This window comes from Alkalimonas cellulosilytica, from assembly GCF_036325985.1.
GTDB classification, from domain to species: Bacteria; Pseudomonadota; Gammaproteobacteria; order Enterobacterales; family Alteromonadaceae; genus Alkalimonas; species Alkalimonas cellulosilytica.
Window position 1 is genome coordinate 1 of record NZ_JAUHLI010000013.1, and the last position, 57,671, is coordinate 57,671.

The following is a 57,671-nucleotide window of genomic DNA, read 5'->3' on the forward strand; positions in this document are numbered from 1 at the left end:
GGGCCACAAAAGCGGGGCCGTGGTTGTTACTGGCTTATGTGATGGCAGTATAAAAGTTGCTAAAGGGGGCTTGTTATGAAAATTAAGCCTGTCTGCAATTCATACGCAGCGCAGCGGGGCCGCCTGCTGCAATACCTTCAAGAAAAAGGAGCAATAACAACACTGCAAGCCCGGCACGAATTGGCAGTAATGCACCCCGCAGGCAGAGTTAAAGAGTTGCGCGACAGCGGCCACCCCATTTTAACTTATTGGGCGTTTGATGTTGATTCAGCGGGGGTTCGCCACCGTCAAGGGCTTTACGTGTTGCAGGTAGGGGGTAAGCATGACTAATACAGCAAAACAAAACCCCGCAACCGGGCAAGTTAACGGGGCTTTGCAATCAACTATCACAACAAATAATAGCACAAAACTTAACCTATCCAGAACACTAAGCGGGGGTGTGAGCAATACTCAGTTGCAGCCGTTTAATGTGTCGCTGTCTGAATTGGTTGCGATGTTTCAGCCTGAACAGGTAAAGGCAGGCCCGAAGGATGGCCCCTATTTTGTGCGCGGCAGCTGTAACGGTGGCCGCAGTGATACGGCAATGGCTCAGGCTGAAAACCTGCTTATCATTATTGATGGTGATAGCTCAATCAGTGACGGTGGCGAAATTGTAGAGGGTGCGCCCGATCCTAAGCTGGCGCATGAAGCTATGAAACAGGCAGGCATTGAACACTTGATTTACACCAGCCACAGCCACCAGAAGCACGGCCAGGATTTTAACAAGTGGCGTTTATTAGTGCCGAGCGATGCAGCAGCACAAACCTTAACCAGTGGCGTTGATGCCATACTTGATGTTTTGTATTTAGCAGGGGTTAGAGTTGCCCCGGTGAGCGAGAATAACAAGCTATCACAGCCTTGGTTTTTTCCAAGGTTAGACGCTGGCCGGGCTGCTGCTTACTATTGCGCGAGCTATGAAACAGGGCAGCCGTTTAAGGTGCGTGAAAGCCTACCAGAGCCAGTGCAAGCGTCAGCCAGTGCAAAGCCTAAGCTGCAAGGTGAAAGCGTGGTACAGGCTTACTGTGACCGTTACCCCCTACGCCAGAAAGTTGCAGAAATGGGTTTTAAACTCATTCGGGAAAATCGTTATTTACCGCCTGAAAGTAAAAGCGGGGTAGCTGGTGCAAAGGTACTAACCGGGGAGCGAGACGGGCGCGAAAGGCTATACATTCACAACACCAGCCACCCGCTACATGGCAGGGGGTTAGATTCCTTTGATCTGTACTGTGAAGAAGAACACAACGGCGATTTTAAAGCCGCTGTAAAGGCCGCTGCTGAGTTACTGGGGCTTGCTGCTACTGATGATGCTTTTGCGCTGTTTATTGCGTCAGAAGATCATACAGAGACCGCAGAGCCAGACCCGCTGCCCGTTGATGTTTCTTGCGTGAGCATCGAAAACCCGCCGGGTTAGCTGGTGAAATTTGCCAGCATCTAAACAAAACAGCAAACCGACCAATACCGCTTATTTATCCGATTGTTGCCTTGCAAATGCTTTCACTAGCCGCAGGCAGCCGCAAAGGATTAGACGGTATTAAGCTGAATTTGCTAACGCTAGCTATTGCCCCCAGTGCAGCAGGGAAGGAGCACGGCCAAAGCTGGTTAGCTAAAACTGCTGCACAGCTAAAGATAGGCCGTCATGTTGTCGGTGGCATTTCTTCAGACGTTGATATGATCCGCAACCTGATAGACGGTGACGGGCGTTGCTGTTATCGCATTGATGAAATTCAGGGTTTGTTTAACGCCATCAAAAGTAAAAATGCCAACACCTATGAAAGCAAGATAGGTGATTTAATTCTGACGCTGGCAACATCAAGAGTTTATCTTTTTGCAGGTAATCACCGCCGCCAGTTTTTAGACGAAATAGATCGAGATATTGAGCGGTTAAAAAAACGAATAGCCAAGGCAGAAGAATCGCCAGCTGATGATAGCGAAGAAAGCACCGAAGCGGCAGAGGTGCAAGACGTTGATAAGCTAAACCGGGCTTTGCGCTGGCTGTTTAAAAAGCGCGACTTTATAGAGAATGGATGGCCTGATCCTGTGGTATCAATTATGGGCCACAGTACCCCCAGTGGGCTTGATAGCCTGATCACTGAGGAAAACATAGGCAGCGGCTTAATTGGGCGCTGTCTGGTGATACGGTGCGCGGAAGAACGCGAGAAGCTGCAAAAGATTGAGGAAACCCCCTTCTTTGGTGAAGTGAATATGCTGAACCGATTGCACCTTATAAACAACGGCAGCCTGCAACCACTAGCAGTTAGTGAAGAAGCCCGGCAAATGCTGGACGCAATACAGCGTTACTATGACCAAGACCAGCGACTAAATGCCCCGGTAATGGGCGCGATTTATGCGCGGGTAATGGAGCAAGTAAACAAGGTGGCAAGCCTGCTGGCGCTCGAAGCCGATCAAGTACAGCCAGAGCACGTTAGCTACGCTTTTGCTTTGGTTGCCCGGTGTATTGATGATGTTGGCTATTTACTGCAAAAGGACGCAGCACAAAGAGCTGATGCCACCATTGCCGATATTGCATTACACACCAGAGCGGAAATAAAGCGCAGGTTAGCTGCTGGCAAGGTTAAAGTTGAAGGTATTGCACCAAGCTCATTAAAGCAGACTGTTTTAAAGTGCTTTGCTAAGTTAAAGCAACTTACTGTTCAGCATGGCAAGAACCCTAAAGCCATTGGTAAACCTGACCTTTACGACCAGATAGTTAACCGCATGGTTGAAGTGGGGGACATTCAGCTAAAGCAGACTGGAAAAAAGACCCGCTATTTTTTGACGGAGGGCCGATAAATGGCCCTTTTCTATTGCTGGCCGGGCTTATCTTTATCTGCTTTATACCTTCTTTATACCATAGGGGGTATAACGCAGAGCCCTTTATCTATAAGGCTTAGAGGTAACTTTATACCTTTATACCATTATTTCTTCTTTTTTATTAATCATCTGATTTCATACCTGAAAAACTGAATATCTGTATTTATAAGATTTTCGGTATAAAGGTATAAACCAGCCTAAAACCCAAGCCCGGCAAGGGTTTTGCCTTATACCGTACAAAGTATAACGAAGGTATAAACATATAAAGTTGAGGTAACAGCATGACCAGATTAGAGCGCCAGCAAACCCTTGATGCAGTAAAGGATATTGTAAAGAATTATGGACGGTTTAGCCCGCCAAGCTACAAGAGAGCAGCGGCCATGCTCAATGCTCAGAATTTGAAAACAGCATGGGGTAATGATTGGACACCGCAACGCTTGTTAAGGTTTTTACAGCGGCAAGGTTACTCAGGCTTGCATGGTGTTCAAGCTGAATTGAATGGACGACCAAAAAAGCTGGGGCAAGGTTTTCTGGAAGTCACTACGCGACAGAAAAAGGGTGTTCTGCTACCAGTACGCGCGGTGCGAAATAAGTATTTTTGAGTAGCCAACTATTTCAGTATTACGAGCCCTAAAATCGTTTGTTAAAATGTCAAAATACGACAATTTGCCCGTTGGCTTTGTTTATCAACAATCCCCATATTAACATCCTTAAATGAGTAAACTTGATCCGGCTCTATGTACACTCTAAATATATGGCTGACTCGGTTTAAAGCTGAATTTGTCTGCCCGTAGGTTGTACAACGAACCATAACATCAGCAGCCCGGGTAGGATTTTTATTCTCAATTGTTCCGCTTAACATAAAGACATTCCCAAATCCATTGAGTCTCCAAGATGATTCAAGCTTTAAGTTTTCTTGGAAAATCTCTGATGCTGACTTTTCTCTGGGTTCTACTGGTGAGCTAGACGAATGGTTTTGATCTGGTGAGAACTTGTTGTAAATAATATATGTAATAATAATAGCGATAACATAGAAAAGTATTTTCTTCATTTTGAAATGATTTCTTCTGTTCTCTGTAAAAACTGAATTTAGCGCGCTGAAGAAGCCATGTCCATACTCATAGTCAGAAATAAAGATTTTTGCCGGGTCACTACGCGAGCCAAGCGGGTGTTTTCGGACATTGTTACGCGCGTGAGCTACCCTTAGTGAAACCTTAGTACCCTTAGGGTTATCTTAGGGGAGTTTCCCGACTATAAAAATGGGTGTTTTCAGTACCCGTAAAAAGGGCGATTTTCGGCACGTTAGACGGTGGGCAGAGACATTTTAGCTAAATTCCGATCCGCTACCGATCCGCAACATTGAAAAAGAATTTTAAAATGTCAGAAGTAAACCATAAGTGCTTGATTTGAATGGTGGCCCCAGCTGGACTCGAACCAGCGACCGATCGATTATGAGTCGAGCGCTCTAACCAACTGAGCTATAGGGCCATGGGTGTGGACATTTTTGCTAAGCAAAAACGGCTTGCAGTATAGAAAGTTTTGCTGCTGTTGTCATCTGGCTTTGTGGGCTTCTTGCCATCAAGCGGTTATTTTTTCTGCAAAAAGTAAAAGGCGCCGGGTAGGCGCCTTTTGGTATTTACTCGTCGAGGAAGCTTTTCAGTACTTCCGAGCGCGATGGGTGGCGCAGTTTGCGCAACGCCTTGGCTTCGATCTGCCGGATCCGTTCCCGGGTGACGTCGAACTGCTTGCCGACTTCTTCCAGGGTGTGATCGGTGTTCATATCGATACCAAACCGCATCCGCAGTACTTTGGCTTCGCGGGCGGTCAGGCCAGCCAGTACTTCGTTGGTGGCGTTTTTCAGGCTTTCCATGGTGGCTGAGTCCAGTGGCGATTCGCCGCTGGTGTCCTCGATAAAGTCGCCCAGATGCGAGTCTTCATCATCACCAATCGGGGTTTCCATCGAAATCGGCTCTTTGGCGATTTTCAGCACCTTGCGGATTTTGTCTTCCGGCATTTGCATGCGCTCAGACAACTCTTCCGGGGTTGGCTCGCGCCCCATCTCCTGCAGCATTTGCCGTGAGATCCGGTTCAGCTTATTGATGGTCTCAATCATGTGCACCGGAATACGGATGGTGCGGGCCTGATCGGCAATCGAACGGGTAATGGCCTGACGGATCCACCAGGTAGCGTAAGTTGAAAACTTATAACCACGGCGGTATTCAAATTTATCCACCGCTTTCATCAGGCCGATGTTGCCTTCCTGGATCAAATCCAGGAATTGCAAACCACGGTTGGTGTATTTCTTGGCAATCGAAATAACCAGACGCAGGTTGGCCTCGACCATCTCTTTCTTGGCACGGCGTGCTTTGGCTTCGCCGATCGACATCCGGCGGTTGATGTCTTTGATTTTGGCGATGCTAAGGCCCGTTTCTTCTTCGACTTTTTTCAGCTTTTCAATGCAGCGGTACAAATCATCTTTGAAGTCAGTCAGCTTGTCAGAGTGCGCTTTCTTGGCCGCAATTTCAGCGTCAATCCAGGCGGTCGAGGTTTCATTGCCGGTAAAAGCTTTCACGAAGGCCTTCTTGGGCATCTTGGCGTGCTCGACGCTGTGCTTCATGATCAGGCGTTCTTGCACCCGCACCCGATCCATCATTTCGCGCATGTTTTTCACCAGGCGATCGAATTGCTTCGGTACCAGGCGGAAACAGCGGAACACTTCGCTCAGTTTAAGAATTTCTTCTTTGGTGGTGTCGTGCTCACGGCCATTGCTGACAATTGAGTTGCGGGTGACATCGTACTGGTCGCGCAGTTCAGCAAATTTGACGCGGGCAACTTCCGGATCCGGGCCGCTATCGCCATCATCGGCATCGTCGCTGTCGTCGTCATCGTCGTCATCATCGTCATCGTTATCATTCGACTCTGGCACATCCGAGCCAATGTTGGTGCCGATAACCGGCGCTTCATCCAGCTCATTCGGATCGACGAAGGCGGTGACGATATCACTCAGTCGCATCTGGTCGGCTTCGTACTTATCCCACAGTTCGAGCAGATAAGTAATGGCTTCCGGGTATTCAGCGACCGAAGTCTGTACCTGATTGATGCCATCTTCAATGCGTTTGGCGATTTCAATCTCGCCATCCCGGGTCAGCAGCTCGACGGTGCCCATTTCCCGCATGTACATCCGCACCGGATCGGTGGTGCGACCTAATTCTTTATCGACACTGACCAGAGCCTGTGCGGCTTCTTCCGCGGCGTCATCATCGGCGGCGGCATCGGTCATGATCAAATCATCGGCATCGGGGGCAGATTCAAACACCTGGATCCCCATGTCATTGATCATGCGGATGATATCTTCAATTTGCTCCGAGTCGATAATGTCTTGTGGAAGGTGGTCATTGACTTCGGCAAAGGTGAGGTACCCTTGCTCTTTACCTTTCAAGATCAGGAGTTTGAGTTGCGACTGAGGACTTTGCTCCATAGAGGCTGTTCTTCCACTCAAGTTAATTAATAAACGAATTGCGAACTGGCAATTATAACAAACTGCGGCATTTCTAGCCAGCAATTAGCTGGGTGCCGATCGCGGTTTTCTGCTTTTTAGTGCTGTTAGCAGCAATACGTATTCCTGTTGTTCGACAGGGGTTAATTTTTGCAGCTTGGCGGTGCGCTCCAGTGCTTCCAGCCGTTGTTGCAGGTATTGATCTTCAATCGCCGCAAAGGTATCGACAAACTCTGGCTCGATTTGCTCCGGTTCCAGCTGCGGATCCCACATGGCCAACTTATTCAGTATTGAATACTCCTGGCTATCGCGCCAATGCTCCAGCAATTGCGCGGTGCGGATGCCTGGTGCTGCCAGGATTTTCTGTTGCAAGGCAAGCAATAACGGCATGCCAGCTAAGTCTGCACCAGCCAGTTCTTTAGCCTGTGGAATGCTGTTGGCCAATGTTGGGTACTGCAGCAGCAAAGCAATGGCCCGGCGCATCGGCGTCATGCTTTGCGCTTTGGGCATAAAGCGGGCGGCTGTACCTTTGCCTGGGGTTGGCTTTTCAGCCCTTGGCTTGCCAACCAGGCTGTGCAGCTTGTCGCTCAGTTGTTCGCGGTAAAATTCGCTGGGGATCTGGCCGATTAAAGCTTTGCCTTCAGCCAGCAGGGCTGATTTACCGGCATCTGTACCGGCATTGTGTTGCGCCAGCAGGTACTCAAAGAAATAATGCTGCAGGCTATCAGCGCTGGCAATGCGTTGTAAAAAGGCGTCTTTGCCTTCTTGTTGCACCATGCTGTCCGGGTCTTCGCCATCCGGCAAAAAGACGAATTTCAGTTCCACTCCATCTTTTAACTGCGGCAAGGCATTTTGCAAAGCACGCCAGGCTGCATCGCGACCAGCCCGGTCGCCATCGTAACAACAAACCACAGAGCGGCAATAACGAAACAGGGTTTGCATGTGATCACTGGTGGTGGCAGTACCAAGGCTGGCCACGGCAAAATCAATGCCTTGTTCAGACAGCGCAACCACATCCATGTAGCCTTCGACCACCAGCACCTGCTCCAGTCGCTCCTGTTGCTGGCGTGCCTCATACAACCCATACAGTTCCCGGCCTTTGTGAAACAGTCGGGTCTCCGGTGAGTTCAGATACTTGGGGGTGCCATCGTCAAACACCCTGCCACCAAAAGCAATCACCCTGCCACGACGATCGCGGATAGGAAACATTAAGCGGTTGCGGAAAAAGTCGTACTCGCGGCCCTGCTCATTGCGATTGGTCAGTTTTAGTTCAAACAACTGATCGCGCACTTTTTTATCTGAGCCGAGCTGACGTAGCACAAAATCCCAGCTATCCGGTGCGACCCCAATGCCAAACTTTTGCACGGTGGCAGCACTTAAACCACGGTGCTTGATGTAGGCCTGTGCCAGTTCGCTGGCTGGGCCTTGCTGCAACTGCTGTTGCCACAAGGTGCTGGCTTTTTGCATTAAGGTGTAATCATCGGCCTGGCCGGTGGGCCGGGCCGGGCCACCGCCTTCCCGTGGTACTTCCAGGTGATGCATGGCAGCCAGCTCTTCGATGGCTTCCGGAAACTCCAGTTGCTCATACTCCATTAAGAACGTAATCGCATTGCCATGGGCACCACAGCCGAAGCAGTGATAAAACTGTTTATCCTGACTGACGGTAAAAGAGGGCGTTTTTTCGCTATGAAAAGGGCAGCAAGCCGAATGATTCCGGCCTTTTTTCTTTAAAGGCACACGCTGATCGATCAACTCGACAATGTCGGTTCGAGCCAGTAAATCATCAATGAACTGTCGCGGGATCTGTCCGGCCACTGGATAGTTTCACTTTGCTCAGAAAAAGACAAACCGTGCCTGAAAGCACGGTGTGGTCAGCATATGCTGGTTCCTGGCTCTGCTGCTTGGTTGCAGCCAGGGCGCAGGTAGCGTTTCATTGCAATCAAAAGCTGTGTTAAAACAGCTGCTGCCTGTCAGGCAATGAAACGCGGCTGTCGCTGTAGCGTCTTGAGTACGGATTAGTACAGACGGATGCGACGTGCGTTTTCGCGAGAAAGCTTTTTCGCGTGGCGTTTTACCGCAGCGGCTTTCTTACGCTTACGAATCCAGGTAGGCTTTTCGTAGAATTCTTTCGCGCGCACATCAGCCAGGATACCGGCTTTTTCACAAGAGCGCTTGAAACGACGCAAAGCTACGTCAAAGGGTTCGTTTTCTTTTACTTTAACAACAGGCATTAAATTCTCACCTCGGTTTATCTGGTCAGTCAGCGACCAATACGATTAAAAATGGTGCCGCATTTTACTCAAAAGCCAGGGGGCTTGTAAAGGGATTCTGTGGATCGCTGGTGATTTATCCTGGATCCCAGTACAATTCGAGGGTTTTAGGGCTGGAGGAAACGATGCGGGTACTGGGAATTGAGACATCCTGTGACGAAACAGGCATAGCGATTTACGACAGCAAGCTCGGCTTACTCAGTCATCAGCTGTACAGTCAGGTGAAGCTACATGCCGATTACGGCGGTGTGGTGCCAGAGCTGGCATCGCGTGATCATGTCCGCAAAACGCTGCCGCTGATTCGGGCAGCGCTAAAAGAAGCCAACTGCAGTGCTGCTGATATTGATGGCGTGGCCTATACCGCAGGGCCTGGCCTGGCCGGTGCTTTGCTGGTAGGCGCCTCCATTGGCCGTAGCCTGGCTTTTGCTTGGCAAAAACCAGCCATTGGTGTGCATCATATGGAAGGCCATTTGCTGGCACCGATGCTGGAGGCAGAGCCTCCGCCGTTCCCTTTTCTGGCACTACTGGTGTCTGGTGGTCATACCCAACTGGTGGCTGTGGCGGGTATTGGCCAGTACCAGTTGTTGGGCGAGTCCATTGACGATGCCGCTGGTGAAGCCTTTGATAAAACCGCCAAATTGATGGGACTGGATTACCCGGGCGGGCCTTTGCTGGCGAAGATGGCCGCAGCAGGCAATCCGGCAGCACACCGTTTTCCACGGCCGATGCTGGACCGGCCTGGTCTGGACTTTAGCTTTAGCGGCCTGAAAACCGCTGCTGCTAATGTGATTGCTAAGGCTGGCTCGGATGATAGCGCCCGGGCCGATATTGCCGCTTCGTTTCAACAAGCAGTGGTGGATACCCTGGTCGCCAAGTGCGAGCGGGCGCTGGAGCAAACCGGTCTGAGCCGTTTGGTGGTGGCTGGTGGGGTCAGTGCCAACAGTTCTTTGCGTGAACAGCTGGCAGCTTTGCTAAAAAAGCGGGGCGGTGCGGTTTATTACCCACGCAAAGAGTTTTGCACCGACAATGGCGCCATGATTGCCTTTGCTGGTCATCAACGCCTGGTGGCGGGGCAGCAGCAGGATCTGGCGATTGCGGTGCAGCCACGCTGGCCGATGGAGCAGCTGTCAGCTATCTGACAATTATTCCTTGAGATTTTTATCTTTATCCCAGACCCGGCTCTCGGTACCACGCAGCAGCCGGGTGATGTTCTGATGGTGGCGGGCAATGATCAGCACGCTGAGCATCAACACGGGCAGGGTATACATTGGCTTGATAAACCAGGTAAAAACCGGCGCCAAGCCCACCGTAATAATGGCAGCAAGGGACGAATAACCACTGATTGCCAGCACCAGCACCCAGGTTGCCAGCAGCAGGCCAGTCAGATCCAGGCCAATCGGCATCATGGTACCAAGCGCGGTTGCGACCGCTTTGCCACCTTTAAAGCCAAAGAACAGCGGGTAAATATGGCCAAGGCAGGCACAAATGCCAATCAGGCCCAGGTAAAAAGGTTCTATACCTAAAAAGTAGGAGCCCCAGACCGGAATAGTCCCTTTCAGAATATCAAACAGTAATACCAGCGCTGCAGGCAGTTTGCCGCCGCTGCGCAGCACATTAGTAGCGCCAGGGTTGTTGGAGCCGGTGGTTCTGGGATCAGGCAGCCGGAACAGCTTGCTAATCAGCACCGCCGATGAGATGGATCCCAGCAGATATGCCAGCAACATAAGTGTCAGGATCATAGGTGTCATCAATGCGGTTCCTCAGCCTGGCTTTTTACGTTAAGATCGGCCTCGCCTGATCTTAAGGTGGCGGCAATCTACCCAATTGGCTTCTGTCTTCATCTTACCCTGAACCTGCTGCGGAATGAACTGATGGATACTGTTTTTATTAAAAAGTTGTGCATCGATACGGTGATAGGTGTGTACGAATGGGAAAAATCCATTCAACAGCGGCTGGAGCTGGATTTGGAGCTGCAGTGCGATACGCGCCAGGCTGCCGCCAGCGATGATATCCGTCAGGCGCTGGATTACAGTGTGATTGCGACCCAGGTGACCGAGCTGGTGCAGCGCGAACCCCTAGAGCTGATAGAAACCGTGGCAGAGCGGGTGGCTGCTTTGTTGTTACAAAATTTTGTCACCAACCGTGTTCAGGTAACTGTCAGCAAGCCGGGGGCTGTGCCGACCGCAGAAACCGTGGGTGTGCGTATTGTGCGGGAGGCTGGCTGATGGCTTTTATTCTAATCAGCATTGGCAGCAATATTGAGCGTGAGAAGCATGTTCGGGTCGCTATTCGTGAGTTAAAGCAGGCGTTTGGCTCCCTGCAAATTTCCTCTGTATACGAAAGTGAGGCGGTCGGCTTTGACGGCGAGCCTTTTTACAACCTGGTGGTCGGGGCCAACACCGACTTATCGATTGAGGCCTGCGTTGAGCTTTTTAAAGGCATTGAAGATCGTCATGGCCGTAAGCGCAATGTGGCTCGTTTTTCCGGTCGGACGCTGGATTTGGATTTGCTGACCTACGATCAGATAATGTGCCAACAGCCGATTGAACTTCCGCGTGATGAAATCACCAAAAATGCTTTTGTGCTGTTGCCGTTGGCTGAGCTGGTGCCGGAGCAGATCCATCCACCCAGTGGCCTGACGTATCGCCAATTATGGCAAGACTACCCGAAGCAGCAAAAGTTGTGGACGGTGCCTTTTTCATGGAGTGAAGACTAAGTGAGTACCATCGAAATCCTTATTTTATCCATTATTCAGGGCATTACTGAATTTCTTCCTATTTCTTCTTCGGCCCATTTGATCTTGCCCTCGGCCATTTTAGGCTGGGAGGATCAGGGCGTCGCCTTTGATGTGGCGGTGCATGTCGGTACTCTGGCCGCAGTGATGCTGTATTTTCGTCGCGATGTTGGGCAGATTTTAGTTGGCTGGATGCATTCTTTGCGCGGCCAGCAAAGCACCCACGGTACTCTGGGGTGGATGCTGATTGTCGCCACTATACCAGCGGGTTTGGCCGGTTTGCTGTTTTCCGGTCTGATTGAAACTGTGCTGCGCTCGCCTTGGGTGATTGCCTGTACCACACTGATTTTTGGTAGCTTGCTTTGGTACGCCGATCGCACCGCCAAACAGCACACCGATGTGATGCATTTAAGCTGGCGTCAGGTGCTGGTGATTGGGGTGGCGCAGGCTGTGTCGCTCATACCGGGCACCTCACGCTCTGGCATTACCATGACGGCCGGCCTGATAATGGGACTGGATCGTGCCAGTGCCGCCCGCTTTTCATTTTTAATGTCGATTCCTATCATTGTGCTGATTGGGCTCTACCAAACCAGCAAATTGATTAAGAACCCGGAAATTTACGATATTCCAGCGCTTGGCATGGGCATGCTGCTGTCGTTTTTCAGTGCCCTGGTGTGCATCCACTTGTTCTTAAAAATCATCAGCCGGATGGGCATGTTGCCCTTTGTGATGTACCGGCTGGCACTGGGCATTGGCCTGGTGATTTTCTTAACCTGGTTCGCCGGTTAAGACCCCATGTACGACCCCTTGCTGGATACAACACCCGGCTGCAATGCCCCTTACCCAGCCTCTTATTGGGCGCAGCAGGGGCAAGCCGGGACTGGCTATCCGGCCTTGCAGCGCGACTGTACTGCTGATCTGGTGGTGATAGGGGCTGGTTATACTGGCCTGAATGCTGCCCGGGTATTGGCAGAGCGCTTTTCGCAGCAGGTGGTGGTGCTCGAAGCGCACCAGCCCGGCTGGGGCTGCAGCGGTCGTAACGCAGGTTTTGTACTAAAAGGCACCGGTCGGTTGGGAGCGATGCAGCTAGCAGAGCGCTTTGGCCTTGAAACCGCTCAGGCCTGTTACCGTGAGTACCGGCTGGCTTTTGAGCAAGTGGCGGCACTTTGCCAACAGGGCGGTATCGACTGTCAGGCTCAGTCGCCTGGTTATTACAAACTGGCGCATCAGCCGCGCTTTTTAGCTGTATTTGAACAGCAGCAACAGCTACTCAATCAGCATTTTGGGGAACAGCTGCAATGCCTGAGCCAGGCCGAGTTGCAGCAGGAACACTTGGCCGATCAGCAGGCCTGTGGTGCTTTGCTGGATCCGGATTGCTTTGGGGTCAACCCGCTGCAACTGGCGCTGGGTTACAGCCGGCTGGCTGAGCAAGCAGGTGTGACCCTCTATGGTGGCTCACCCGTGCTGGGTTGGCAGCAGCTTCAAGGCCAGCATCGCCTGCTAACCCCTCAAGGCTCGATCACGACCAAAAAAGTGCTGATCGCCACCAATGGTTATACGCCAAAAGATTTTCATCCACTGCTCAATGGGCGCATCCTGCCGGTACTAAGCAGCATCATTGTCACCCGGCCGCTGACGCAGGCGGAGCAACACGCTTGTGGTTTTCGTGGCCAGCCGATTGTGATGGATACCCGTGCGCTGAAATACTACTACCGTTTATTGCCCGATGGCCGTTTGTTGTTTGGTGGCCGCGGTGCTATTCAAGGCCGTCACGCCGATAAGCCCCGCTATACCGAGGCTTTGCTAAGCGCGTTGCAGCACAGTTTTCCGGGGCTGGCAGGTATCGACATTGCTTATCGGTGGAGTGGCTGGGTGGCGGTATCGCTGGATGATTTACCGCATCTGTATCAAGCGCCAAAGGACAGCCGCTATGCCGGCGTGAGCTATGCTGGCGGCTATTGTGGCAGTGGTTTGTCGTTTTCGGCGCTGGCCGGGCAGCGACTGGCTGAGCTTACGATGGGGCAAGCCATCCCGGATTTGCCGTGCTACCGGCAGCCTCTGCGACGCTTTCCTTTAGCCCGCTGGCGTCGGCTTGGCCAGTGGCTTTATTATCAATGGGGGCGCTGGCAGGATCAGCGTGACTAGTTGCTTGGTTGTTCGACGTTAAGGAGTTTTGAATGAACAAAAGTATACTGACCAATGGACTGGCTTTGGCAATTACCATCGCCGGTTTTGGTCTGGCGCAGCCCTGGTTGCTCACCACCGGCCTGTTTGCCTTGTCCGGCGGCCTGACCAACTGGCTGGCGGTGCATATGCTGTTTGAGAAAGTACCCGGCCTATATGGTTCCGGCGTGATCCCAGCCCGTTTTGAGCAGCTCAAACAAAGCCTGCAGCAGCTGTTGATGACACAGTTTTTTAGCAGCGATAACATCGACCGCTTTTTGCATCAGCACAATGAATACGGCGAGCCGATGAAGCTGGAGCTTGGTCCGATCATCGAGCAGGTGGAGCTGGATCCAGCTTTTGATGCGCTGCTGAAGGTGGTGGAGGAGTCCTCTTTTGGCTCGATGCTGATGATGGTGGGTGGCAAAAAAGTATTACTGCCGCTGCGAGAGCCCTTTATTGAGGAACTGAAAACTGCCCTGACCGAGATTGCCGACTCCGATGCGTTCCAGCAGCAAATTTTGCAGCAGCTGGAGCGGCCAGAGCAAATGCAGCAAATTCAACAGCACATTGAAACCATCGTCGAGGCCAGGCTGGATGAACTTACGCCTGAGCTGGTGAAGCAGATGCTGCAGCAGATGATCAAGGAACATCTGGGCTGGCTGGTGGTATGGGGCGGGTTCTTTGGCGGCCTGCTGGGCTTGCTGGCCGCTTTGGTACTGAATGGTTTGTAATCAGCAGGCGCAGGCCTGCTGATTATTTTTATCCCCTTTAGCCCGGATGCTGGTGCTCGGCTGCCGTTTCCTGGTGATGCCCCGGTGTGGCCATCGGTTTGTTTTCATGGCGCCATAACAACAGCGCGAACACCAGGCCGGTGACGGTCAGGCCAGTGTAAAACCACATACCAGGCGCATAACCGGCAACATTGTCGGCACTGGCCTGATTCAGATCATTCAGATAACCAATCACCGGCGGTACGATGGACCAGCCGATTTGCTGGCACAAGGTCATGGTGGCATAAGCGGTGCCTAAGCGGCGTTGATCGACGGTGTAAGCCACTGAAGGCCACATCGCTGCAGGTACCAGCGAAAACACGCAGCCAAGCAGCAACATCACCAGCAGCAAGGTCAGTGGAATGCTGCTGCCAAACACCATCACCGGCGCGCCTGCAGGCAGGTAGGTAACCGCCAAAAACAGTGGTAGCATCAACAGACAGCCAATAGTCATAAAGAGTCCACGTTTGCCGACTTTATCGATCAGCAAACCAAACAGTGGGGTGGCGATAATGGCCGATACCATCATCATGCTGTTGAGCATTCCGGCTGCTTCCCGCGCCAGGCCATGCGCCTCCTGAAAGTACATAATGGCAAAGGTGCGGAACGGAAAAATGGTGGAGTAAAACACCACACAAAGCGCCACAATAAACCAGTAGCGCTGACCGAATAAGAACAACTCTTTGAATTTCAGCTTATCAGTCTGGCCGGTAGCGCCCAGATCAAAGCGCCCTTCGCAGCGTTTTTCCTGCAGCCAGTACAGCATGGCGGCCGTCACCGAAATACCGGCAAAGGCGGTCGCCAGCCACAGCGGGTCCTGCCAGTTGCTGTACAGCGGGCTGGCAAAGTTGGTCGACCAATCGGCCGAGGCAGAGCCTAAGCGAGACAGCGATAAATTGATGCCAAAAGCAAAGCTCAGCTCTTTGCCTTTAAACCATTTGGCCAGCACCGTGGTCGCAGCCACAATCAAAGGCTCGGAGCCAAGACCCAGCAGCAAACGGCCACTGGCGATGATTTCATAACGGGGACTGATGGCCGTGATAATGGCGCCGAGCAGACAAATGCTGGCAAACAGCAACAAAGCACGCTTGGTGCCGTAGCGATCGATAATAATACCGCCAATTAACAGGGCTGCGATGGCACCCAGGTTGTAGATGGAAATCAGAAAGCCGGTTTGCTGATTACTAAAGCCCAGATCGCTTTGCAGCAAATCAATCACCGGACCAAGCGAGTCGTAGACATAGTAATTGCCAAACATGGCCAGGCTGACAAATAGCAGCACCAGCCAGCGGTGCAAAGGGGTGGGCCGGGGCAGGGCTGAGACGGTTGGATTCATGGTGGTTGGTTTCTCATGCTAAGTGCATCTGAGATGCTTTGTTATTTGGCTAGTACTGTAACGGAGCAAAGCCTGTCAGGCAATGCCGGCAAAAGGGTAACAGGGTTGTCAGGTTTTGTTACAAAACATGTTTGCACTTGCAGCAAGGGCTTCGTACTATGCATAGCGATAACCAAGCTAAGCAAATATCAAGCTGAGCGATACATAATTCTGACCACAGGATCTTACCACGATGAAAAAGAATATCAGTGTGCTGGCAGCCAGTGTGGCACTGGCTCTGGGTTTGGCCGCCTGCGATGGCCAGCAACGCGTACCGGCAAGTGAGCAAGCTTCAGCGACCGCAACGGCTCAGGCGGCACTGACCTCCGGGGTTGAGCTGGAAAATTTTGATAGCAGCGTGCGCTTTCAGGATGACTTTTACTATGCGGTCAATGGCAAATGGATAGAAAATAACCCTATCCCGGCTGATCGTTCACGTATCGGCTCTTTTGACATTTTGCACCAGCAAGCACAGCAGGCAGTGCTCGACATCATTGAAGAAGTGGCCGCCCGTACCGATTTAGTGCCTGGCTCGAATGAACACAAGCTGGCCAGCTTCTACAACAGCTTTATGGATCAGGAAAGACTGAATTTGCTGGGCATTCAGCCAATTCGTCCTTTGCTGGACAAAATTGCTGCGTTGGATTCCAGCGAACAGTTGGCCGGCCTGAAAGCTGAGTTGCAGCGTGATGGGGTGGCAGGCTTGTTTGGCTGGTATGTCAACAATGATGCCCGCGAGTCGACTCAATACGCTGTGTATCTGTTCCAGGGCGGCTTAGGCCTGCCGGATCGGGATTATTATTTTAACGAAGACGACGACTCTCTGCGTCTGAAAGCCGCTTATCAGGAATATATCGCTGATATGCTATCGCTGGCCGGTTTCGCTGGTGCGACCGCGGCAGCCGAACAGATCCTGGCGCTGGAGCATGCATTGGCGGAACACCACTGGACCCGGTTGGACAGCCGCAATGCCGATAAAACCTACAATAAAAAATCTGCCGCCGAGTTGAAAAATTTATTTGGTGCTTTCGAATGGCAAGCTTATGCCGCTGTGTTTGACTTACCGGCAGAGCAGGATGTGATTGTGGCACAGCCATCCTATTTTGAAGGCTTGGCCGAGCTGGTGAACAACACTGATCTAAGCACCTGGCAGGCGTATTTGACCTACCGCACCATTCACAGTTTTGCTCCTCAGCTGAGCGAAACCGTGGCCGATCGTCGTTTCGCTTTTTACAGCCAGACGCTGCAAGGGGTCGAAGAGCAACAACCACGCTGGCGCCGGGCGGTCGATACCACCAACAGCGTTCTGGGTGAGCTGGTAGGGCAATTGTATGTCGAGCGGCACTTTAACGAAGCTGCCAAAGCGCGGATGGAAGAGTTAGTCGATAACGTGCTGCTGGCGTTTGGCGAGTCGATCAAAGAACTGGAATGGATGTCGGAAGCTACTAAGGCCGCGGCGTTGGAAAAGCTCAGCACCTTTACCACCAAAATCGGCTATCCGGATAAGTGGGAAGATTATTCGGAGTTAGTCATTAAAGCCGATGATTTGGTTGGCAATAGCATTCGCGCCAGCCATCGTGGCTATGATCAAATGGTTGGGAAACTGGGCGGCCCTATCCAGCGTCACGAATGGTTTATGACGCCACAAACTGTCAATGCCTACTACAACCCGGTGATGAACGAAATTGTCTTCCCGGCCGCTATTTTGCAGCCGCCTTTCTTCGATATGAATGCCGATGATGCGGTTAATTACGGCGGTATTGGTGCTGTGATTGGTCATGAAATTGGCCATGGTTTTGACGACCAAGGTGCTAAGTACGACGGTGATGGCAATCTGCGTGACTGGTGGACTGCCGAAGACTTAGCGCGTTTCCAGCAACTGGGTGCCCGTTTAAGTGCCCAGTACAGCCAGTTTGAACCTTTCCCGGGTGTGTTTGTAGACGGCGATGTGGCGCTGGGTGAGAACATTGGCGATCTGGGCGGCATGACGGTAGCGCTTCGTGCCTACAAACTGTCGCTGGGTGGTGAAGAAGCACCGGTGCTGGATGGCTTTACCGGCCTGCAGCGTTTCTTTATCGGTTGGGCGCAAATCTGGCGTTCCAACTACCGTGAAGAAGCCCTGCGCCGTCAGTTAAGCACCGGTCCACATTCACCGCCGTACTACCGGGTGATAGGTGTGCTGCCGAATATCCCGGAGTTTTACCAGGCCTTTGATGTACAGCCTGGCGATGCCATGTATTTGCCAGCGGAAGAACGCGTCAAGATTTGGTAATTATTTTCTGTTATACTTCCATCGATTTACAGGCAGTCGCATGGCGACTGCCTGTTTTCGTGCCAAGACTTCCTGCAAGCATAGATAAACTGGTCTTACCATTTTATTCAGCCAGTTTATACCGGTTATAACCGGATACGACTTCAGGCCAATGTTCATCAGGCACCTAATTTCTTATAATCACGCAGGTACAATTCCAGAGTCGACGCCAGCAGGCAGCGCAGTTCCGGCCTGAACCATGCAGCGTCACCAACGACCAAGAGGACATTACAGTGCTACAAGAATATCGTGATCACGTCGCCGAGCGCGCGGCAGAAGGCATCCCGGCCAAGCCGCTGAATGCTGAACAAGTGGCAGCCTTAGTCGAGCTGCTGAAAAATCCACCTCAGGGTGAAGAAGCCTTTCTGGTCGATCTGCTGGAAAACCGTATTCCACCTGGCGTGGATGAAGCTGCTTATGTGAAAGCCGGCTTTTTAGCTGCGGTCGCTAAGGGTGAGACCAAATCCCCTTTAGTCACCCCGGAGCGTGCTACGGAGCTGCTGGGTACCATGATGGGTGGTTACAACATTGAGCCCCTGATCAGCCTGCTGGACCATGCTACGTTGGCACCGCTGGCTGCCAAAGCGCTGTCGCACACGCTGCTGATTTTTGATGCTTTCCACGATGTCACCGACAAAGCCGAAGCGGGCAATGCCTTTGCTAAGCAAGTGCTGGCCTCCTGGGCCGAAGCGGAATGGTTCAAAGCCAAACCAGCGCTGGCAGAAAAGATTACCCTGACGGTGTTTAAAGTCACCGGTGAAACCAATACCGACGACTTGTCACCGGCGCCGGATGCCTGGTCACGGCCGGATATCCCACTGCATGCGCTGGCGATGCTGAAAAACAGCCGCGAAGGCATTGAGCCGGAAGAGCAGGGCGTGCGTGGCCCGATCAAGCAATTGGAAGCCCTGAAAGAAAAAGGTTTCCCATTAGCCTATGTCGGCGATGTGGTCGGTACCGGCTCGTCGCGTAAATCCGCCACCAACTCGGTGCTGTGGTTTATGGGCGACGACATCCCCTACGTGCCCAACAAGCGCGGTGGTGGTTTCGTACTGGGTGGCAAGATTGCACCGATTTTCTTCAACACCATGGAAGACTCTGGCGCGCTGCCGATTGAAGTAGATGTCTCCAACCTGAACATGGGTGATGTGATTGATATCTATCCGTATCAGGGCAAAGTGTGCCGTCATGGCAGTGACGAGGTGGTGGCTGAATTCAGCCTGGCGACCGAAGTGTTGCTGGATGAAGTGCAGGCTGGCGGCCGTATTCCGCTGATCATCGGCCGTGGCCTGACCGACCGTGCCCGTGAGTTTCTGAAGCTGGAACCATCCACGGTGTTCCGTCGCCCAAGTGCCAAAGACGACAGTGGTAAAGGCTTCACTCTGGCGCAGAAAATGGTGGGTAAAGCCTGTGGCGTGGCGGGTGTGCGTCCTGGTACTTACTGCGAGCCTAAGATGACTACGGTCGGCTCCCAGGATACCACTGGCCCGATGACCCGTGACGAGCTAAAAGATCTGGCCTGTCTCGGTTTCTCGGCCGATCTGGTAATGCAGTCGTTCTGCCATACCGCCGCCTATCCAAAGCCGGTCGATGTCGATACGCACCACACCCTGCCTGATTTTATTATGAACCGTGGCGGTGTGTCCCTGCGTCCGGCCGATGGCATTATCCACTCCTGGTTAAACCGCATGCTGATGCCTGATACCGTCGGTACCGGTGGTGATTCACACACCCGCTTCCCGATCGGTATTTCTTTCCCGGCAGGTTCTGGTTTGGTCGCTTTTGCTGCGGCAACCGGCGTGATGCCGCTGGATATGCCAGAGTCGGTGCTGGTGCGCTTTAAAGGTGAGATGCAGCCGGGTATTACCCTGCGTGACCTGGTGCATGCGATCCCGTACTACGCCATTCAGCAAGGTTTGCTGACGGTGGAGAAAAAAGGCAAGAAGAACATCTTCTCTGGCCGTATTCTGGAAATCGAAGGCTTGCCGAACCTGACTGTTGAGCAGGCGTTTGAGCTGTCCGATGCCTCGGCCGAGCGCTCTGCTGCCGGTTGTACCATCAAGCTGTCGGAAGCTTCCATTGCCGAGTACCTGGAATCCAACATCGTGATGCTGAAGTGGATGATTGCCGAAGGCTATGGCGATCGCCGCACCATCGAACGTCGTATTCAGGCGATGCAGGAATGGCTGGCCAAGCCAGAGCTGATGGAAGCCGATGCCGATGCCGAGTACAGCGAAGTGATTGAAATCGACCTGAGCGAAATCAAAGAGCCGATCCTTTGTGCACCGAACGATCCGGACGATGCCCGTCTGTTGTCGGAAGTGGCTGGCGATAAGATTGATGAAGTCTTTATCGGCTCTTGCATGACCAACATCGGTCACTTCCGCGCTGCGGGTAAGCTGCTAGACAAACACAAAGGTCAGCTGCCAACCCGTTTGTGGATTGCCCCACCAACCAAAATGGACCAGGCGCAGCTGACCGACGAAGGCTATTACAGCATCTACGGCAAAGTCGGTGCCCGCACCGAAATGCCAGGTTGCTCGCTGTGTATGGGTAACCAGGCGCGGGTCGCTGAGAACTCCACCGTGGTATCGACTTCTACCCGGAACTTCCCGAACCGCTTGGGTCAGGGCGCAAACGTCTACCTGGCGTCGGCCGAACTGGCTGCGGTCAGCTCCATCATTGGTCGTCTGCCAACGGTGCCTGAGTATCTGGAGTACGCCAAGCAAATTGATGCGACAGCGGCCGATACTTACCGCTACCTGAATTTCCACAAAATGCCGCAGTACACCAAAAAAGCGGACAATGTGATTATTCAGCAAGCGGTGTAATCCGCAGCTACAATCCTAAAAAGACCTGCTGCGGCAGGTCTTTTTTTGACTTAAAATCGAACCAGCTCCTTACCATAGGCAACACAATAATGCACTACATTCAACGAGAGCTTCGGTTATCCCCGTATCGGCGTGGCTTTCATTTGATCACGCAGGATATCATCCGTGCGCTACCGGAATTGGCGATGGTGCAGCAGGGGTTGCTGCATGTGTTTATTAAACACAGCTCGGCATCGCTGACCATCAATGAAAATGCCGATCCAACTGTACGCGGCGATTTTGAACGTTTTTTCAACCGGGCGGTGCCGGAAAACGAGCCTTACTACCAACATACAGATGAAGGCCCGGATGACATGCCGGCCCACCTGAAAGCCAGCTTGCTCGGCAGCAGTGTGACGGTGCCAGTCACCGCAGGGCGGCTAAATTTGGGCACCTGGCAGGGTATTTATCTGGGCGAGCACCGCGATCACGCCAGCGGCAGAACCCTGGTGCTGACGCTGCATGGCAGTTAAGTCCACTATCAGGCCAGCAAAGCCAGTTTAATCTCGCCGTACGAGTACTGCTCGCCAAGGGCTTCTTTCAGGGCTTTCAGGCTATCTGCACCCAGCCGTTTGGCTTCCTGACGAATGGTGGCTAGCTTATCCGCTGAGACCAGCTCGGTCAGTTCCAATTCCCCCTGCGCCACGTAATGCGCCAGATGGTTTTCGATGGTGCTCCGAACCAGGCCGCGACGCTCGGCAATTTGCTCCAGGCTGAGCCCCTGCTTGAACAAGGTAAAGCTCTCCAGCCGGCTATCAACTTTGTTGCTGCGCGTCGTGGCTTTGGCGGGGCTGGCTGTCGCCAGGTTGGGCTGCAGATCCTGTTGTTGGCAATAATCGGCCACCAGCTGCAGCAGTGCATCGCCGTATTTTTCGACGGTAGCCGGGCCTACTTTGGGCAGGGCCAGCAAGGCGGAAGCATTGCCAGGCAGGGCATTGGCAATATGCAGCAGCACCTGTTGATGCAGAACTCGAAAGTGCGCCACCTGCTCGCTGCTGGCCTTGTCAGCGCGCCAACGCTTGAGCGCTGCAAACAGCTCAGGGTGTTGCAAATCATCCAGCGCAATTTTTGCGACGGCTTTTTTGGCTGCACTTTGCTTGCTGGTATCGATTTGTGCCCGCGCCACCGCTTCCAGGTAGTGACTGCTGGTAAAGCCCTGCTGCATGCAGTGAAGTGTAGCCTGTTTAATGGCGAGCTGCTGGCGCAGCTGCTCGATGTTTTTGGTCAGCTGTTTGCGGATGGCCTGATTGTCCGTGTCAAAACCAAATGCATCCAGCCAGGCTTGCAAAGCAGTCAGCTTATCACTGAAATAATCGCCAGCCTTGTTCAGTCGTTCCAGCAGGGGGGATTGCTGCTGTGGCTCCTGCTGAGGGTGGAAAAGCGACTTGAGTTGACGCTCGAAGTTGCTGGCCACCGGCAGCACCTCGGTATCAAGGCTCTGACGGATAGCCGCCAGCTGGTCAGCGCTGCTGCAGCGGATCAGTGACTGCTGCTGGTGCAGCAGAGTACTGAGGTTGCTAAGTTGGCGGCCCAAAGGGCTGAAGTCAAATGCATCCAGCAACAGCGCTTGCTGGTAGTCAATTTTGGCCTGTTGCACCTGAGCTTGGTCCGGTAGTCTTTGCTCACGGCTAAACTGGCTAACGGCCTGGTCGGTCAGTACCGAGCGTGCCGAGAGCGGTGTCTTTAGTACCAGACCGTCAAAGCGTTTGCAGCGACTGAGGGCGACATAGAGCTGGCCATGTGAGAAGGCCGCTTCGCCGTCGATGATGGCTCGCTCGAACGTCAGGCCCTGGCTCTTGTGAATGGTTACCGCCCAGGCAAGTCGCAGTGGGATCTGCTTAAAGCTGCCAATCACCTGCTCCTGGATAGCGCCTGATGCCTTGTCCAGGCCGTATTTGATGTTATCCCAGCTGACGGGCGACAGCTGGATATCCTGTGCTTCGCCGGGGCAGCGCACCCGTACCGACTCTTTATCCAGTTGGGTGATGACACCGGTCTTGCCATTGTAATAGCGCTGCTCGGCGTTATCATTTCGCATAAACATCACCTGAGCCCCTACTTTTAGCAGCAGTGTTTCGGCTACCGGATAGTTTTGCGACGGATAATCGCCTTCAATCACGGCGGTAAACTCCAGTCCAGGGCCTGGCAGCTTGGCCAATTGCTGCTCATTGATGGCATCGGCACTGTGATTGTGGGTGGTCAGGGTAATGTAATCTTCCCCCGGTGCAGGTTGAAAGTCGGGTTGATAGCGGCTGTTTAGCAGGGTGAGGGCGGTGCCATCCAATTGATTGGCGCGCACTTTGTTCAGCAACTCAATAAAGTGCGGATCGGACTGGCGGTAGACCCGCTGCAATTCAATGGTCAGCCAGGGCGTTTGTTGCAGCGCCTTGCTTGAGAAAAAGTAGCCGTTGTCGTAGCTGCTTTTTAGCAGCTCCCAATCCTGCGCTTTGACGACCGGCGCCAGCTGATGCAGATCGCCAATCATCAGCAATTGCACCCCGCCAAAAGGCTGGTTGTTGCGCCGGTAACGTCTAAGCACGGCATCGACCGCATCCAGCGTATCGGCCCGGACCATACTGATTTCATCAATGACCAACAGGTTCAGACTACGGAGCAGATTGATTTTTTCCTGACTAAAGCGCTGTGGTTGCACCAAGCTGCTGCCCGGCAGCCAGGGACCAAAGGGCAACTGAAAGAATGAGTGCAGGGTAACACCACCGGCATTCACCGCAGCCACGCCGGTAGGCGCCGTCACCACCATGCGTTTGGGCGAGTGCTGCTTCAGCTCACGCAGAAAGCTGGTCTTGCCGGTCCCGGCTTTGCCGGTTAGAAACAGGTTGCGGCCGGTATGCTCTAGCAGCTCTCTGGCCAGCTGTAGCGGCTCGTTGATGGTTGAGACTGGGGTCTGTGCCATGCGTTGTCGTCTTTGCTGTTCGAGTGGTATCCTAGCCAAAAGTTAGACTTTATGATGCAAAAATGCAAATTTATTGTTTTATGCTGGGGTTGTGCTGTGCAGAACCCTTTTCGACATTGCAGCCGATCGGTATCAATCCATACTCTGTAGGTGCTTTGCCTGCTGAATCGCCTCCAACCGTGCCTGCTGCAGTGCTTGCTTGATGGCATCGCCTTTCATACCTGGCTGAATCAGAGCTTTGATATCAACGGCCTGAGCGGCGGCGGCGAGCTTCGGTAATAACTGCTCGGCCGGGTAGTCGGCCTTTTCAAAGCCGGTACGGCCGCGTAAATCGGCGATACAGCAGCGGATAATGGCATCCAGTCGCTCGGGTTTGCGCCAGAGGTCAATGCCATCAAACAGTTTTAACACGGTGCTGGCTTTGAGCTCTGTCGCTCGATGGATCAGTTGATGGTACTGGCAGACCAAGAGCGCCAGATCCCGGCAATCGTTCGGGACTTTTAAGCGCTGACACAGCTGACGGATCAGCGGTAAACCGGTGTGCTCATGGCCATGATGCGAAGGCCAGTGCTCTGGCGGGCTAACGCCTTTGCCCAAGTCATGCACCAGGGCGGCAAAACGAATATCGATGCGATCAGACAGCTGCGCCGCCTGCTGCAAAACCAGCAAGGTATGCACACCGGTATCAATTTCCGGGTGCCATTTGGCCGGCTGGGGAACGCCCCAAAGCGCATCGAGCTCTGGCATCAGCTGCTTTAAAGCACCGCAGCGTCTTAGCAATTCAATAAAGGCTTCCGGGTGCTGGGTGCTCAGCGCTTTACTGAGTTCCTGCCAGACGCGCTCTGCGCTTAATGCCTGCAGCTCACCGCTGTCACTCAGTTGCTGCATCAGGGCAAGGGTGTCGTCGGCCACCTGAAAACCCAGGTGGTAGTAGCGGGCATAAAAACGGGCCACTCGCAGCACCCGCAATGGATCTTCGGCAAAAGCCGGCGAGACATGGCGCAGCAGCCGCGCTTTCAGATCCGCCACACCGCCATAGGGGTCGACCAGACTGCCGTCTTCGGCTTTGGCGATGGCATTGATGGTCAGATCACGCCGGGCTAAATCCTGCTCCAGCGTGACATCGGGCGCCGCGTAAGTCACAAAGCCGGTGTACCCCGAGCCTTGTTTGCGCTCGGTGCGGGCCAGCGCATATTCTTCTTTGGTTTTGGGGTGCAAAAAAACCGGGAAGTCTTTGCCTACTTGCTGGTAGCCTAAATCCAGCAGTTGTTGCGGGTGCGCGCCCACCACCACCCAATCCCGCTCGTGAAAGGGATAACCAAGCAATTCATCGCGAACAGCACCGCCAACAAGATATATCTGCACAGGCTTTTACCTTGAGTGTTTTTTTGCCATTATACCCATCCACTGAAACTTTTCAGCGATTAGCACAGGAAGCGCGCATGTACACCGGCTTTTTTGGCCTGCACAGCCAGCCATTTTCGATAGCTCCGAACCCGGATTTTTTGTATCTGAGTGGACGTCACGCTGAAGCCCTGGCGCATTTACGCTATGGCCTCGGCGATGCCGGCGGTTTTGTCTTGCTTACGGGCGAGGTGGGTACCGGTAAAACCACGGTATCGCGGGCTTTACTGCAGGAACTGGACGAGCAGACTGAGCTGGCTTTTATTTTGAATCCCACCCTGTCGGAGCTGGAACTTTTAGCCACCATTTGCGACGAATTACGCATTCGTTACAAAAAATCCGATGCCAGCCTGAAATTACTGGGCGATAAAATTAAAAATCGCTTGCTGAAAAACCATCAGCAGGGCAAACAAACCTTGCTGATCATCGATGAAGCGCAGCACTTGCAGCCGGTGGTGCTGGAGCAACTGCGGCTTTTGACCAATCTGGAAACCAACAGCCGCAAATTATTGCAGGTGATTTTGATTGGTCAACCCGAGTTGCAGCAATTATTGCAGCGTTCTGACTTACGACAGCTGGCGCAGCGCATCACGGCGCGGTACCATCTGATGCCATTGACTGAAGCAGAAGTGCAGCAGTATTTAAGCTACCGCCTGAAGGTGGCAGGTTCCGAGCGGCCGGTATTCGAAGCGGCCGCAGTGCGGCAGTTGTATCAGCGCAGTCAGGGCATACCGCGCTTGCTGAACCTGCTGGCCGACAGAGCCATGCTGGCAGCCTTTGCCCGTCAGAAACCTCTGGTAGGCAAAACCGAAGTGCAGCAGGCGGCGAAAGAAATTTTACCGGCCAGTGCTAGCCCTGCGCAGGCCGCGCAGCCTGCGCTCTGGCTTTGGTTGCTGGCGCTGGTTCCGTTGATGGCGGGCCTTGGCTTTGTATTGGCCCGTGTCTTGGGTTAGAGGTATGGAGCATTATTCCAGGCCATCCGCAACGAATGTGTTGGGTTGGCAAGCAGCAAAACAAAGCTTACCGCTTTGCAGGAGTGACGCATGTCCATTTTGATGGATGCTTTAAAACAGCAACAAAATATCACTGCCAGTACCGCAGTCTCCGGCCGGGTTGCGCCTTTCTGGCTGGGAGTGCTGGCCGGTGCGGCAGTGCTCAGCCTGGCGCTGGCAGCTGGTTATTGGTTGGGTACAAAGCAGAGCTCTGTTGCAGCAGCTGTGCCTGCTCAACAAACTGAGCCTGCAACGGTAGCCAGCCAGCAACAGATCCTGGCGGCCTTATCCGAGGTGCCTGTTGCCACTCGCAGTGATGCTGCTGCGAGTGAGGAGGCCGCAGCAGCGGAGCCTGCCGTTGTCAGTCAGTCAGTGCCGGCAGAACCCGAGCCCATGAACATTGCCGCGGAACCCGAGGCTCGTCCTGCCCGGCCCTCCATGCCATCGCTGGATGAACTGGAAGCAACCGAAGTGTCGGCAGAGCTGCAGCAACGTTTTTCGCAGGTGATGGACGAGCTGGAACAGTTCGGGCAGCGACGTGAGCAAGTGCGGGTGCACGATGCGCCTGCACGGGATATTTCTGAGCTGGCTCCTCAGGTGCAGCACCAGTTACCACCCATGCGCTTTGAAGCTCACGTCTTTGCCAGCGTGCCCTCAAGGCGCTGGGTAAAAGTGAATGGCCGCACCTTACAGCAAGGGCAGTGGCTGAGTACCGATATCCAGGTGGTAGAAATTCATCCAAACCATGTGGTCCTTCGTTACCGGCAGCAGGAATTCAGTATGGCAGCACTGAGTGAGTGGCCAGGTTAATTCAGAGGTAGTTGCTGGCTTCTAAACCGTATTGCTCTAAGTCGACACAGTAGTCAATGAACTCTTCCTGATGTTTCGCCAGGTCCAGCACTTTTGCCGGTAAATGATGTTGATGCTGGCTGTGGTAGAACACTTTGACTTTAGGCTGGGTTGGTTTTTTCGGGTTATTTTCCAGCACCAGTGCCAGCTTGCCACTGTGCAGTTTGACCACACTGCCAGGCGGGTAAATGCCAATGCAGCGAATAAAGCGTTGGGTTAATTCACTGTCGAGTTGGCCGGGCGTTTTTTCCAGTAACTTCTTGCTGGCAAGCTGCGGGTTCAGCGGCTTCTTCCTCATGGGGTGCGACAAGTTATCGTACTGATTGACAATCGCCAGCATGCGGGCACCCTGGCTGATCTGATGGTTCTTTAAACCTTTCGGCGAGCCACTACCATCCAGGTGAGCGCAGTGCTGAGCGACCCACAACGACACCTCTGCCGGTAAACGACTCATCGGCGCCAGCAGCTTCAGGCTGGCAGGGATAGCATCGACATCACTGGTTGCTTCACCAAGCGTGACTTTGCCCATATCGTGCAGCAAAGCAGCCATAATCAGATCCTGCACCAGACCTTTTGCCAGCTGCAACTGTTGACCAAAAGCGGCCATGTAGACCGCGCAATTGATGGCATGTTGCAACAAGTCATCGCTGCTCTGGGCAATACGGCTTAAACACAGCAGCACATCCTGATTGCGACTGACGCTATCGGCCAAACCACAACTGACTTCCTGCACCAGTTCCAAATCGATGGCTTGCTGGCGGCGACAACTATCAAACAAGCGGCTTTGTTTGTGCTTCAGTTGCTGCCAGGTTTTTTCTGCCTTTGGCAGCTCAGCAGAAAAGTCGACCCGGATGACTTCACTTTCTGCAACGACAGTCGCCGGGCTGTCCACGCTTCCGGCAGCATCGTGTTCCACTGGAGGCTTGCGGGCGGCCAGATCCGGATCGATCCAAACCCGCAATACGCCTTTTTTACGCAGCAGCTCAATGGTTTTCTGGCTGCGCACCAGGCCGGCTTCTTTGATCAGCACATCACCGGTTTGCTGGCTGACGCGCACCACAAAATCACCCGGTTGCAATTGCTGCAAAGTTACTTCCTGCAAAGCCATCGACTGGGGGTTCCTCAAACTGCTCCAATTCAGTGTATAGTGTAGCTTAGTAACGCTAAATTAACAGTGGGTCGGTTAGCGTACCCGGAATAAAAACAGCCAGACTTGTTGGGTCTGGCTGTTGTCTGCTGTCCGATAATAACTGCGGCGGTTAAATATTATCCGCCATCGTCATCAGCGAGGCGTTGCCACCAGCCGCCGTGGTATTAACCGTAATGGTTTTTTCGGTCACCAGACGGTGCAGCAAACGATGATCTGCTGGGGTGGTAATGAGCGGCAAAATCGCGCCTTCGCGACTGGCTATCAGCTCACCAGCCAATGGCTTAATCGCCGTACCAGACTGTACAATGGCACCCGCCAGATCAGGAGCGGAAAGCAGGGTGGTCATGCTGGTGAGCTTAATCACCGCCATTAAGTGAGCTGGCATACCGGCTTGCACCAGGGCTTTCACCACGGCTTCTGCCTCTGGCAGATCTTGCTCTTCCACCGCAGTGATCACGGCATTACCTGCGGCAATGGCTGTCAGGGCGCTCAATAACCAGTGGCTGAAATCCGCTGTCTCATCACGCAGCAAAGCCAGGGTGCCGCGAGGTTCCAGCCACAGGGTATTGCTTTCCCCCGTAGGGCCTGGCAGACGGATCGGTTGGGCCAGTTCTTGCTCAATCAGCCGCAATTGACTACGGGCCACAGAAATTACCTGCTCCAGATCCGGCTCCAACTTGGCTACTACGGTATTGGCTGCCAGAGATGCCAGGAACTGGCGCAACACGGAGCTGCGCTGATAAATCGGTGTCTGCTGCCAGATGGCCTGGGCTGAAGCCGCCGCCGGCATGGCGTAAGCGACTGCCCGGCTGGTGGTTTCTGCCAGTAATAAAGTTCTTTTTTGCTCAGAAAGTTCCGCATCTTCGATGGTCAGATTGTCTTTCACCAGACGGCTTAAGTAGAAAGGGCCACCTGCTTTGGGGCCGGTGCCGGATAAGCCACGGCCACCAAAGGGTTGCACACCGACCACAGCGCCAATCATGTTGCGGTTAACGTAGATATTCCCTGCTTTGATCGACTGGGCGACCCGCTCAGTGACTTCTTCTATCCGGCTGTGTACACCCATGGTCAGGCCATAGCCGGTAGCATTGATCTGTGCAATCACTTTATCCAGCTCCGGGCCTTTAAAGCGGATTACATGCACCACAGGGCCAAATACTTCCCGCTCCAACAAGGTCAGATCGCTGATCTCATACAAATGCGGTGCGAAGAAAAAGTGCCGATCACCCTCAGGAATTGGGCAGGCATAGTGCAGCGTGGCTTTATCGCTTAAATACTGCACATGGCTGCTCAGACGCTCATGCGCCTTGGCATCGATCACCGGGCCAAGATCGCTGGACAGATAAGCTGGATCGCCGACAGTCAGCTCTTTCATGGCACCAACCACCATCTCAATGACCTGATCGGCAATGTCTTCCTGCAGGAATAACACCCGCAGTGCTGAGCAGCGCTGGCCAGCACTTTGGAAACCCGATGCGATCACATCATCCACTACTTGCTCTGGCAAGGCGGTGGAGTCAACAATCATGCAGTTCTGGCCACCGGTTTCGGCAATCAAAGGCACCGGCTCACCGGAGCGCTCCGCCAGCTTACGCGCTATCCAGCAACCGGTTTCGGTCGAGCCGGTAAACATCACCGCCTGGATACGCTCATCCGGCACGATGTGTTCACCAACCTGACGGCCCGGGGCGATCACCAGCTCCACCACACCTTCCGGCAAGCCACATTGCTGCATAATTTCCAGCGTGCGAATAGCAATCAGACTGGTTTGCTCGGCAGGTTTTGCAACCACGGTATTGCCGGTAACGATAGCAGCGGCGACCTGACCTAAGAAAATTGCCAGCGGGAAGTTCCAGGGGCTGATGCACAGCACCACACCACGCGCTTCACTGTCTTCCGGTAGCTCTTCAGCACGGGCGGCATAATAACGGCAGAAGTCGACCGCTTCACGGACCTCGGCAATACTGTCCTGTAGCGTTTTCCCCGCCTCTTTGATGCAGATGGTTAGTAATTCATCCTGATGACTTTCCAGTGCATCGCCGATTTTGCGCAGTAAATTGGCACGAACAGCGACCGGAGTTTGCGACCAGCTGTCAAAGGCTTGTTGGGTTTTTGCCAGCAATGCCTGCATGGCATCTGCATCGGCGTATTGAATGTAACCAACCACTTCATCCAGATTGGCCGGGTTGGTGACCGGATGACTGTTGCTTGGCTGCTCCAGTTTGGCAATCACATCCAGCCAGGATTCCATCGCTTGTTTAATGGGGATCAGTTGATCGCAATCGCTGATGTCGGTACCGCGAGAGTTCAGACGCTCACTGCCATACACATCGGCTGGCAGCGGGATTTGGCGGTTGCGTTTTTGCCGCCAGTTACGCACGGTTTCCAGCGGGTCGGCCAGCAGGCTTTCGACCGGAATGGTTTCATCAATGATGTTGTTGACAAAAGAGCTGTTGGCGCCGTTTTCCAGTAAACGACGTACCAGATAGGCCAGCAAGTCGGCATGTTCTCCCACCGGTGCATAAATACGGCAAGGCACTTTATCTTCACGGACCACCTGATCGTACAGCGCATCGCCCATACCATGCAGGCGCTGGAACTCAAACCCGCTGCGATCCGGTGCCATTTCCAAAATGGTGGCCACGGTGTAGGCGTTGTGGGTGGCAAACTGTGGGTAGATGGTATCGCGATAGGCCAGCAGCTTTTTCGCGCAAGCCTGGTAAGACACATCGGTGGATGGTTTGCGGCTAAACACCGGGAAGTCATGCAGGCCTTCTACCTGACTGAGTTTAATTTCAGTATCCCAGTAAGCGCCTTTCACCAGACGTACCATCATCTTACGACCGACTTTTTCGGTCAGCTCACGCAGCCAGTCAATCACATGAATGGCACGTTTTTGATAGGCCTGCACAGCCAGGCCAAAGCCTTCCCAGCCATCCAGCGCCGGATCGCTGAATACGGCTTCAATAATATCCAGTGACAGATCAAGCCGGTCGGCTTCTTCGGCATCGACGGTAAAACCAATGTTGTACTGTTTGGCGGCTACAGCCAGTTGTTTCAGGCGGGGAATAAGCTCTGTCAGTACCCGGTCGCGTTGGGAAAACTTGTAGCGTGGGTGAATAGCCGACAACTTCACCGAAATGCCAGGGCTCTTAAAGGGGCCTTTGCCCACAGCTGCTTTGCCGATGGTCTCGATGGCGGTCAGATAGCTTTGGAAATAGCGCTCGGCATCGGCCATGGTGCGGGCGCCTTCGCCCAGCATGTCGTAGGAGTAGGTATAGCCGCGCTTTTCCTGTTCTTTAGCCCGTTCTATGGCGCTGCTGATGGTGGTGCCCATCACAAACTGGGTACCCATGATTTGCATGGCATAACGCACGGCCTGGCGAATGACCGGCTCACCCAGACGACCACAGGTGCGCTTTAACAGGCCAAATTGCTGGGCTTTTCGCTCATCGCTGTAGTTAACCATTTTGCCGGTCATCAACAAGCCCCAGGCCGAGGCATTGACAAAAATTGATGAGCTGTTGCCGAGGTGCGAACTCCAGTTGCCCTTAGCCAGCTTATCGCGAATCAGTCGGTCCATGGTGTTGTTATCAGGAACCCGCAACAGCGCCTCAGCCAGACACATCAGCACCAGACCTTCTTCGGTCGATAACGAGAACTCATTCAGCAGGGCATCGACGCCGCCTTTACCGGTCTGGGCTTTGCGAATAGCCAGCACCATCTGACGGGCCCGTTCCCAGGCCCGGCTGCGGGCATTGTTGCCAATATCAGCCAGAGGTAGCAAATAATCCAGCACCTGATCTTCATCGGCACGGTAGAAGTCACGAATTTTTTGGCGCAGAGGGTTGGTGGCCTCCAGTGAGTCACGAAATAACATCAAAACCTCCCGATAAAAACCATAGCTAAGTATGACGCGCATTCTAGGAAAAAGTTGACCAAATAGGGTGGTTTATTTTGCCTTTAAACCGGATATAATTCGGCCAAATGGCGAATTCGCCCTAAAAATTACTGCGAGCCTGCCCATGGTCAAAGTACGTGCCCTTGATCGGATTGATATGAATATTCTGGAAACCCTGCAACGTGAAGGGCGTATTTCCAATGTTGAGCTGGCACGGCGGGTCAATTTGAGCGCCAGCCCTTGCATCGACCGGGTGAAAAAGCTGGAGCAGGAAGGCTACATCGAGCGTTATGGCGCTCAGCTCAATGCCAGTCGCCTTGGTTTTGGCACCACCGTGTTTATCCAGATTACGCTGGATAATACTACCAGCGATGTGTTTGATCGCTTCAAAGAGGATGTGCTGAAGATCCCCCATGTGGTGGAATGCCATATGGTAGCGGGTGGCTTCGATTACTTACTTAAGCTGCGCTTGCCGAATATGGATGCCTATCGCATCATTCTGGCCGAGATTGTCGATTTGCCCGGCGTGATTAAAAATCATACCTATGTGGTGATAGAACAAGTAAAGAAAGACGAGGGATTGCCACTCAAGGCCAACGAACAACTGTAAAAGGCCTGCCCAGGTAGACAGGCCTGGATGACTTACATCCAGCGTTCGCTGTTTTTACGCCGGGGCATCAGCAACGGCAGCAGCAAGCCAAGCAACAGGCCAAAACCCAGAATGGCCGCACCCAGTACTTTGGGGTTTTGCCAGACACTGCTGTGTTCGGCATCAAACTGCATTTTTAACTGCTCGTAAGCGGTATTGGCCACCTGCAACTGCTCGCGCATCCGGTTGTATTCTTCGGTACGGGCAGACAGCTCGCGATTTAATTGCTGGTTCTGCTGTTGTAGCTCATCAAGCGTTGATTGGTGCTCAGCCAACTGCTCATTCAACTGTTGCAGCTGCACCGCCATGCCCGGTGAGGTGGACACATACTGACCCGGCAGCCAGCCACGACGATTGCCCTCAAACTGGATCTGAACATAGCCTGAGTCTGCATCCCGGTCCAGCAACTGGATGGAATCACCTGCATTGACGGTACCAATAATACGGAACTGGTTACTTGGACCGGAATGAACATACACAAACAAGGCATCGCTGATAAAAGCAGGTTCGGCAGTGTCGCTGTAGCTGTGTGATGGAAAAATAAGCGCTACACTTAACAACAGTGTACAGACAAAAGCGGTGGTTCTGAACATGGGCCATCCCGTGACGGTAATTAGTTGGTTTTACTAAGTTCGTATCAGGATGATAGGGAGTTGTGATCGAATTGACAAGTCTGGCAGGAAAAGTCTTGTTGGCCTTGCTCAGTTATTTTAAGGTAGCAGAAAAGAGCTGGCGGAAAAATACCATGGCGATGGAAGTTGAGTTGAAGTTTTTGCTGCAATCAAGGCCAGCTACCGAGCTGGAGACCTTACTAAAGCCCATGGTGCAACAGCTGCAAGCGGGCAAGGCCTTGCATTTACGCAATGGCTATTACGACACCCCTGAACACTGGTTTCAAACCCATGGCATGGGATTGCGCAGTCGTCAGCAGGATCATGACATCGAACACACCATCAAATTGGCGGGTAAGCAACACGGTGCTTTGCATGCGCGGCAAGAATACAATGTGCAAGCCAGCCAGTTAGTCCCTCAGTTGGCCGCATTTCCGGTCACTATTTGGCCGGAGCATACGGATGTCCCTGCTCTGCAACAGCAATTGACCGAATTATTCCGCACCGATTTTTGTCGTAAGCCCTGGCTGTTAACGCTGGCTAACCATACGCTGATTGAGTTGGTGCAGGATGAAGGGCAAATCATCACAGCCGATAGTCAGCAGCCGATTTGTGAGCTGGAGTTGGAACTAAAATCCGGTGATGTCAGCCAGATCTTTGTCCTGGCCCGGCAATTGGTCGCTGCCTTGCCACTTAGGCTCGGTGTGCAATCCAAAGCGGAACGCGGCTATCGTTTGACCGGCTCCAAACCGCTGCAGGTGAAGGCGTTGCCCACCGAGGCCAGCCCGATGGTGTTGCTGCGGTTGCTACAACACAATGAAGCCTGTTACATGCAGGAACAGAGCCCGGATGCAATGCTGACGGTCTCTTTGGCGCTGAACCGGATTGCGCAGTGGCTGAAAACACAGCCCACGTTGCAGCGCTGGCAGCCTATCTGCACTCAGTTGTCTGCCAAAGCAGCGCAAAGCAAAGCCGACCAGCAGTTATTTTATGGCTCCGACTATAATTTGCTGTTGCTGGCATTGTCTGAGTACTTCCTAAACGCTGAGCAATAACCCCTTTGATGAATGCATTAGACAAAGCGCTGGCACTCTGCCAGCATCTTCCAGGCTTTACCGCACTGACTGAAACAGAGCAGCAGCGCATAGGCTGGTTATGCCGCTGCAGCCCTTTTTTAAGCCGTTGCCTGCAGCAGCAACCCGGATTGTTGCAACTGCTGCTGGATGATACCGTACTGGCAGCGCCGCTGGATGTGACTGATCCGCTGGCCGGCCTGGCAGAGCAGGATGAAGCCAGTGTATTTAAAGCCATCCGACTGTTCCGCCATCGTAGCCTGGCTCAGTTGCTGGCTGCTGATGTGCTGCAGTTAAAGCCCATCGCTCAGGCGTTGCAGGAAGTATCGGCGCTGGCAGAGCGTTGCATCAACAGCGCCTATGACTGGGCCTATCAGCAATTAGCCGCTCAGTGGGGTACGCCTTTCACCGACAGCGGCCAACCGATGCCCTTATTGATCTTAGGGATGGGCAAACTGGGCGGTGGCGAGTTGAATTTCTCCTCCGATATTGATCTGATTTTTACCTATCCACACAACGGCGAAACTCAGGGTGGCCGCCGCAGTGTCGAGCATCATCAGTTTTTTCTACGGCTCGGCCAGAAGGTGATCGCAGCCTTGCATCAGGTCACTGCCGATGGCTTTGCTTATCGGGTCGATATGCGGTTGCGGCCTTTTGGCGACAGTGGGCCTTTGGTACTCAGCTTTGCTGCGATGGAAGATTATTATCAGGAACAAGGTCGGGATTGGGAGCGGTACGCCATGCTCAAAGCCAGGGTGATGAATCCGGATGGCCAGTACAGCACCGAGCTTAAGCAATTGCTGCGACCTTTTGTCTACCGGCGTTACATTGATTTTTCGGCCATCGAGTCGCTGCGCCGTATGAAGCAGTTGATTGAGCAGGAGAACCGTCGTCGTAATCGCAGCGACAACATCAAGCTGGGTGCCGGTGGCATCCGTGAAGTAGAATTTATTGTGCAGACGCTGCAGTTGATCCGTGGTGGCCGCATCCCACAATTGCAAACGCCGTCTATCTTGCAGGCGCTGCCACAACTGACAATGCACGGCTTACTGGATCAAACGCAGCAACAGCAGCTCACCAACGATTATCTGTTTTTACGTCGGGTCGAACAGTTGCTGCAGGGGATGGACGACCAGCAAACTCAAACCTTGCCGGAGCAAGCAGATCAGCAAGCTTGCCTGCTGGCCATGCTGCAGCTCAGTGACTGGAGCGAGCTACAGCAGCAAGTTACCGATGCGATGGCTCGTATTCACCAGGAGTTTTTGCAGGTGATTGAACCGGAAGAAGCTGCTGAACCAGATGAGTTGCTGGTAGGCAAGCTGTTGTGGGACAGTGCACAAAGTGCCGATGAGCTGGCTGAGCAGGTGGATTGGTTAAGCGCCGAGCAAGCCGGCAAGCTGGTGGCTCAGGTGCTGGATTTTCGGCAGGAGTCTCAGCGTCGGGCGGTAGGGCCAAGAGGGCGTGATTATCTGGCTCGTCTTATTCCGCAAGTGCTGCATTTACTGGCTTCCAACCAGGCCGGTGTCTCGGTGCTGGAGCGGGTGTTGCTGGTGTTTCGCAGTGTGATGACCCGCACTGCCTATCTGGAGCTGTTGTTTGAAAATCCCTCTGCTTTGCAGCAGTTGGTCACTTTGTGCAGCCAGAGCCAGTGGCTGACTGAACAGCTGGCTCGTTACCCGATTTTGCTGGATGAGTTGATTGACCCGGCGCAGCTGTATCAAGTGCAAACCAAAGCCGATTACCAGGACAGGGTACGACAGCGGCTGCTTCGTGTGCCGGAAGAGGATCTGGAACTGCTGATGGAAAGCCTGCGTCAGCACAAGCAGGCCCAGCAATTGCGGATTGCGGCGGCTGATATCAGTGGTGCCTTGCCACTGATGCAAGTCAGTGATCATCTGACCTGGCTGGCTGAAGCCATGATGGAGCAAGTGGTCGAGCTGGCCTGGCAGCAAATGGTAGCGCGTTATGGCTATCCGGCTGGTTTGACGATGGGGAGCGACAAAGGCTTTGCGGTGCTGGCTTATGGCAAGATGGGGGGGCTGGAGCTTGGCTATGGCTCTGATCTGGATCTGGTGTTTGTGCACAATTGCGATAGCCTGGCGCCCACCTCAGGTGAGAAGGCCATCGACTCGCGGCAGTTTTATCTGAAGCTGGTGCAGCGCATTCTGCACTTATGCACCACCCGTACGGCCAGTGGTGTGCTGTACGAAGTGGATACCCGCTTACGACCATCCGGCAACTCCGGGCTATTGGCGATTCATGTGCATACCTACCGTGATTATCTGGCAACTGAAGCCTGGACCTGGGAGCATCAGGCGTTGGTCAGGGCACGTCTGGTCTATGGTGATGCCATGATTGCCGGTCAGTTTGCTCAGATCCGGGCTGATATTTTAAGCAAAGATCGTGCAATTCCCTCTCTGCAACAGGATGTGCTTGGTATGCGCGACAAATTACGTCAGCATCATGGCAGTGACAACGAGCAGCTGAAGCATGCCCATGGTGGTTTGATTGATCTGGAGTTTATCAGTCAGTATCTGGTACTGGCATATGCCAGCCAGCACCCTGCGCTCTACCAGTACAGCGACAATATTCGGATTCTTGAGGCTGCCGGTGAGGTAGGGTTATTAACTCTGGGGGAAGTTGAAGCGTTGCAGCAGGCCTATCAATTGATGCGGGCGGTACTGCATCGTTTAACGCTGCAACCCGTGCTACCACCAGAGTTGTCTGGCTTGGATGATGCTAAAGCCGCAGTGCAGGCGGTGTGGCAAAAGTTATTTAAAGTTTAACGCCGGCTTAGCTGCTGGCAGTTTTGTTGCACATAGGCACTGGGCTTATCGGTAATCACCAGCGCCCGTTCATTGTGACAGAGATAGCTGAAGATTGGGCTTGGGAAATTTGGGCTGATTGCAGCAGCGACTTCAGCGACCGCTGCCGTCATGCTGCCGTTGGTTTGAAAGTAGTGTTTGACCACATAATCCCGCGGCAAGGTCCAGTAAAGCTCCAGGCCTTCAGCCTGGGCATATTCTTCCAATTTGGTTTTGACGGTATCGCCTTCACGAAAGCGGCGGTCAGTTTCACGCCCCTGCCAGTTTTCTGCCAAAGGTGAGACTTGCATAGCTCGCTGCTGCAGTTGCTGTGTCAGGCGGTGACTGGTATCCGGCAAGCTGATGACAAAGTCACTCAGCTGGATATCGGCAAGGCTGCCACGGATCCGTTCGTAAAAGCTGCTGAGGCCTTCGGCTGCGCGGTTGCTTTTCTCCCGATCCAGAGTAAAAAAATCAGGGCGAAACAGCAGCAAGTACAGCAAGCCAGATAGCAGCACTGTGATAATCAGACTTCGGATCCAGAACCACATGGTAGGTACCCCGTGAAAATGCCAGCTATTGATTTGGTAACTTAGTATAACCCCGGATCGTCCGGATTGGGACGGGTTTTAAAGCGCCGGTGCAACCACATGTACTGCTCTGGCGCACGCAATACTGCTTGCTCTACCCAGGCGTTGATACGGCGAACATCGGCGGCATCATCACCGGAGGGGAACTGTTCCAGTGCCGGCAAGCACTCTATTTCGTAGCCCTGACTGCCAGGTAAGCGCCGGGTATACACCGGAATGACCTGGCAGTTGGCATGGCTGGCAAATAGCAAAGTACCGGTGGTGGTGGCGGTTTCTTCAACCGCGAAAAACGGCACAAATTCGGCTTTTTTGCGGCCGTAATCTTGATCTGGCAAGTAAAAACACACTTCGCCTTCATCCAACGCCTGCAGCAAGGCTTTCACTTCCCGCTTGCCAATCATGTATTTGTTGGCTTTGATACGGCCACGGTACTGCAGCCAATCCATCAGAGGGTTGTTGTGTGGCCGGTAAAACCCAACGCTTGGCAAGCTAAAGCCAAAAATCCGGCCGCCGGCTTCTAAATGCAGCATATGGGAGGCCAGCAGCAATACACCTTTGCCGGCATCACGTGCTGCCTGGATGTGCTCAAAACCTTTTATCACGCCAAAGCGCTTCAGGCGCCAGGCCGGCCACCACCAGCCGATGATGGTATCAAACAGAGCCCGGCCGCTTTCTTTAAAATTAGCGCGCAGCAACTGCTCCCGTTCTTCGGCCGTTTTTTCCGGGAAGCACAGTTCGATATTGCGCCTGGCTACTTTAGCTCGTGATTTCAGCAGCTTTAACAGCAACAGGCCGATGCCATCGCCAAGCTTCATCAATACGGCATACGGCAGCCAGCTGATCAGCCATAGCAGGGCAGAGCCCAGCCAGATACCCCAGTAGCGGGGATGCAGAAAAGACCATTGAAATTGCGGCGCTTTAACCACCCCAAGCCCTCAGTTTGTCCTAAAGGGGGCTATTGTAGCGGAAAAGGATGGTCAGACAAAAGGTTAGGTCTGCAAAACAACGAACGCAGCGGCAGCTGCGTTCTCAGAGGCTATCGGGATTGGACCTATCGCAGCGTCAGAGCGCGGTTGATATCGGCCAGATCCTGTTCGGTCAGATTACCAGCGGCCAGCTTCAAATCCAGTACCGATAAGATGTAATCGTAACGGGCGCGAGACAGATTACGACGCGCATCGAACAGGTTACGGGTACTAACCAGTACATCGACAATGGTACGGGTACCCACTTCAAAACCGGCTTCGGTCGCTTTCAGCGCGCTTTCAGCAGAGACCACCGCTTGCTCCAGCGCCCGGATGGACGAGGTCAGGGCTCGGACATTGTTGAACGAGCTGCGGACCTGCCTTACGGTGCTGCGGTAGGTTTGCTCTACCAGCTCACTGGTTTCAACGAAGTTAGCCTGGGCCACATTGACGCCGGCATTAGTAGCACCACCACTGTAGATAGGTACTCTGACAGTAATACCAATAGAGCTATTATCCTGACGAGGACCTGTACCGCGCTCTATAAAGTTCTGATCGTAACCCCTGGCTTTGCTGCTGCCAATACTGGCTTCCAGCCCAACGGTTGGCAGATGGCCGGCCCGGGCGCGGTCAATGTCAATCCGTGCGATTTCAAGGCCGATACGCTGCGCCTGCAGTTCGAAGTTGTTTTCTTCAGCGATGCTAAGCCATTGCTGTGGCTCAGCCGGGCTCAGTGGAGCCGTGCTGAACAAGTCGGTATTCAGACCAGCCAGTTGGCTGTGGTACTGGCCGGTGATTTCGCGCAGTTGCTCCAGTGCAATTTCCAGATTGTTTTCGGTGGCAATTTCACGCGCAACCGCATTATCAAACTGGGCCTGGGCTTCGTGTACGTCGGTAATAGCGGTTAAACCGACGGCAAAGCGCTGTTTGGTTTGTTCCAGTTGGCGCTCAATGGAGCGTTTCTCGGCCTGGATAAAGGTTAAATCATCTTTGGCCTTTAGCACATTGAAGTAGGCATCGGTAACCCGTACGATCAGAGCCTGAGCAGCACTGTTGTAAAAGGTCTGGGCTTGCAGTGCCTGTTTCTCTGCAATATCCAGGTTCTGCCAATTGCGCCGGTCATAAATGCTTTGATCCAGACGAAAGCCTCCGCTTAGCGTGGTTCTGTCGTCGCCAAAGGTCCAGTCGCGCTGATCGGCCCTGGTCAGGCTGGTGCTAAAACCAATGCTCGGCAGTAAGTTAGCTCTGCTGATATCGATTCGGGCAGCTGCGGCATCTCGGCTGGCAGCTGCGCGCTGGATCACCGGATCTTTTTGGGTAGCCAATTGATAAACGCTTTGCAGGTTGTCAGCCAGAGCTGGCAAACTAAATACGCCAAAGGACGAGCACAACAGGGTAGCGACTAATTTTTTATGCATGAGCATGGGATCCTGAGTGAATCAAACTGAGTAAATGATAACCTGTTTGTGGTTTGAGTGTGAAACCGTAAACCGTAAAGTTATCCCTTCAAATGTAACAGAATGTGAGTACGCTGATGTCAGAATTCAAGGCCATAGAGTATCCTGTTTTTTCAGCAAAAGATGTAGAGATACGCGACCAAAGCACGGTTTTTCAGGGTTTCTTCAAAATTGATCGTTACACCTTACGGCATAAATTGTTCGCGGGTGGCTGGAGTGATTGGATGCAGCGGGAGATTTTTGAGCGTGGTCATGCGGCCGCTGTATTGCCGTATCATCCACCGAGCGATCAGGTGGTGCTGGTTGAACAGTTTCGCGCCGGCGCTTTAGCATCGTCGCCCAGTCCCTGGCTACTGGAAATCATTGCTGGCATGGTGGCGCCCGGTGAGACCATGACAGAAGTGGCTATACGCGAAAGTCGTGAAGAAGCCGGGCTGGTGATTACGGAGCTCACGCCGATGCTCAGTTATTTATCGAGCCCGGGCGGCACCACCGAGCGTATTCAGTTGTATTTTGCTACACTGGACACTTTGCCAGCCGAAGGGATATTTGGGCTAGCGCATGAGCACGAAGATATTCGGGTGCACCTGATCCCAAGGCAGCAAGCCTTGCAATGGCTTGCTGAAGGCCGCATAGATAATGCAGCGACAGTGATTGCATTGCAGTGGTTGGCGCTGCATTATAGCCAGCTGTTTCCAGCATAGTGCAGTGTTCACCGTGCAACCGTACTGTCGCGGGGAGTGAACAACAACGGGCGATTCGGAGAAATCATGACAGCAAAGCCAAAGTACCGGCCAAAACTGCCAGACTTTCTAAGCTTGTGCGAACGCAACTTCGCGCAGCTCAACCCTTTGCTGCCTGCAGAACATACGGTGGGTGAGCGTCAGCTGATTGGATTGGACGATGCCAGTTATTTTCGGCTGGAAGTGTTAGAGGTTTGCCCCTACACCACAGTGTTGCGAATTGTGCCAGTGGATGATACGGCCTGGCCGGCTTTGCAACCAGCATTTGATGTGCGTTTGTATCATGATGCCAGATTAGCAGAAGTTATTAGCTGTCATGGTCGTCGTGGCCTGAAAGCTGTGTACGATTATCCCAATACCGAAATGCTGCAACCGGATGAAAAGCGCCAGGTCAACCGCTTACTAAGTGATTGGTTGCGGCTGTGCCACCAACAGGGCTTTCGTGCTGAGCCGGTTCTGAGTTGAAGACGGGCGTTTAATGTTAGCTTACCATTTCCCTCAGCAAGACCAGCTTCGTTTGGTGCAATTGACCGATTGCCATTTACTGGCTGAGCCAGACGCGCTGTACCAGGGCGTGTCTCCCTACCATCAGTTGCAGGCAGTGTTGCAGCAGCTGGCTGGTAACTGGCCAGATGCCTTGCTGCTGACCGGTGATTTAAGTCAGGATCACAGTGAGGCGTCTTATCAGCATTTGCAGGCCCTGATGCAAGTTGTGCCGGTACCGGTGTTCTGGTTACCCGGGAATCATGATGATAGCCAGAAACTGGGTGAATTACTGGCTGAGGCGCCGTTTTTACCTCATAAATCGCTCCATGCTGCCGGCTGGCATTTACTGCTGCTCGATAGCAGTGGGCCAACCCCTGCCGGCTATTTTCCGCTTGAACGCCGGACGGAGCTGGCAGCACAACTTAAACAACACAGCCAGCCTTGCTGGCTTTTTGCTCATCACCATCCTTGGCCTATAGGCAGCTCGATTGATCGCCATGGCTGGCAGGATGCGGAGCCTTTCTGGCAGTTGCTGCAACAGTATCCGCAGGTGCGTGGCTTGGCGCATGGTCATTGCCATCACGCCTATCGGCGTTGTCAACACGGTATTGAACTGGTTGGTTGCCCGGCGACTTCAGTGCAATTTCAGCAAACGGTGGAATGGCATACCGATGCGCAAGGACCGCAATGGTGCGAGTGGAGCTTTCAGCGCAATGGCAGCATAGAGCTTGACTTTAAAAGGATCATGCCATGAGTTTAATTTTGTATTTGCATGGCTTTGCCAGCTCGTCTAAATCACACAAAGCGCTGCAAACCCGGGCTTATTTTCAGCAGCATCATCCGGATATTGAGTTGTTGGTGCCAGATTTACCCTATATCCCAACCGAGGCCCTGGCAGAAATCAGTCAGCTGTTGGCCGGGCGGGTCCCAACGGCGGTGATTGGCAGCTCATTGGGGGGCTTTCTCGCTACCTGGCTGGCAGAGCAACATGCGTGTCGGGCCTGTTTGATTAACCCGGCAGTAGCACCGTACCGCTTGTTGCGTCAGCACCTTGGCCGTTATTTTCATCCGGTACGGCAATGCCATTATGAGGTATCTGAGCAAGCGATAACGGTGTTGCAGCAACTGGAGCCATCAACACTTGCCAAGCCCTCGAATTATCTGGTACTACTGCAAAGTGGCGATGAAGTGCTGGATTATCGTCAGGCCCTGCAGTTTTATCAGCATTGCCAGCTGGAGGTGCAGCAGGGCGGCGATCACAGTTATCAGAATTACGAGCAGCAACTGCCGTCCATTGTGCGCTTTTGTTTGCAAGCCCAGGAATTTAGAACACAACAGGTGATGTATCGACCATGACAGCTCAAAGCTATAACGCCGACTCGATCGAAGTCCTTACCGGGCTTGAACCCGTGCAGCGCCGTCCGGGCATGTACACCGATACCGCAAGGCCCAACCATTTGGCACAGGAAGTCATCGATAACAGCGTGGATGAAGCCCTGGCCGGGCACGCTACTCAGATTAAAGTGGTGTTGCACGAAGACCAGTCACTGGAAGTGATCGATAACGGCCGTGGTATGCCGGTTGATATTCATCCGGAAGAAGGGGTGTCTGGTGTCGAGCTGATCTTCTGCCGCTTGCATGCCGGCGGTAAATTTTCCAATAAAAATTATCAGTTTTCCGGTGGTTTGCATGGTGTCGGGATCTCGGTAGTGAATGCCTTGTCCAGCCGGGTGGATGTGACTGTGCGGCGGGATGGTAATGTCTATGAGATGGCTTTTGCCGATGGTGCGAAAACCCAGGAGCTGACCATCACCGGCACGGTGGGTAAGCGTAATACCGGTACCCGGGTGCAGTTCTGGCCCAACGCCGGATATTTTGATTCCGCCCGTTTTTCGGTCCCACGCTTGTTGCATGTGTTAAAAGCCAAAGCGGTGCTGTGCCCAGGGCTAAGTATCGAGTTTGAAGACAAGGTCAACAAAGAAAGTCACAGTTGGTGTTATCAGGATGGCATCCGCGATTACCTGGCTGAAGCGGTGAAAGACTTTGTCGCGCTGCCAGAGCAGCCTTTTGTTGGTAACTTTAACAGTACCCAGGAAGCGGTGGAGTGGGCCATGCTCTGGCTGCCAGAAGGCGGTGAGCTGGTGACCGAAAGTTACGTCAACCTGATCCCGACAGCGCAGGGGGGAACACATGTCAATGGTCTGCGTCAGGGGGTGCTGGAAGCGCTGCGCGATTTTTGTGAGTTTCGTAATCTGCTACCGCGGGGTATTAAACTATCACCGGAAGATGTCTGGGATCGCTGCAGCTACATTTTGTCGTTGAAAATGCAGGATCCGCAGTTTGCCGGCCAGACCAAAGAGCGTTTGTCATCGCGTCAGGCTTCGGCATTTGTGTCCGGTATTGTTAAAGATGCCTTTAGCTTGTGGCTGAATGAGCATACCGAGATTGCCGAAGCGCTGGCGGAACTCTGCATCAGCAATGCCCAGAAGCGGCTAAAAGCAGCGAAAAAAGTGGTGCGAAAAAAAGTCACCTCCGGCCCGGCTCTGCCCGGCAAGCTGGCCGATTGTTCGGCGCAGGACCTGCAGCGGGCTGAACTGTTTTTGGTGGAAGGGGACTCGGCCGGTGGTTCGGCCAAACAAGCACGGGATCGTGAATTTCAGGCCGTGATGCCGCTGCGCGGAAAAATTCTAAACACCTGGGAAGTGGAGTCCGGCCAAATTTTGGCCTCGCAGGAAGTGCATGATATTTCGGTCGCTATTGGCATGGATCCGGACTCCACCGACTTATCGGCGTTGCGCTATGGCAAAATCTGTATTTTGGCCGATGCCGACTCCGATGGTTTGCACATTGCCACCTTGTTATGTGCACTCTTTATGCGCCATTTCCCGGCCCTGGTGGAAGCTGGCCATGTCTATGTGGCCATGCCGCCATTGTACCGTATCGATATTGGCAAGGATGTCTATTACGCGCTGGACGAAGACGAGAAGAACGGCATTTTGGATCGGATTGAAGCCGAGAAGAAAAAGGGCAAGGTCAATGTACAGCGCTTCAAAGGCCTGGGGGAAATGAACCCGCTGCAGCTGCGCGAAACCACCATGGACCCGAACACTCGCCGGCTGGTGCAGCTGACCATCGATGACCAGCTGCAAACCATGGAGCTGATGGACATGCTGCTGGCGAAAAAGCGCTCAACCGATCGTCGCCAATGGCTGGAGCAAAAGGGTGATAAGGCGATTCTTGCCTGAGAAGTCGATGCAGGTATACTGGCTCGTTAACAAAGTACATTCGCTGGAGTTGGGATGAAGATCATTGCAAAGTTGATGGTTGGTCTGCTTGGACTGTATTGCCTGAGTCTGGCAGCGGTGCCGGCAGGCTCCCCAAACTGGTTGCAGCAGGTGTATCAGCAAAAGCGGCTGGAGCCGGAGGCCATGCTTGCTCTGCTGCAACAACACGAAGACAGCATTCCGACTTTGCCACGACAAGTGCAGCGCCGGGCTTATCAGGAATTTGCTTTGCTTTATGGCATGATGGGGCAATATCAGCAGCAGCTAGCTTTTGCCCGCAAAGGATTGGCGCTGGATGATGCTGCCGATACTCTGCGGGTAGAACTGATGTACAGCCTGGGTTTTGCTACTGAGATGCAAAGCAACTACCTGGTTGCGCAGCAGTACTATCAGCAGGGCATCACCCTGGCTGAGCAATTGGGCAATGAAGTATTGAGTTTACGAGGCCAGATCAATCAAGCTGCCATTTTAAGTGCGCAAGAGCACTACCAGGACGCGCTTGAGTTGCTTCAGCACGTGTATCAACAAAGTAAGGTGCTGGAAGATTGGGAGCTGGAAGCTGAAGTCAATGCAGAGCTCGGTTTATTGTATGCCACCATTACACTTGAAGAGGAAGCGCTGCCGTTTTTGGATAAAGCCTATGCCATGTATAAAGAGCAGGGCTGGCGCAAAAGTAAGATTGCCGTGTTGTACAATCTGGCACGCACCTACAGCTTTCTGGATCTTTACGAGCAGGCGTTTGCTACCTATCAGCGCATGCTGACCGTGAGCCAGCAATACGAAGATGAATTGAATCTGTACTACGCCTACCTTGGCCTTGCCATTACCAGCCATGAAGCAGGAAGTTACAATGCCGCCCTGACTTATATGCAAAAAGCAGATGAATACAAGCATTTGCTTCAAGTGCCACTAAGCACTGTGGTGCATTACTATGAAAAGTCATTGATATACAGTGGGCTGCAACAGCATTCGATGGCTTTGCAGCAGCTGATGCTGGCGAAGCAGCAGTTGGAGCTACTGGACGATGCAGAGGGTGGCTCCATGCCTTTGAACATTTACTTTATGCAGGCAAGACTGCATGCCAATATGGGCCAGTTTGAGCAGGCATTTCTCGCGATGCAAGAAACGTTTTTTTTGTATCAGGACCGTTTCAGTCAGGCAAATGAGCTGGCGTTGAGTAGTTTAGGGTTAAGCCTGGCGCAGGAACGTGAGCAAACGGAGCGGGACTTGTTGGTAAAAGATAACGAGTTGCAGGCTCTGCTTTTGTTGGAAGCTGAACGTAAGCGCCTGAACCAGAGGCGCTGGACCTCATTTTTTGCCGTGACCAGTCTGGTGCTGTTGCTGCTGTTGCTGTGGCAGCGCATGGCTCACCGCAACCCGTCACCTGCATCTCCCAAAGATCAAGAGGAAACCAAGTCGCTATGACCGACACCATCATTACTGAAGACGGTATAGAGCAGCTGTCCTTACGCCGCTTTACGGAAGAGGCTTACCTCAATTATTCCATGTACGTGATTATGGACCGTGCCCTGCCACATATTGGTGATGGCTTAAAGCCGGTGCAGCGGCGCATTGTATATGCCATGTCCGAGCTGGGATTAAGCCATATTGCCAAGTACAAAAAATCTGCTCGCACCGTCGGTGACGTATTGGGTAAGTTCCATCCGCATGGCGACTCAGCCTGTTACGAAGCCATGGTGTTGATGGCGCAACCCTTTTCCTACCGATACCCGCTGGTGGATGGCCAGGGCAACTGGGGGGCGCCGGATGATCCGAAATCCTTCGCTGCCATGCGTTATACCGAGTCGCGTTTATCACGCTTTAGCGAAGTGTTGTTATCCGAGCTTGGGGCTGGCACCGTCGACTGGACGCCTAACTTTGATGGCACTCTGGACGAGCCGAAAGTGCTGCCGGCCCGCTTACCTCATATTTTATTGAATGGCATTACCGGCATTGCGGTCGGCATGGCGACCGATATTCCACCGCACAATGTGCGGGAAGTAGCGCACGCCTGCGCTTTGTTGTTGGATCAGCCCGACAGCTCCATTGCTGATTTAATGCAGCATATTCAGGGGCCGGACTATCCGACCGATGCCGAAATCATCAGCAGCAAAGAAGATATTGTTGCCATGTACCAAAGTGGCCGTGGCAGCATTCGGATGCGGGCCCGTTATCTGCTGGAAGACGGTGATGTGGTGATAACCGCGCTGCCGCATCAAACATCCGGCGCCAAAATACTGGAGCAGATTGCCGCCCAGATGCAGGCGAAAAAGCTGCCGATGGTGACCGATCTGCGCGATGAGTCCGATCATGAAAACCCAACCCGAATTGTGGTGGTGCCACGTTCGAATCGGGTGGACATCGAGCAGTTAATGCAGCACTTGTTTGCCACCACCGATCTGGAAAGAAGCTATCGGGTGAACCTGAACATGCTGGGGCTGGACAACCGGCCTGGGGTGCGCGATTTAAAAGCGATTTTGACCGACTGGCTGGTGTTTCGTCGCGAAGTGGTGCGTCGCCGTTTGCAGTACCGGCTGGATAAGGTACTCGACCGCCTGCATGTGCTGGAAGGTTTACTGATTGCCTTTTTAAACATCGATGAAGTCATTGCTATTATCCGTGAGCACGACAAACCCAAGCCGGTGTTGATGGAGCGGTTTGGCTTATCCGATCGCCAGGCCGAAGCCGTGCTGGAATTGAAGTTACGGCATTTAGCCCGATTGGAGGAAATGAAAATCCGTGGCGAGCAAGACGAGCTGGCCAAAGAGCGGGATAAACTGCAGGGTATACTGGGTTCCAATACCAAGCTCACCAAGCTGATCCGGACCGAGATATTAGAAGCAGCAGAAAAATACGGCGATGACAGACGCAGCCCCATTGTGGCCCGCAGCGAAGCCAAAGCGCTATCGGAAAAAGAGCTGCTGCCCAGTGAACCGGTGACGGTAGTGTTGTCGGAAAAAGGCTGGGTGCGCTGCGCCAAAGGCCATGATGTTGATGGCACCACCCTTAGCTACAAGGCCGGTGATGGCTTTAAATCGGCTGCCAGTGGTAAGAGCAACCAGTACGCCGCTTTCCTGGACAGCTCCGGGCGCAGTTTTTCGGTCGAAGCGCATGAGTTACCATCCGCCCGCGGCCAGGGCGAGCCCTTATCCGGTCGCTTTAATCTGGTCGCCGGCGAGGCTTTTGAACATGTGTTTATGGCCAAAGACGATCAGTTGCTGCTGTTTGCCTCCGATGCCGGCTATGGTTTTGTTGGCCGCTTTGATGACATGCTAACCCGTAATAAATCAGGCAAGGCGTTGCTGAGCCTGCCCACCGGTAGCAAAGTGCTGCCGCCGGTGCCCATTCGCCAACCCGAGACGGATCTGGTGGTGTGTGTTTCTACCGAAGGACGCATGCTGGTCTTCCCGGTGCAGGACTTACCGCAGCTGAGCAAAGGCAAAGGCAATAAGATGTTGTCAATCCCATCCGCCAAAGCGGCCAGCCGCGAAGAATACCTTCGGCTGATGACGGTGATCCCAGCCGATGGGGGCGTAGTGCTGACCGCAGGCAAGCGTAAGCTGAGCTTAAAAGCGGCCGATCTGGAGCATTATCGCGGCGAACGTGGCCGGCGAGGCAATAAGTTACCACGCGGGCTGCAGCGCATTGATCAGATGGAACTGTTGCCAGGCACTGCCGCCAGCAGTGATCAAACCAGCCTGTGATGTCCATCCGGCTATACTGTGCGCTTTGAATAAATCAGGAAATTGCTTGTGATTGCTGTGGTGCGTTTGTTGCTGGTGCTGTGCTTTATTGTACTCAGCACCCTGATTGGTCTGGTGATTTGTCTCTTTCGGCCTTTTCACGCCAATAATGTGGTGCTGTTTGGCCGCTGGTATGCCTGGTGCGGCCGGATCTTTGGGGTTGAAGTGGAAATCAGACGGCATCCGGCGGTTGCTGAGGCGCACCCCTGCGTCTATGTAGCCAACCACCAGAATAATTATGATTTGTTTCTGATGCCGAATGCCTTGTTGCACCGCACCGTGACCATTGGCAAAAAAAGCCTGCGCCTGATCCCATTCTTTGGCCAGTTGTATTGGTTAAGCGGCAATATTTTACTCGACCGGGATAATCGCAGCCGGGCGGTGGGCACCATGCAAGGCGCGGTAGATCGCATTCGCAATGAGCAATTATCGGTCTGGATGTTTCCGGAAGGCACCCGCAGTTACGGCCGAGGTTTACTTCCTTTCAAAACCGGGGCATTTCATATTGCCCAGCAAGCCGGGGTACCTGTGGTGCCGGTATGCATGAGCTCAACGGCGCACATCAAGTTGAACCGTTGGCGCAATGGCAAAGTCATCATCGCCATGCTGGAGCCGGTAGTGCTGGATGAAAGCACAAATATTCGTCCTTTTACCAGGCAAGTGCATCAATTGATGGCCGACACGCTGGCCGAGCTTGATAGCGAGCTTGCCAGCGACTACACTGCCCAAAGTCTTACTGCGCGGAATTAACCCTATGGAAAACTGGCAAGAATTTACCGAAGAAACCATCGCGGCTTTACTGGAAGATGGCAGCGATCCGGATGCGCTCTATACCATTGAGCACCATTTTTACCATGCCGACTTCAAGAAGCTGGAGCAACTGGCGGTCGAGGTGTTTAAACTTGGGTTTGAAGTGACCGATGCCGAGGAAATTGAACTGGATGATGGCAGCCTGGCCTGGGTATTTGATGCCATTCGGGAGCAGTCGCTGGATGCCGATGCCATTACGGCCGATGCCATCCGGCTGGAAAAAGTGGCCGCCGAACATGGTATTGAATACGATGGCTGGGGCACTTACTTCGAAGATGAAGATGGCTACGAGCTGGATGAAGACGACGATCTATAACTGAGTGCGTAGCCTGAAGCTGATCACACTCGCTACAAGGCGACAAGATAAAAAAATGCCCGCATCAGCGGGCATTTTGCATGGTGCCAGGGATGGCGGTTAGAAGCGGTAGCGGGCACCTATCGCATAGCGCGGGCCATACTGCCGGGCAAACAGGAACTGCTCTTCGTAGCGGCCATAACCACGCTCAGTGGCGTTGGTAATGTTGATGCCTTCAAAGAACACCGTCAGTTGTGGATTGATGTCGTAATTCACGCTCAGATCCCACTGGGTGTACTGACGGGCGAATTGTGGCGGAGCATCGGATGAGCCCTGCGACTGACCAACCCCAATCAGATAACTGTCACGCCAGGCGTAAGTCACTTTCACCGATAGGCCGTCTTTTTCGTAGAACAGCTGCAGGTTGGCTGAGTCGCTCAGACCACTCAGCGGTGCTTGCTGCTCCAGGCTTTCAGTATCAAACTTGACATCGCCATTGACGAAGGTGGCATTGGCACCAAAACCAAAACCGGTATCACCCAACAGGTGTTGCCAGGCTATTTCCACCCCATCGACCGACTTGCTGTCGGTATTCTGTGGCTGACTGATGCTCCAGACAATCAGCGGATCCTGGGCGGTGGGTTCAATCCTGCCATCGGCATTGCCGTGGCCATTGGCCAGCATCTGCTCAAAAATCGCAGTACTGGTCGCCTGTTCGCCACGGGCTTCGATATCTGCCACCGCCTGGTTGTAGCGCGGGCCATTCAGGATATCGTGCAAGCCATCAATGGTAATATCGGTGATGGTGGTTTGAATGAAGTTGTCTACATTCTTACGGAAATAACCAATGGCGGCGTAGCTGCCTTCGGCGTAGTAGTACTCCAGCGTCAGATCCAGGTTACTGGACTCGAACGGCTGCAGGTTGGTGTTGCCCTGACCACCGCTGCGGGCACCTGGCCGCGGGCTGCCGCTGAGGCTTCGACCGCCAGCCAAGGCACCAAGAGGCGCTCGGGAGATGGTTTTTCCCCAAGAGAATCGACCAATTAAATCATCGGTCAGCTCTACCCGCAGGTCAAACATCGGCAAGAACACATCGTGCTTACCGGTCAGGGTTAAGAAGGTTTCTTCCCCTTGCTCGTACTGCATGATCCATTCGGAGGCACTTTCCCAGTTGACCTGACGCTCCACCCGCTGGCGCACCGTGCTGGTGACATCGGTTTCTTCGTAGCGTAAACCGGCATTCAATTGCACCGGGTAATTGAGCACATCAAATTCCCAGACCGATTGCAGGTAGATGCTGTTGGTTACTTCTTTCACCGAGCTTTGGCTGGTGATGCCATTAAAGTAGGCATCAGGCACAAAGGCATCGCTGCCCATCACATCGGCGGTTAAAAACGCCATCTGCCTGGCCACCGCTTCATCAAAGTCGAAGGTGTAGTAGTAGTTGGTCAGCATATCGGCCCCGCCACCCTGGAATTGACTCAGGAAGTTGCGGGTGCTGTTCAGCGTAAACATGCTGTCCGGGAAAATCTCTTTAAAGCTGGGGTTAAAGCCTGGGCCGCCGCGCAGGCCACTCCATGCCTCCCAGCCACCAAAGTTTTGCTCGGTACGGGCAACGCCCCCTTTAATTTCCAGCAGTGGCAGGTTAAAGCGGGAATTATACCAGGTACCATCCAGCTGCAATTGCTTCACTTCCGACTCGCCGGGCGAGTGAATAAACTGGCCAAAGTTGGAGTCGATTTCATTTGGCTGCAGCATGGTGCTGCCGTTACGCCACAGAATCTCCATTTGTGGAATATCACCGGTGCGGTAATCGTAAATTTTGGTGACCAATTGGTCAGAACCCAGAATCACCTGGCCCCAGTTGCCGCTCCCTTTGTCTGCACCATTGTCGGTTTTGTTGTTGGAGTCGTGATAATCCAGCTGCAGGCGGAAATCATCGTGCAGTTGCCAGTCGGCATTGAAGCCGATGGAGCGGGCTTTGACTTCAGTGGTACCTTTGCTGGCGGTAAAGGAGCCATCATTGCCACCAATATCAGCAAAAATGGCGGTGCCGCGCTCATCCAGCTCGTAACCATTGATGTTACCGCCAAATTCATTCCAAATACCCCAGCCAATGACTTCCATACCGGTCAGCGCCCGGCTGGCGGTGTAGTCCATAGTGAGTGTCAGGTTATCGGTTGGCGCATACTGCAGTGTGAGCTGGCCATTGGTGCGTTCACGTTGCAGATCTTCGATGCTGTAGTTCATGTCTTTTGGAAAGAAATGATTGCCGATTGGATTACCTTCTGCATCCCGCGGCCGGGCGTCGGTGACAAACTGGCTGTCCAGTGTTGGCAGAGGCACATTGGCCTGCCAGCCCTGAATATTGGCTTGTTGACGTTGGAAATCCCGGCGGTGATGCGAAAAGGTAAAGGCGGCACCAAAGCGATCATCAAAGAAGGTGTTGCTATACACCGCTGCAAATTCCGGGGTGATGTCGTCGCCTTTCTCGTTGGAGCTGTCATAGAGTGCCTTACCCATCACGGCAAACTGCTCGCCCGGCCGTTGCAGAGGGCGGGTAGTGACGATATTGACCGTAGCACCCAGGCCACCGCTTGGATTTTCAGCGCGGGCCGTTTTGTACACTTCCAGTGCACTGACCCCTTCGGAGGACAGGTTCTCCAGATTGTAGGAGCGGGTAAAGCCCGAACCAGGCATCTGGCGGCCATTTAAGGTGATCAGGTTAAACTCAGGGCCAAAACCACGCACGGTGATCTGGCTGCCTTCGCCATTGGCCCAGCTGACCGACACCCCGGTAATACGCTGCAGCGACTCAGCCAGGTTGGTATCGGGAAACTTACCCATTTCCTCGGCAGAGATGGCATCGACCACCCCTGAGCTTTCACGCTTGAAATCCATCGAGCGGGCCAGGCTGCCACGGATGCCTCGTACTTCAATGATCTCGATGGCATCGGCCTGGGTAGTTGCGTCATTGTCGCCGGCAAGGACTGGTTGCATGGCGGCTGTAGACAGCACGACAGAGACAGCGGCTGCGATGCGGTTTTTTGAAAATAGTTTTGCTTTCATCATCATTCTACTCTTGTCGGTCTGTTTTAGTTGTTGGAGATTTCGACGTTGGCCATGCGATACACAGCGCCATCACCTTCACCCCAGGCCGGGAATACCATCAGTACATTGATGGCACTGATATCAAGGCCGGCATCAAACAGGCGCTGCAGCGGGAAGCTGTAGCGTTGCCACTCGCCGGCAACCGGGGTAGCACCACCTTCCGCTAAAGGCAGCTCAACCTCGGTAGCAGCGCCAACCGATTCAATCTTAAACAGCCAGGGAGCAGCCGGGTTGTTCGGCAGCTCAACAATTTTCAAATCGAAACTTACCGCCCCATTGGCTAGCAGTGCGGTCGCATCAAAAGAGACGCCTTCATTGGCCAGGAAACCCATCACGGTGGGTTGGCTGCCAATCACAAACTGAGCACTCGGGCCTTTGTCATCGTCCATTTCTACCGTTGGGGTAGAACCACCACAGCAGTCCCAGATGGACCAGTCTGCATTGACTGTGTTGCCAAACAGCACCAGGTTATTGCCAGCCGCATTGGGGTTGTATATACGTACCTTGTTCATGCGATAGACAGCACCGTCACCGGTACCCCAGGCAGGAAAGGCCATGATCACATCAATGGCGCTCAGATCCAGGCCGGCATCGGACAATGCCTGCAGGCTGAAGGTATAGGTTTGCCACTCACCGGTGACTGGATTTTGGCCTGCGTTGCCAGACGCCAGCGGCAGCTCAACTTCCGTGGCGGTATTATCAGACTCGATTTTAAACAACCAGGTGGCATCCGGGTTGGAGGGGGCATTCACCACTTTCAGATCGAATTGCACCACCCCTTCATGCAGCAAGGCTGAGGCATCGAACGGGGTGCCACCGCCCAGCGGGGCGCGGCCAATAAAACCCATCACTGTGGGAGCCGCACCAATCTGGAACTCAGCAACCAGGCCTTGTTCATCATCCATGACTTCAATCGGGGTGCTACCACCACAGCAGTCCCACATCGGCCAATCCAGATTTTGTTCGTTGTCGAAGATCACCAGTTCAGGGAAGCTCTGGTCAGCACCGCTGATTTCAACATTGTCCAGCAGGTAGACAGCACCTTCGCCGGCGCCCCAGGCCGGAAACACCATAATCACATCAATGGCACTTGGATCCAGGCCCATATCGGCCAGCATTTGCAGTGGGAAGGTATAGGTTTGCCACTGGCCACTTACCGGCAGCATGCCCTCGACACTGGCATTCAGTGGTAGCTCGGCAAAGGTGGTATTTTCATTGCTTTCTACCTTAAACAACCAGGCCGCATCCGGGTTATTGGGCATGGAAACCACTTTCATATCGAAGCGGATCGCGCCTGTCTCCAGAATCGGAGACGCATCAAAAGCTGCCGGGCTGCTGGTAAAGGCAGAGCGGCTGATAAAGCCATTCACAGTCGGGGAAGCCCCTACTAAGAACTCGTAGACATTGCCACGCTCGTCATCCTCAACCAGTTGTGGCGTTGAGCCGCCACAGCAATCCCAGGCCGGCCAGCTAGGGTTGGTGGTACCATTGGCAAAAATGGTCAGATTTTGCGGGATGCCGGTCGATGGTGGCGATGGGATAGGGGCCATACCTGTGACCAGGGTATTTTCATCTTTGTAGCCAGCGCGCACGGTAGCGCAGCCTTTGCCCGTTGTGGGGTTGGAGGCGCACTGGTACACCCGTACATAGTCGATTTCAAATACCTGACCATCGGCAAAGACATCGGCATCAATGCCGCCATTATTGACGTTTTCCGGCCAGTTGCCACCCACCGCCAGGTTCAGGATCAGGTGAAAGCGCTGATCAAAAGGCGCATTGTTGTACTGGGTTTCAAGTGCACCGGTGATTTGGTTGTAGTACTCGGCAAACCAGCCGCGGTGGCGTAACCCGACCACTTCACCACGGCTGTTAAAGCGCAGTTGCGAAGCCATCTGGGTTTGGTACAGATAACCATCGACGTACCAGCGAATTTCACCTTCTTCCCACTCAATGGCATAGGTATGAAAACCATCGGCCGGGTTGGCGCCATTGGGCAGGGTGTATTCTTTGCCGGAGGAGACATTGTTTGGCCAATCACGGCCATAGTGCAGGGTACCATGCACCCGCGATTCGATATTGCCCTCTTCATCCGCTACTTTCAGATTGACGGCTTCAACAATATCGATTTCGCCTGACTTGGGCCAGCCACCATAGACCGAGTCGGTTGGCATCATCCAGATTGCCGGCCAGCTGCCCTGGCCATAGGGCATTTTGGCCCGAACTTCAATGCGGCCATAGCGCCAGTCACCCTGATTCTTGGTATTCAAGCGAGCGGATGTGTAGGGCTTGGTTGCACCTTCTTCAGCCGGTAAGGCAACAATTTTCAGGGTGCCATCGGAGACAAAGGCATTGTCCGGGCTGTCGGTATAGCATTGCTGCTCTTCATTACCACCACCCCGACAATCCACCTCGAAGGTCCACTTGCGCAAATCAATGCTGTTGCCTTCAAACTCGTCGCTCCATACCAGCTGCCAGTCGCTGACCGGCTCGGTTGGATCGACAGCAGTAAAATCTGAGTTGGTGTTTACATCCCCGTCGCAACCGATCAGGCCGCATACCACAAGGGCGGCCGAGAGCTGCTTGAATCTTGTTGTTGTAATCATAACTTGAGTTCCTGGTTTTGTTGCTATACCTGTCATAAGCAATCGTGACACAAGCCAAAATGTAAGCGCTTACATTAAACTTAGTGTAATTTTTGACCAAGGTCAATGCAGTGCCGGTTAAAAATTGCAAAAGTTACAAATTTAAAAACAGTGCTCATGTAAAAAAAAGATGTACAACATGAGCACTCATCATGTTAAGGGCAGCTAATGCTGTCCGCTGTCTGCTGCTGGGCGACAATGCGCACATCAGCCAGACTAAGCGTTAGGGCACCTTCTGTTTCCAGATACATCGCAGAAAATACTTGCTGCAGCGACAACCCCTGTTGTTGCAGGCATTGCAGCGGCACAGCCAGCTGGGTCCATTCGCCTTCCGCGACTTGAGCCAGTTCTTTTGCGATATTGACTGCGCCCTGGCAGTCGGCGTTGCAATGCATGCCCAGCCAGACTTCGTCCGGCACCGCGCCCTGACGCTTCAGTTCGACCACCAACTGGCTGTTGGCTTCGCCATAGCCGCGTAAATCCCGTGGGAAGGCACTGATAAAGCTAAAACGCGCCATCTGACCTCCGGCAAACACAAAGCGGCGGGCATCTTCCTGTACCAGTCGGTCGAAGGTACGGCTGTACAGGCCCGGCAGTTCCTGTACACTGCTGGTGACGGCAGTGCTCTGCTCACCGCTATGAAGAAACAGCTGCCATGGGCTGCGCGGGGCGCGCTCGAACACCACCAGATCGCTCAGGGCTTCATCCTGGGTCACTTCAACCGGCAGTTGGTCGCTGAGTATCTCGGCATCGCCGTAACGCAGGCCAAAACCATAGGGCAGCAGTGGCTGGTAATCGGCATCAAAGCGATTGACTACGGCTTGTTGTGGCGTAGCAGGCCAGGAGAAGGTCAAACGGCCATGAAAGTCATGTTGCACAGCGCCGTTGGCATCGCGCAGAATCACATCTGCTACCCCTTCGCCCTCACTGCCTGGCAGCCAGATAGCGACAAAGGCATCAGAGGCATTCAGCTCCGGGTTGACCCACATCGGCCGACCACTGATAAAGAGGGATACCACTGGAATGCCTTCAGCTTTTAACTGCTGCAGCAGTGCCAGGTCGGTCTTGTTGCCACGCTGGAACTCGAGGTTGTCGATATCGCCATTGCCTTCGGCGTAAGGCTCTTCGCCAAATACCACAATGGCAACATCCGGTCGTTGTTGATAGCTGCCATCTGCGCTGAGCTCAACCGAGCCACCGGCTGCTTCGACCTGACGGGCGATGCCGCCGTAGATGGAGGTACCGCCGGGGAAGTCGGCATTGGTGTTGCCGGTACCTTGCCAGCTGATGGTCCAGCCACCGGATTGCTGGCCGATATTATCGGCGCCAGGGCCGGTTACCAGTAAATGCTGACGCGGATCCAGTGGCAGCAACTGGTTTTGGTTTTTCAGCAGTACCAGCGACTGACGCACGGCTTCACGGGCAACTTCCCGATGCTCAGCAGCGCCAATCAGCTCCAGCCGACCTGCCAGTGGACGATTGGCCGGGCTTGGTTTATCAAACAGGCCAGCCCGCTTTTTCACCCGCAAAATGCGGCGCACGGCATCATCAACCCGGCTCATTGGGATCACGCCGCTTTCTACCTGCTCGATCAGGTTGTAGTACAGCGGTTTCCAGGCATCGGTCGGTACCATGAAAATATCCAGCCCGGCGAGTGCAGCTTGCGGGCAGTCGGCGTTGGTGCAACCTGGAATTTGGCCATGACCATTCCAGTCACCCACCACCAGACCATCAAAACCCATTCGCTCTTTTAACACCTGGGTCAGCAGGTAATGATCGCCATGGATTTTTTTGCCATTCCAGCTGTTAAAGGTCGCCATTACTGTCTGAGCTCCGGCCGATAAACCGCCGACATAGCCCTGGGCATGAATATCAAACAGCTCCTGCTCGGAGACTTCAGCATCCCCCTGATCAATGCCATTGGTGGTGCCACCATCGCCAACAAAGTGTTTCACGGTGCTGATCACCCGGCGATCGCTCAGGAAATCCGCGTCAGCGGCGCCTTGCAATCCTCTTACAATAGCCGCTGAATAACTGCGTACAATGTCCGGATCTTCCGAGTAGCTTTCGTAGGTACGGCCCCAGCGTGGATCCCGGGCTACCGCAACGGTGGGAGCAAACACCCAATCGATGCCTGTGGCCATCACTTCGCGGGCAGTAACTTCGGCAATGCGTTCAATCAAGGCCGGATTCTTAGCCGAGCCAAGACCGATGTTGTGCGGAAAAATCGTGGCGCCAATCACATTATTGTGGCCATGCACCGCATCGGTGCCCCACATGGTCGGGATGCTGATGCCATTGATGGAGTCATCCATCGAAGCCTGGTACATGGCTTCGGCCAGCGCTATCCAGTCTT

The 57,671-nt window shown here is 53.5% G+C and carries 44 protein-coding genes and 1 tRNA gene (1 of these 45 running past the window's edge); 27 read left to right on the plus strand and 18 right to left on the minus strand.

The genetic code is table 11. The annotated features are described in order from the left end of the window. The first annotated feature begins 75 nt into the window (after positions 1-75). From QWY20_RS13245 to QWY20_RS13260, 4 genes are all read left to right on the plus strand, one after another. Entirely contained in the window at positions 76-330 is a 255-nt protein-coding gene (locus QWY20_RS13245; RefSeq protein ID WP_330129491.1) for a helix-turn-helix domain-containing protein, read from the plus strand. Next, positions 323-1,450: a hypothetical protein gene (locus tag QWY20_RS13250; protein WP_330129492.1), complete on the plus strand. Its 1,128-nt coding sequence runs from the start codon at positions 323-325 to the stop codon at positions 1,448-1,450. Before QWY20_RS13245 ends, QWY20_RS13250 begins: the two co-directional genes overlap by 8 nt. After that, entirely contained in the window at positions 1,420-2,829 is a 1,410-nt protein-coding gene (locus tag QWY20_RS13255) for a DUF3987 domain-containing protein (protein WP_330129493.1), read from the plus strand. The genes QWY20_RS13250 and QWY20_RS13255 overlap by 31 nt, the downstream gene beginning before the upstream one ends. Positions 2,830-3,131: 302 nt before the next feature. Then, the gene (locus QWY20_RS13260) at positions 3,132-3,452 is read left to right on the plus strand and encodes a recombinase family protein (protein ID WP_330129494.1); all 321 of its coding nucleotides are present in this window, start codon (positions 3,132-3,134) and stop codon (positions 3,450-3,452) included. A 41-nt stretch (positions 3,453-3,493) separates the two neighbouring features. Here the strand turns inward: QWY20_RS13260 and QWY20_RS13265 are convergent, their stop codons facing one another. The 5 genes from QWY20_RS13265 to rpsU all read right to left on the minus strand — a co-directional run bounded on the left by QWY20_RS13265 (position 3,494) and on the right by rpsU (position 8,577). Then, positions 3,494-3,901, minus strand: a complete 408-nt coding sequence (locus QWY20_RS13265) for a hypothetical protein (RefSeq protein WP_330129495.1) — start codon at positions 3,899-3,901, stop codon at positions 3,494-3,496. Between the two features lie 360 nt (positions 3,902-4,261). After that, positions 4,262-4,338 (minus strand) — tRNA-Ile (locus tag QWY20_RS13270). A gap of 148 nt (positions 4,339-4,486) precedes the next feature. Then, positions 4,487-6,328 (minus strand): RNA polymerase sigma factor RpoD, encoded by a 1,842-nt coding sequence (gene rpoD, locus QWY20_RS13275; RefSeq protein WP_330129496.1) that lies wholly within the window; start codon positions 6,326-6,328, stop codon positions 4,487-4,489. A gap of 84 nt (positions 6,329-6,412) precedes the next feature. After that, positions 6,413-8,161, minus strand: coding sequence for a DNA primase (gene dnaG / locus QWY20_RS13280; protein WP_330129497.1), 1,749 nt, complete (start codon positions 8,159-8,161; stop codon positions 6,413-6,415). A 200-nt stretch (positions 8,162-8,361) separates the two neighbouring features. Continuing rightward, positions 8,362-8,577, minus strand: a complete 216-nt coding sequence (gene rpsU, locus QWY20_RS13285) for a 30S ribosomal protein S21 (protein ID WP_091338499.1) — start codon at positions 8,575-8,577, stop codon at positions 8,362-8,364. Between the two features lie 164 nt (positions 8,578-8,741). Between rpsU and tsaD the strand changes: the two genes are divergently transcribed. Next, positions 8,742-9,755, plus strand: coding sequence for a tRNA (adenosine(37)-N6)-threonylcarbamoyltransferase complex transferase subunit TsaD (gene tsaD / locus QWY20_RS13290; protein WP_330129498.1), 1,014 nt, complete (start codon positions 8,742-8,744; stop codon positions 9,753-9,755). Positions 9,756-9,758: 3 nt separating this feature from the next. On the opposite strand, the gene plsY is transcribed toward tsaD, so the two are convergent. Then, entirely contained in the window at positions 9,759-10,364 is a 606-nt protein-coding gene (plsY, locus tag QWY20_RS13295; protein WP_330129499.1) for a glycerol-3-phosphate 1-O-acyltransferase PlsY, read from the minus strand. 123 nt (positions 10,365-10,487) lie between these two features. Between plsY and folB the strand changes: the two genes are divergently transcribed. From folB to QWY20_RS13320, 5 genes are read left to right on the plus strand one after another with little or no spacing between them, the layout of a single operon-like run. Then, positions 10,488-10,841 (plus strand): dihydroneopterin aldolase, encoded by a 354-nt coding sequence (folB, locus tag QWY20_RS13300; RefSeq protein WP_330129500.1) that lies wholly within the window; start codon positions 10,488-10,490, stop codon positions 10,839-10,841. After that, the gene (gene folK / locus QWY20_RS13305; RefSeq protein WP_330129501.1) at positions 10,841-11,332 is read left to right on the plus strand and encodes a 2-amino-4-hydroxy-6-hydroxymethyldihydropteridine diphosphokinase; all 492 of its coding nucleotides are present in this window, start codon (positions 10,841-10,843) and stop codon (positions 11,330-11,332) included. Before folB ends, folK begins: the two co-directional genes overlap by 1 nt. Beyond that, complete coding sequence (locus QWY20_RS13310; RefSeq protein WP_330129502.1) at positions 11,333-12,139, plus strand: undecaprenyl-diphosphate phosphatase; 807 nt, start codon at positions 11,333-11,335, stop codon at positions 12,137-12,139. A gap of 6 nt (positions 12,140-12,145) precedes the next feature. Next, on the plus strand, positions 12,146-13,495 hold the full coding sequence (locus QWY20_RS13315; protein WP_330129503.1) for an NAD(P)/FAD-dependent oxidoreductase: 1,350 nt from the start codon (positions 12,146-12,148) through the stop codon (positions 13,493-13,495). A gap of 32 nt (positions 13,496-13,527) precedes the next feature. Further along, positions 13,528-14,247 (plus strand): DUF445 domain-containing protein, encoded by a 720-nt coding sequence (locus QWY20_RS13320; RefSeq protein ID WP_330129504.1) that lies wholly within the window; start codon positions 13,528-13,530, stop codon positions 14,245-14,247. Between the two features lie 37 nt (positions 14,248-14,284). Here QWY20_RS13320 and QWY20_RS13325 read toward each other — a convergent pair whose 3' ends face one another. Continuing rightward, positions 14,285-15,622 (minus strand): MFS transporter, encoded by a 1,338-nt coding sequence (locus QWY20_RS13325; RefSeq protein WP_330129505.1) that lies wholly within the window; start codon positions 15,620-15,622, stop codon positions 14,285-14,287. Between the two features lie 232 nt (positions 15,623-15,854). Here QWY20_RS13325 and QWY20_RS13330 point away from each other — a divergent pair, with 232 nt between their 5' ends. From QWY20_RS13330 to QWY20_RS13340, 3 genes are all read left to right on the plus strand, one after another. Next, positions 15,855-17,933: a M13 family metallopeptidase gene (locus tag QWY20_RS13330; RefSeq protein ID WP_330129506.1), complete on the plus strand. Its 2,079-nt coding sequence runs from the start codon at positions 15,855-15,857 to the stop codon at positions 17,931-17,933. Positions 17,934-18,205: 272 nt separating this feature from the next. Further along, positions 18,206-20,803: a bifunctional aconitate hydratase 2/2-methylisocitrate dehydratase gene (acnB, locus tag QWY20_RS13335; protein ID WP_330129507.1), complete on the plus strand. Its 2,598-nt coding sequence runs from the start codon at positions 18,206-18,208 to the stop codon at positions 20,801-20,803. 89 nt (positions 20,804-20,892) lie between these two features. Beyond that, positions 20,893-21,315: a secondary thiamine-phosphate synthase enzyme YjbQ gene (locus QWY20_RS13340; protein WP_330129508.1), complete on the plus strand. Its 423-nt coding sequence runs from the start codon at positions 20,893-20,895 to the stop codon at positions 21,313-21,315. Positions 21,316-21,323: 8 nt separating this feature from the next. On the opposite strand, the gene QWY20_RS13345 is transcribed toward QWY20_RS13340, so the two are convergent. After that, a complete protein-coding gene (locus tag QWY20_RS13345) occupies positions 21,324-23,756 on the minus strand; it encodes a helix-turn-helix domain-containing protein (protein WP_330129509.1) in 2,433 nt (810 codons plus the stop codon). Positions 23,757-23,888: 132 nt separating this feature from the next. Beyond that, complete coding sequence (locus QWY20_RS13350; protein WP_330129510.1) at positions 23,889-25,121, minus strand: multifunctional CCA addition/repair protein; 1,233 nt, start codon at positions 25,119-25,121, stop codon at positions 23,889-23,891. 77 nt (positions 25,122-25,198) lie between these two features. Here QWY20_RS13350 and QWY20_RS13355 point away from each other — a divergent pair, with 77 nt between their 5' ends. Both QWY20_RS13355 and QWY20_RS13360 read left to right on the plus strand, forming a co-directional pair. After that, positions 25,199-26,113, plus strand: coding sequence for an ExeA family protein (locus QWY20_RS13355; RefSeq protein ID WP_330129511.1), 915 nt, complete (start codon positions 25,199-25,201; stop codon positions 26,111-26,113). A 90-nt stretch (positions 26,114-26,203) separates the two neighbouring features. Further along, a complete protein-coding gene (locus QWY20_RS13360) occupies positions 26,204-26,962 on the plus strand; it encodes a general secretion pathway protein GspB (RefSeq protein ID WP_330129512.1) in 759 nt (252 codons plus the stop codon). Position 26,963: 1 nt separating this feature from the next. Here the strand turns inward: QWY20_RS13360 and QWY20_RS13365 are convergent, their stop codons facing one another. Together QWY20_RS13365 and putA are read right to left on the minus strand one after the other, a co-directional pair. Next, the gene (locus tag QWY20_RS13365; protein WP_330129513.1) at positions 26,964-28,109 is read right to left on the minus strand and encodes an HD-GYP domain-containing protein; all 1,146 of its coding nucleotides are present in this window, start codon (positions 28,107-28,109) and stop codon (positions 26,964-26,966) included. A gap of 151 nt (positions 28,110-28,260) precedes the next feature. After that, positions 28,261-32,031 carry a bifunctional proline dehydrogenase/L-glutamate gamma-semialdehyde dehydrogenase PutA gene (putA, locus tag QWY20_RS13370; protein ID WP_330129514.1) on the minus strand — a complete coding sequence of 1,257 codons (3,771 nt, stop codon included), beginning with the start codon at positions 32,029-32,031 and terminating at the stop codon, positions 28,261-28,263. Positions 32,032-32,176: 145 nt separating this feature from the next. Here putA and QWY20_RS13375 point away from each other — a divergent pair, with 145 nt between their 5' ends. Then, entirely contained in the window at positions 32,177-32,662 is a 486-nt protein-coding gene (locus tag QWY20_RS13375) for a winged helix-turn-helix transcriptional regulator (RefSeq protein WP_091339548.1), read from the plus strand. A 32-nt stretch (positions 32,663-32,694) separates the two neighbouring features. Here the strand turns inward: QWY20_RS13375 and QWY20_RS13380 are convergent, their stop codons facing one another. Beyond that, the gene (locus QWY20_RS13380) at positions 32,695-33,294 is read right to left on the minus strand and encodes a TIGR04211 family SH3 domain-containing protein (RefSeq protein WP_330129515.1); all 600 of its coding nucleotides are present in this window, start codon (positions 33,292-33,294) and stop codon (positions 32,695-32,697) included. 62 nt (positions 33,295-33,356) lie between these two features. Between QWY20_RS13380 and QWY20_RS13385 the strand changes: the two genes are divergently transcribed. Beyond that, a complete protein-coding gene (locus QWY20_RS13385) occupies positions 33,357-34,367 on the plus strand; it encodes a CYTH domain-containing protein (protein WP_330129516.1) in 1,011 nt (336 codons plus the stop codon). An 8-nt stretch (positions 34,368-34,375) separates the two neighbouring features. Further along, entirely contained in the window at positions 34,376-37,171 is a 2,796-nt protein-coding gene (gene glnE / locus QWY20_RS13390) for a bifunctional [glutamate--ammonia ligase]-adenylyl-L-tyrosine phosphorylase/[glutamate--ammonia-ligase] adenylyltransferase (RefSeq protein ID WP_330129517.1), read from the plus strand. Here glnE and QWY20_RS13395 read toward each other — a convergent pair. The 3 genes from QWY20_RS13395 to tolC all read right to left on the minus strand — a co-directional run bounded on the left by QWY20_RS13395 (position 37,168) and on the right by tolC (position 40,162). Then, positions 37,168-37,740, minus strand: coding sequence for a TcpQ domain-containing protein (locus QWY20_RS13395; RefSeq protein ID WP_330129518.1), 573 nt, complete (start codon positions 37,738-37,740; stop codon positions 37,168-37,170). The genes glnE and QWY20_RS13395 overlap by 4 nt on opposite strands. A gap of 41 nt (positions 37,741-37,781) precedes the next feature. Beyond that, the gene (gene lpxL, locus QWY20_RS13400; RefSeq protein ID WP_330129519.1) at positions 37,782-38,705 is read right to left on the minus strand and encodes an LpxL/LpxP family Kdo(2)-lipid IV(A) lauroyl/palmitoleoyl acyltransferase; all 924 of its coding nucleotides are present in this window, start codon (positions 38,703-38,705) and stop codon (positions 37,782-37,784) included. Between the two features lie 125 nt (positions 38,706-38,830). Beyond that, positions 38,831-40,162 carry an outer membrane channel protein TolC gene (gene tolC, locus QWY20_RS13405; RefSeq protein ID WP_330129520.1) on the minus strand — a complete coding sequence of 444 codons (1,332 nt, stop codon included), beginning with the start codon at positions 40,160-40,162 and terminating at the stop codon, positions 38,831-38,833. Positions 40,163-40,278: 116 nt separating this feature from the next. Here tolC and nudF point away from each other — a divergent pair, with 116 nt between their 5' ends. The 9 genes from nudF (at position 40,279) to rraB (ending at position 49,583) form a co-directional block, all read left to right on the plus strand. Continuing rightward, entirely contained in the window at positions 40,279-40,905 is a 627-nt protein-coding gene (gene nudF / locus QWY20_RS13410; protein ID WP_330129521.1) for an ADP-ribose diphosphatase, read from the plus strand. Between the two features lie 66 nt (positions 40,906-40,971). Further along, complete coding sequence (locus QWY20_RS13415) at positions 40,972-41,409, plus strand: DUF1249 domain-containing protein (RefSeq protein WP_330129522.1); 438 nt, start codon at positions 40,972-40,974, stop codon at positions 41,407-41,409. Between the two features lie 13 nt (positions 41,410-41,422). Then, complete coding sequence (locus QWY20_RS13420; protein ID WP_330129523.1) at positions 41,423-42,184, plus strand: metallophosphoesterase; 762 nt, start codon at positions 41,423-41,425, stop codon at positions 42,182-42,184. Further along, positions 42,181-42,786, plus strand: a complete 606-nt coding sequence (locus QWY20_RS13425; RefSeq protein WP_330129524.1) for a YqiA/YcfP family alpha/beta fold hydrolase — start codon at positions 42,181-42,183, stop codon at positions 42,784-42,786. The genes QWY20_RS13420 and QWY20_RS13425 overlap by 4 nt, the downstream gene beginning before the upstream one ends. Beyond that, complete coding sequence (parE, locus tag QWY20_RS13430; protein WP_330129525.1) at positions 42,783-44,675, plus strand: DNA topoisomerase IV subunit B; 1,893 nt, start codon at positions 42,783-42,785, stop codon at positions 44,673-44,675. Before QWY20_RS13425 ends, parE begins: the two co-directional genes overlap by 4 nt. 54 nt (positions 44,676-44,729) lie before the next feature. Continuing rightward, the gene (locus QWY20_RS13435) at positions 44,730-46,139 is read left to right on the plus strand and encodes a tetratricopeptide repeat protein (protein ID WP_330129526.1); all 1,410 of its coding nucleotides are present in this window, start codon (positions 44,730-44,732) and stop codon (positions 46,137-46,139) included. Beyond that, positions 46,136-48,418, plus strand: a complete 2,283-nt coding sequence (parC, locus tag QWY20_RS13440; protein WP_330129527.1) for a DNA topoisomerase IV subunit A — start codon at positions 46,136-46,138, stop codon at positions 48,416-48,418. The genes QWY20_RS13435 and parC overlap by 4 nt, the downstream gene beginning before the upstream one ends. A 48-nt stretch (positions 48,419-48,466) precedes the next feature. Next, entirely contained in the window at positions 48,467-49,207 is a 741-nt protein-coding gene (locus QWY20_RS13445) for a 1-acylglycerol-3-phosphate O-acyltransferase (protein ID WP_330129528.1), read from the plus strand. 4 nt (positions 49,208-49,211) lie between these two features. After that, entirely contained in the window at positions 49,212-49,583 is a 372-nt protein-coding gene (gene rraB, locus QWY20_RS13450) for a ribonuclease E inhibitor RraB (RefSeq protein WP_330129529.1), read from the plus strand. A 99-nt stretch (positions 49,584-49,682) separates the two neighbouring features. On the opposite strand, the gene QWY20_RS13455 is transcribed toward rraB, so the two are convergent. The 3 genes from QWY20_RS13455 to QWY20_RS13465 all read right to left on the minus strand — a co-directional run. Then, positions 49,683-52,634, minus strand: coding sequence for a TonB-dependent receptor (locus QWY20_RS13455; protein WP_407935433.1), 2,952 nt, complete (start codon positions 52,632-52,634; stop codon positions 49,683-49,685). Between the two features lie 23 nt (positions 52,635-52,657). Further along, a complete protein-coding gene (locus QWY20_RS13460) occupies positions 52,658-55,276 on the minus strand; it encodes a family 16 glycosylhydrolase (protein ID WP_330129530.1) in 2,619 nt (872 codons plus the stop codon). Between the two features lie 194 nt (positions 55,277-55,470). After that, a protein-coding gene (locus QWY20_RS13465) for a glycoside hydrolase family 3 protein (protein ID WP_330129531.1) crosses the window boundary here: on the minus strand, positions 55,471-57,671 show its 3' portion. Its footprint extends 313 nt past the window's final position; 2,201 of the gene's 2,514 nt are visible here — the last part of the coding sequence; the start codon falls outside the window, past its right edge; it ends in the stop codon at positions 55,471-55,473.

Coding starts and splice junctions, on each gene's coding strand:
- QWY20_RS13245 (WP_330129491.1), top strand. CDS start 76: ATGAAAATTAAGCCTGTCTGCAATTCATACGCAGCGCAGCGGGGCCGC.
- QWY20_RS13250 (WP_330129492.1), top strand. CDS start 323: ATGACTAATACAGCAAAACAAAACCCCGCAACCGGGCAAGTTAACGGG.
- QWY20_RS13260 (WP_330129494.1), top strand. CDS start 3,132: ATGACCAGATTAGAGCGCCAGCAAACCCTTGATGCAGTAAAGGATATT.
- QWY20_RS13265 (WP_330129495.1), bottom strand. CDS start 3,901: ATGAAGAAAATACTTTTCTATGTTATCGCTATTATTATTACATATATT.
- rpoD (WP_330129496.1), bottom strand. CDS start 6,328: ATGGAGCAAAGTCCTCAGTCGCAACTCAAACTCCTGATCTTGAAAGGT.
- rpsU (WP_091338499.1), bottom strand. CDS start 8,577: ATGCCTGTTGTTAAAGTAAAAGAAAACGAACCCTTTGACGTAGCTTTG.
- tsaD (WP_330129498.1), top strand. CDS start 8,742: ATGCGGGTACTGGGAATTGAGACATCCTGTGACGAAACAGGCATAGCG.
- plsY (WP_330129499.1), bottom strand. CDS start 10,364: ATGACACCTATGATCCTGACACTTATGTTGCTGGCATATCTGCTGGGA.
- folB (WP_330129500.1), top strand. CDS start 10,488: ATGGATACTGTTTTTATTAAAAAGTTGTGCATCGATACGGTGATAGGT.
- folK (WP_330129501.1), top strand. CDS start 10,841: ATGGCTTTTATTCTAATCAGCATTGGCAGCAATATTGAGCGTGAGAAG.
- QWY20_RS13315 (WP_330129503.1), top strand. CDS start 12,146: ATGTACGACCCCTTGCTGGATACAACACCCGGCTGCAATGCCCCTTAC.
- QWY20_RS13320 (WP_330129504.1), top strand. CDS start 13,528: ATGAACAAAAGTATACTGACCAATGGACTGGCTTTGGCAATTACCATC.
- QWY20_RS13325 (WP_330129505.1), bottom strand. CDS start 15,622: ATGAATCCAACCGTCTCAGCCCTGCCCCGGCCCACCCCTTTGCACCGC.
- QWY20_RS13330 (WP_330129506.1), top strand. CDS start 15,855: ATGAAAAAGAATATCAGTGTGCTGGCAGCCAGTGTGGCACTGGCTCTG.
- QWY20_RS13340 (WP_330129508.1), top strand. CDS start 20,893: ATGCACTACATTCAACGAGAGCTTCGGTTATCCCCGTATCGGCGTGGC.
- QWY20_RS13345 (WP_330129509.1), bottom strand. CDS start 23,756: ATGGCACAGACCCCAGTCTCAACCATCAACGAGCCGCTACAGCTGGCC.
- QWY20_RS13355 (WP_330129511.1), top strand. CDS start 25,199: ATGTACACCGGCTTTTTTGGCCTGCACAGCCAGCCATTTTCGATAGCT.
- QWY20_RS13360 (WP_330129512.1), top strand. CDS start 26,204: ATGTCCATTTTGATGGATGCTTTAAAACAGCAACAAAATATCACTGCC.
- QWY20_RS13365 (WP_330129513.1), bottom strand. CDS start 28,109: ATGGCTTTGCAGGAAGTAACTTTGCAGCAATTGCAACCGGGTGATTTT.
- putA (WP_330129514.1), bottom strand. CDS start 32,031: ATGTTATTTCGTGACTCACTGGAGGCCACCAACCCTCTGCGCCAAAAA.
- QWY20_RS13375 (WP_091339548.1), top strand. CDS start 32,177: ATGGTCAAAGTACGTGCCCTTGATCGGATTGATATGAATATTCTGGAA.
- QWY20_RS13380 (WP_330129515.1), bottom strand. CDS start 33,294: ATGTTCAGAACCACCGCTTTTGTCTGTACACTGTTGTTAAGTGTAGCG.
- glnE (WP_330129517.1), top strand. CDS start 34,376: ATGAATGCATTAGACAAAGCGCTGGCACTCTGCCAGCATCTTCCAGGC.
- QWY20_RS13395 (WP_330129518.1), bottom strand. CDS start 37,740: ATGTGGTTCTGGATCCGAAGTCTGATTATCACAGTGCTGCTATCTGGC.
- tolC (WP_330129520.1), bottom strand. CDS start 40,162: ATGCATAAAAAATTAGTCGCTACCCTGTTGTGCTCGTCCTTTGGCGTA.
- nudF (WP_330129521.1), top strand. CDS start 40,279: ATGTCAGAATTCAAGGCCATAGAGTATCCTGTTTTTTCAGCAAAAGAT.
- QWY20_RS13415 (WP_330129522.1), top strand. CDS start 40,972: ATGACAGCAAAGCCAAAGTACCGGCCAAAACTGCCAGACTTTCTAAGC.
- QWY20_RS13420 (WP_330129523.1), top strand. CDS start 41,423: ATGTTAGCTTACCATTTCCCTCAGCAAGACCAGCTTCGTTTGGTGCAA.
- QWY20_RS13425 (WP_330129524.1), top strand. CDS start 42,181: ATGAGTTTAATTTTGTATTTGCATGGCTTTGCCAGCTCGTCTAAATCA.
- parE (WP_330129525.1), top strand. CDS start 42,783: ATGACAGCTCAAAGCTATAACGCCGACTCGATCGAAGTCCTTACCGGG.
- QWY20_RS13435 (WP_330129526.1), top strand. CDS start 44,730: ATGAAGATCATTGCAAAGTTGATGGTTGGTCTGCTTGGACTGTATTGC.
- parC (WP_330129527.1), top strand. CDS start 46,136: ATGACCGACACCATCATTACTGAAGACGGTATAGAGCAGCTGTCCTTA.
- rraB (WP_330129529.1), top strand. CDS start 49,212: ATGGAAAACTGGCAAGAATTTACCGAAGAAACCATCGCGGCTTTACTG.
- QWY20_RS13455 (WP_407935433.1), bottom strand. CDS start 52,634: ATGATGAAAGCAAAACTATTTTCAAAAAACCGCATCGCAGCCGCTGTC.
- QWY20_RS13460 (WP_330129530.1), bottom strand. CDS start 55,276: ATGATTACAACAACAAGATTCAAGCAGCTCTCGGCCGCCCTTGTGGTA.